This window comes from Actinacidiphila sp. DG2A-62 (assembly GCF_035825295.1).
Classification (GTDB): domain Bacteria; phylum Actinomycetota; class Actinomycetes; order Streptomycetales; family Streptomycetaceae; genus Actinacidiphila.
In genome coordinates, this window is record NZ_JAYMGI010000002.1 from 5368064 (window position 1) to 5422357 (window position 54294).

Consider the following 54294-nt stretch of genomic DNA (forward strand, 5'->3'; position numbering starts at 1 on the left):
AGGCCCTGGTGTGGTCCGCCGAGGCGACCAAGGGCGAGATGTACGACGTCGTCGACATCCCGGCCACCCACACCGAGGCGGCCGACGAGTGGCGCGGCAAGCTGCTGGAGGCCGTCGCCGAGAACGACGACGAGATGATGGAGCTGTACCTGGAGGGCACCGAGCCCACCATCGAGCAGCTGTACGCGGCGATCCGCCGCATCACCATCAACTCCGGCAAGGGCGGCGGCACCACCGTCACCCCCGTGTTCTGCGGCACCGCGTTCAAGAACAAGGGCGTGCAGCCGCTGCTCGACGCGGTCGTGCGCTACCTGCCCTCCCCGGTCGACATCGAGGCCATCGAGGGCCACGCGGTCAACGACGCGGAGCAGGTCGTCACCCGCAAGCCGTCGGACGACGAGCCGCTCTCCGCGCTCGCGTTCAAGATCATGAGCGACCCGCACCTGGGCAAGCTCACCTTCGTCCGGATCTACTCCGGTCGCCTGGACGCGGGTTCTTCGGTGCTGAACTCGGTCAAGGGCAAGAAGGAGCGCATCGGCAAGATCTACCGCATGCACGCCAACAAGCGTGAGGAGATCGAGTCGGTGGGCGCCGGCGACATCGTCGCCGTGATGGGCCTGAAGCAGACCACCACCGGTGAGACGCTCTGCGACGACAAGAACCCGGTGATCCTGGAGTCGATGGACTTCCCGGCGCCGGTCATCCAGGTCGCGATCGAGCCCAAGTCCAAGGGCGACCAGGAGAAGCTGGGTGTCGCCATCCAGCGGCTCGCGGAGGAGGACCCCTCCTTCCAGGTCCACTCGGACGAGGAGACCGGCCAGACCATCATCGGCGGCATGGGCGAGCTGCACCTGGAGGTGCTGGTCGACCGCATGCGGCGCGAGTTCCGGGTCGAGGCCAACGTCGGCAAGCCGCAGGTCGCGTACCGCGAGACCATCCGCAAGGCGGTCGAGCGGGTCGACTACACCCACAAGAAGCAGACCGGTGGCACCGGTCAGTTCGCGAAGGTGCAGATCGGCATCGAGCCCATCGAGGGCGGCGACGCGTCCTACGAGTTCGTCAACAAGGTCACCGGCGGCCGCATCCCCCGCGAGTACATCCCCTCGGTGGACGCGGGCGCCCAGGAGGCCATGAAGTTCGGCATCCTGGCCGGCTACGAGATGGTCGGCGTGCGGGTGATCCTGATCGACGGCGCCTTCCACGAGGTCGACTCCTCGGAGCTCGCCTTCAAGATCGCCGGCTCGCAGGCCTTCAAGGAGGCCGCGCGCAAGGCCAGCCCCGTGCTCCTCGAACCGATGATGGCCGTCGAGGTCACCACCCCCGAGGACTACATGGGCGACGTCATCGGCGACCTCAACTCCCGCCGTGGCCAGATCCAGGCCATGGAGGAGCGCAGCGGCGCCCGGGTCGTCAAGGGCCTGGTGCCGCTCTCGGAGATGTTCGGCTACGTCGGCGACCTGCGGTCGAAGACCTCGGGCCGGGCCAGCTACTCCATGCAGTTCGACTCCTACGCCGAGGTTCCGCGGAACGTCGCCGAGGAGATCATCGCGAAGGCCAAGGGCGAGTAGTAACTCGCCGTAGGCTTGAATTCCAGCAAAGATCACCTGGCGCCGATGAAGCAAGGCGTACAGATCCACTCCCAGGAGGACCCCAGTGGCGAAGGCGAAGTTCGAGCGGACTAAGCCGCACGTCAACATCGGCACCATCGGTCACATCGACCACGGTAAGACCACGCTTACCGCGGCGATCACCAAGGTGCTGCACGACGCGTACCCGGACCTGAACGAGGCCTCGGCCTTCGACCAGATCGACAAGGCTCCTGAGGAGCGTCAGCGCGGTATCACCATCTCCATCGCGCACGTCGAGTACCAGACCGAGTCGCGTCACTACGCGCACGTCGACTGCCCCGGTCACGCGGACTACATCAAGAACATGATCACCGGTGCCGCGCAGATGGACGGCGCGATCCTGGTGGTCGCCGCGACCGACGGCCCGATGCCGCAGACCAAGGAGCACGTGCTGCTGGCCCGCCAGGTCGGCGTGCCGTACATCGTGGTGGCCCTGAACAAGGCCGACATGGTGGACGACGAGGAGATCCTGGAGCTCGTCGAGCTCGAGGTCCGCGAGCTGCTCTCCGAGTACGAGTTCCCGGGTGACGAGCTCCCCGTCGTCCGCGTCTCCGCGCTGAAGGCGCTGGAGGGCGACAAGGAGTGGGGCGAGAAGCTCCTCGGCCTGATGAAGGCCGTGGACGAGTCGATCCCGACCCCCGAGCGCGACGTCGACAAGCCGTTCCTGATGCCGATCGAGGACGTCTTCACGATCACCGGTCGTGGCACCGTCGTCACCGGTCGTATCGAGCGCGGTGTGCTGAAGGTCAACGAGACCGTCGACATCATCGGCATCAAGCAGGAGAAGACCTCCACCACGGTCACCGGCATCGAGATGTTCCGCAAGCTGCTCGACGAGGGCCAGGCCGGTGAGAACGTCGGTCTGCTGCTCCGCGGCATCAAGCGCGAGGACGTCGAGCGCGGCCAGGTCATCATCAAGCCGGGTTCGGTCACCCCGCACACCGAGTTCGAGGCGCAGGCGTACATCCTGTCCAAGGACGAGGGCGGCCTGGCACACGCCGTTCTTCAACAACTACCGTCCGCAGTTCTACTTCCGGACCACCGACGTGACCGGCGTCGTGTCCCTCCCCGAGGGCACCGAGATGGTCATGCCGGGCGACAACACCTCCATGACCGTCCAGCTGATCCAGCCGGTCGCCATGGAGGAGGGTCTGAAGTTCGCCATCCGCGAGGGTGGCCGGACCGTGGGCGCCGGCCAGGTCACCAAGATCGTCAAGTGACCTCGGCCCCGCGGCGGGCTTGAGCCGTTGCAGGAACCGAAGGGCCCCGGGTGCGCCAGCACCCGGGGCCCTTCGGCATGTGTGCGGACACCGGTCACAGCCGCAGCAGCGCCTCGTGCGGGCGGGCGGAGGCCGGGCGGGGGTAGGTCAGGCGGATCGCGCCCCGCGGGGTGAGCACGGCGGACGGCGGGTCGCTGGGGCGGGGGAGCGCGACCGGCAGCGGGCGGAACTCCACGTCCGCGCCCGGGCGGGACTGCCCCCAGTGGTGCACGGTGTCGCGGCCGGAGGCGAAGACGTGCACCCGGCCGGACGCGTCGGCCAGCACCGCCAGGCCCTCCTGGACCTCGGCGCCGCCCAGGTCGCGCCAGCGGCTCCAGCGGCCGGAGGCGTCGCGGACCCGGGTGCTGACGCCCTTGGCGGCGTTGCGCGCGAACAGGTGCACCCGGCCGTCCGGGGCGGTCACCGCGACCGGCGAGCCGGTGCGCCGGCCGCGGTCGCCGGCCCGGTCCGGGGTGCCCAGCGGGGTCCAGCCGCGGCCCTCCTCCCACACCACCAGATCGCGCAGGTCGCCCCCGCCGTCGCCCTCCAGCACCGAGAAGCGCAGCGCGAGCAGCAGGGTGCGGCCGGCGCCGTCGCGCACCGCGGAGATCGCCGGGGCGAGCGGTCCGCCGCCCAGGTCCTGCGGCGGCCCCCACACGCCCGGCGCGGTCTCGGTCCTGCGCACCGCCCGCAGGCCCAGCACCTCGTACGCGACCCGCGCGCCGCCTGTCCCCGTCCCCGCTCCCTTTCCCGTCCCCGTTCCCGTCCCCGCTCCCGTTCCCGTTCCTGTCCCCGCTCCCGCTTCCGTCCCGCCTGGGGCGCCGCCGGACGGGCCCGCCGCGGGCAGCACCACGCGGCGCGGCCCGGGGTGGCGGACCCGGGTGGAGCGGATCCACCCCTTGGGGTTGTGCAGCGGGAAGTTCCTGCCCTGTCCGTAGTCGCCGCAGCCGCCGGGGTTGCCGCAGGCCCACGTCTGGTCGCCGCCGTACTGGAACAGGAAGCGGCCCTTGAGCGCCACGGTGGCCGGCGGCAGGTTGAACGGCCAGCGCTGGTTGTAGTAGCCGCGGTAGGCGGTGACGGTGAAGGCCGGGACCGTGCCGTCGCGCTCGGCGCGCCGCGCCACCCAGTGGTCCAGCGCCTTCCACGCGAACAGCGCGGTGGCGGTGTGGTCGCGGTGGTCGGAGTAGCCGGGCTGGTCGCTGCTGGTGGGGTGGGTGCGGTCGTGCACCTGGACGTCGGGGTCCGGGTCCAGCGTCCTGACCTCGGTCGGCCGGTACTGCTCGAACAGTCCGGCCAGCGCCGTCACCAGTTTGTCGTGCGTCCACACCGCCCGGCCCGCGGCGCCGGCCGGGGCGCCCTCGGCGTCGACGTACGGCAGCGTCGCTCCGGCCTGCTGCCACATGATCGGCAGGCTGCCGGTCGCGCTCAGCTCGTGCATCGAGACCTGGAGGAAGACCAGCGTGGCGTGGTCGAGGGTGTCGACCTCCACGCGTATCCCGCAGGCCAGGTCGAGGGTGTCGCGGCGCCACGGCGTGAAGTGCGGGCGGCCGAGCATCGTCGCGTACGCCTGCCGCAGGCCCTGGTGGCGGGCCGAGGAGTAGGCGGGCCGGTCGTGCCGGTGGCGGTGTCGCGGCTCGTACGGCTCGTGGTTGACGCCGGTGGACTCGCCGGCCGTCACGTACACCGACACCACCGGCACGCCGGCCTGCAGCGAGTGCAGCGTGTCGGGGTTCATGAAGTACAGGTCGTCGTCCGGGTGCGCGAGCACCTGCACCACCCGCGCGGGGGCGGCGCCCGCGTCGTACGGCTGGGTGGCCGTGGGGTCCGGCGCGCCGCCGTGTCCCCGCTCGGCCGGGGCGCAGCCGGTCAGCCCGGACAGCGCGCCCAGTCCCGCGAATCCCGCCCCCATCGCCGCCAGCAGCCCGCGCCGCGACGGCCCCCCGCCGATCTTCCGTTCCACACGCGTCAAGAGCGCGGCGGACGCGGACGCGTTCCCTCCAGACGATGTGACACGGAGCACGTGACCGTGCGGTCATCCGGCTGGTCGGGCGGCGCGGTCAGGAGGGCCGGCCGCGGCGGGGCCCCGGCCGCGACGCGGGCTCTACCGGGCGAGGAGCGCGGAGCCTCGGCCGCCGGCGGTCACAGCGGTCCGACGGTCAGCCGCATCGCGGTCGGCTTCGGGTCCTGGATGTACGAGGCGAAGCCCGCGACGTCGTCGAAGGCGAAGCCGTACGCCTTGGCGTCGACGGTGGCGGCGTGCAGCGCCTTCGCGTAGTGGTTGGTGACCGGGTCGGCGTAGAAGGTCGCCGGGTCGGTCGAGGGCTGGTCGGGCCGCGTCAGCAGCGTCGAGCGGTTGAAGCCGGCGCCGAGGACCGCGGCGACCGGGCCGCTCGTCCCGTCGTTGGGCGCGGCCAGCGCGCCGTCGCAGAACAGCACGTCGCGCGTGGAGGGGCGGGCGAAGGAGACGGACGCGGGCCCGGTGAAGGCGAGCCGGTCGCCGCTGACCCGCCCGGTGAAGGCGCCGGCGTACGTGGTGACGGTGAGGTCCCGGCCGGCGTAGGCGCTCCACACCTCGTCCACCGCGTCGTCGAAGTAGTCGGCGGCGAACAGCCCGGCATCCAGGCCGTGGCCGGGCGCGATCACCCGCAGGTCGTCCACCACGAGCTTCGCGAACTCCGGCACCGCCCGGACCGCGGCGAAGACCCGCGCCCGGCCGCCGTCCTTGAGCGCGCCGGTGCTCTGGTCGGCCGCGCCGGTCAGCCGGATCGCCAGCGGCACGCTGAACATGTCCACCATCGTGGCGTTGCAGTACAGGCCCGAGGCGTCGTACGTGAACTCCGCGCAGTCGTGCAGCACCCGGTACGAGGGGTCGGCGGAGACCCAGCCCGCGGGGTACTGCAGCGCGGGCCGCCCGTCGCCGTCGGCGACCGCCTTGAACGTCAGCTTGCCGCCCAGCGAGACGTAGATCCGCCCCGACAGGTACGGCAGCTTCAGCACCGTCTCGCCGCTGCCCGCGAGCGGGATCGCGTAGTCGGTGAAGCCGTCGGGGCCGTTGTCGGCGAGCGCGACCGGCGCGAGGCCGCCGTCCGGGGTGACCCGCACCTGCGTGCCGTCCTTGGTCCCGACGATGTACACGTACACCGACGCGTTGTCGTAGCCCCCGGTGGCGTTGGCGATGGTCAGCGGCAGACCGCCGGCGTCGGCGGCGGTCTGCGCGGAGGGCTCGGCCCTGCTGCCGCGGGCCAGCGCGTCCGGTGCGAGCACGGAGGCCACCGGGCCCGCTACCGCCGCGCCGCACAGCGCGGTGAACAGCCGGCGCCGGGTCATCGGCCGCTGGTGGCGGGACGTGCCGCGGGGGATCGGGCGGGTCATGCGGGTACCTCACTTCCGAGCGGTGGCGCGCGGCGGGATGGATGGGGGGCGCCGCGCGCCTGCGTGGGGTCCGGGCCGCGGACGGGCGGCTGGGGGGTACCGGTCCGCCCGCGACCCGGTGCGGAGGGCCGTCAGGCGGCCGTCCACTTCTGGTTGGCGCCGCCGGAGCAGGTCCAGGTCTGCAGCCGGGTGCCGTCCGCCGAGGAGTTGTCCTTGGCGTCGAGGCACTTGTCGGCGCCGGTGTTGGTCAGGTCGTGCGCGGCGGTGTACGTCCACTGCTGCGCCTTGGTGCCGTTGCAGGTGTAGAGCTGCACGACGGCGCCGTCCGCGGTCGAGGCGCCGTCGACGTCCAGGCACTTGCCGAGCGCGCGGACCGTGCCGTCGGCGCCGATGGTCCACTGCTGCGCGGGGTTGCCGGTGCAGTTGTGCAGCTGGATCGGGGTGCGGTCGGCGGTCGAGGCGCCCGCGACGTCGACGCACATGCCGCCGATGCCGGTGATGGGTCCGGTGTGCCCGGCGCCGGAGCCGCCGGTGGAGCCGCCCGAGGCCGAGCCGCCGGACGTGGCGCCGGTCGAGGAGCCGCCGGACGTGGCGCCGGTGGAGGAGCCGCCGGACGTCGAGGAGCCGCCGTCGGAGGCCGAGACGCGGACGTAGTCCACGACCATGCTCTGCGGGAAGGCGGTCGCGCCGTCGGGGCCGCCCGGCCAGTCGCCGCCGACCGCGAGGTTGAGGATCATGAAGAACGGGTGGTCGAACACCCACTTGTTGCCGCCCGCGTCGGCCGGCGTCCGGGTCTCGTACGCGGTGCCGTCCACCGACCAGGTGATCGCGCCGGGGGTCCAGTCCACCGCGAAGGTGTGGAAGTCGTCGGCGAACGCCTTGCCGCCGGGCAGCGTGGAGGGCGCGCCGAGGCCGTTCGCGCCGGAGTAGCCGGGGCCGTGGATCGTGCCGTGCACGGTGCCGGGCTCCTTGCCGATGTTCTCCATCACGTCCAGCTCGCCGTTGTCGGGCCAGCCGACCTTGCCGATGTCGTCGCCCATCATCCAGAACGCCGGCCACATGCCCTGGCCGCGCGGGATCTTGATGCGCGCCTCGAAGTGCCCGTAGGACTGGGTGAAGGTGCTCGCGGTGTTCAGCCGCGCGGAGGTGTACTGGCAGGGGCCGTTCCAGCAGCTGAGGCCGGGGTCGGTGTTCTTGCGTGCGGTGATCACCAGGTGGCCCTGGCCGTCCAGCGAGGCGTTGGACGTCGAGTCGGTGTAGTACTCCAGCTCGTGGTTGCCGTTGCCGCTGCCGCCGGTCTCGTGGGTCCACTTGGCCGGGTCGGGCGCGCTGCCGGCGGCGCCGTCGAACTCGTCCGACCAGGTCACCGTCCCGGCCGCGTGCGCCCGGCCGGAGGCGGGGCCGGTGGTGGACACCAGGACGGCGCTGACGAGTGCCGCGGCGGCCAGCAGGACGAGTCCGCCGAGCGAGTACCGGCGTGCGCGATGTGCTGCCATGGGGTGGGGCCCCTTGTCGTGTGGTGAGGGCGGGGTTCAGGTGGGGGAGTGGTGTGGGGGGATGCGGGGGGATGGTGTGTGTGGGGGGATGCGGGGGGATGGTCGTGGGGGGATGTGGGGGTGGCGGCGGCCGGGCGCGAACCGTGCGGGAGCACGGCGTGTGAGCACGCACCCACCGTCTTCGAGAGCGCTCTCAAAGACGCTGCCGGTCGCCGCCGGTGAGCAAGGATGCTAACCACCCCACCCGGGTCCGCCAACCCTCGCCAAACCGCCCACGCGCCGCTGACCTGCGGTGATGCCGAAACGGGCGGCACTCTGACCCACGCCTAACGTTTGCTTAACCCCCGCTTAAGCCTCGCTCGCGGCCATGGACCGTCGCGGGCGCCGCGGCGGGCGCCCGCCCGGCCCGGTCTCAGACGAAGAAGCGGTCCAGCTCCTCCAGCACCGCCGCCGGCTGCTCCTCGACGAAGTAGTGGCCGGCGTCGGGCAGCCCCACCACGGTCGCGTCGGTGGCCAGTTGCTCCAGTTGCGCGCGCATCCGCTCGGCGAAGGAGCCGTCGCCGAGCGCGGAGGCCAGGCCCAGCACCGGCGCGGTCACCTTCACGTCGCCGTAGCCGGCCAGGTCGCGGATGTCCTGGTTGAAGGACTGGTACCACCCGTTGCCGCCGCGGATGCCGTCGGCGGTGTCGTACGCGCGGGCGTAGATCGCCCGGTCCAGCGGCGAGACCGCGTCCGGGTGGACCAGCGCGTGGTCGAACAGCCAGTCCACCAGGTGCCGGGCCCGCCCGGCGAGCAGCTCCTCGGGCAGCTCGCGTACCTGGTTGAAGGCGAACCACCAGGGGAAGAACGGCGCCCCGGGCCGCGGCAGCATCGGGATCTCGTACAGCATCGGGTCCGGGTGCACGGCGTCCATCAGCGCGACCCGCCGGGTGGCCATCGGGTGGTTGACGGCGAAGCTGAAGGCGACCTGGGCGCCGATGTCGTGGCCGGCCAGGCTCACCTGGCGGTAGCCGAGGCCGCGGACCAGGCCGTGAATCAGCCCGGCCATGGTCTTCTTGTCGTACCCGCCGGCCGCTTGTCCGAGCCGCCCATCCCCGGCAGGTCGACGGCGATGACCCGGCGGCCCGCGGCGGCCAGCGCGGGCATCACCTTGTGGAACTCCCACCACGTCTGCGGCCAGCCCGGTAACACCACCAGCGGGCGGCCGCGGCCGCCGGCGACGTAGTGCAGCCGGACGCCGTCCACGACGGCGTGCCCGCTGCGGAAGTCGCCCTCCAGGGAGCGGGCGAGCGCCTCGTCGCCGGGTACCCGGCCGCCGCCCGGTTGGTCGGCCGACCCGTGCAAGGGCGTCACGGAGGCGCCGCGGGTTTCCTCGCCGGGGCGGGACGGGTGCGCGCTGCAGGCGGTCATGGATCTCACTCCTCGTGCTCGAACGCGGACTTTCCGCTATTGTCCGCGGCCGGTGAGGGGCGATTTCGCCTCGGATCGTGCGGTGCCCGCGCGACCCCCGGTTTTGCGCCACTCCCGCGGCGGCCGGAAGGCGTCCACCGCGGCCGGAACGCACCGGTCCGACCCCCGGGTTTGGGCCACCCCGCGGCGGGGGTAAGGTATCCGGCTCGATTGGCGTCGGACCTGGGTCGTATGGCAGACTGCTCAAGTTGCTCGGTCGAGCGCCGATGCTGCGCGCCTCCCGTCGGGAGGACCGGAAGCGAGTCCCACAGTACTCGTCGCCCTATCTGCCCTGGTGGGCAGCGCTGGGGCGGACGTACGGGAATCTTCCGGGAAGCGTCAGTGCGGGGCCGGCCAGGCATCCGGTGGGTGACTTCTCCCACGCCAACCCTTTGACCAGGGATTTCCGCATGCGGAAAGCCATGTGCGAGGGGAGCGACACGCCCGACCGCGTGGGTCGGTGGGTGCGGATGCCGGAGCGAGAAGAGACAAGGACTACGGAGTAGCCATGGCGGGACAGAAGATCCGCATCCGGCTCAAGGCCTACGACCACGAGGTCATCGACTCCTCGGCGAAGAAGATCGTCGAGACGGTGACCCGCACTGGTGCGCAGGTCGCGGGCCCGGTGCCGCTGCCCACTGAGAAGAACGTGTACTGCGTCATCAAGTCGCCGCACAAGTACAAGGACTCGCGCGAGCACTTCGAGATGCGCACGCACAAGCGCCTGATCGACATCCTCGACCCGACGCCCAAGACCGTTGACTCGCTGATGCGCCTGGACCTGCCGGCCGGCGTCGACATCGAGATCAAGCTCTGAGAGGCGCGGAGAAGATGGCTAAGCAGATCAAGGGCATCCTGGGCGAGAAGCTCGGCATGACCCAGGTCTGGGACGAGAACAACCGTGTCGTCCCGGTGACCGTCGTCAAGGCCGGCCCCAACGTCGTGACCCAGGTGCGCACCAACGACACCGACGGCTACGAGTCGGTCCAGCTCGCCTTCGGCGAGATCGACCCGCGCAAGGTGAACAAGCCCCTCAAGGGCCACTTCGCCAAGGCCGACGTCACTCCGCGCCGCCACCTGGTGGAGCTGCGGACCTCCGACGCCGCCGAGTACAGCCTCGGCCAGGAGGTCACGGCCGAGGTGTTCGAGGCCGGCGTGAAGGTCGACGTGACCGGCAAGAGCAAGGGCAAGGGCTTCGCCGGTGTCATGAAGCGGCACAACTTCGGCGGCCTCGGCGCCGGTCACGGCGTGCAGCGCAAGCACCGCTCCCCGGGCTCCATCGGCGGCTGCGCCACCCCGGGCCGGGTGTTCAAGGGCCTGCGGATGGCGGGTCGCATGGGCAACGAGCGGGTGACCACCCAGAACCTGACCGTCCACGCCGTTGACGCGGAGAAGGGCCTGCTCCTGATCAAGGGCGCGGTTCCTGGTCCGAACGGCGGCCTCGTCCTGGTCCGCACCGCGGCCAAGGGGGCCTGAGGGATATGAGCACCTCGAACACCATCGACATCCTGTCGCCTGCCGGCGACACCGCCGGGACCGTAGAGCTCCCGGCCGAGATCTTCGACGCCAAGGTCAGCATCCCGCTGATCCACCAGGTCGTCGTCGCGCAGCTGGCCGCCGCCCGCCAGGGCACGCACAAGACCAAGACGCGTGGCGAGGTCCGCGGTGGCGGCAAGAAGCCGTACCGCCAGAAGGGCACCGGCCGCGCCCGCCAGGGCTCGACCCGCGCGCCGCAGTTCGCCGGCGGTGGCGTCGTGCACGGCCCCGTGCCGCGTGACTACTCGCAGCGGACCCCGAAGAAGATGAAGGCCGCCGCGCTGCGCGGAGCCCTCACCGACCGGGCCCGCCACAACCGGATCCACGTCGTGACCGGCGTCGTCGAGGGCGAGACCCCGTCGACCAAGGCCGCGAAGAGCCTGCTCGGCAAGATCAGCGACCGCAAGAACGTGCTGCTGGTCGTCGAGCGCGCCGACGAGGCCGGCTGGCTGTCCGCGCGGAACCTGCCCCAGGTGCACATCCTGGACGCGGGCCAGCTCAACACCTACGACGTGCTGGTCTCCGACGACGTGGTCTTCACCAAGGCCGCCTTCGACCGCTTCACCGGTAACGGCGCCGCCGAGACCGAAGGGAGCGACGCCTGATGGCCGAGCTGAACGAGCCCACCGTGACCGAGACCCTGCCGACCAGCAAGACCTTCACGGACCCCCGTGACCTGCTGATCAAGCCGGTGGTCTCGGAGAAGAGCTACGCGCTGCTGGACGAGAACAAGTACACGTTCGTCGTCGACCCGCGTGCCAACAAGACCCAGATCAAGCAGGCCGTCGAGGCGGTCTTCCAGGTCAAGGTCACCGGGGTCAACACGATCAACCGGCAGGGCAAGCGCAAGCGCACCCGCACCGGTTTCGGGAAGCGCGCCAACACCAAGCGCGCCATCGTGACCCTTGCCGAGGGCGACCGCATCGACATCTTCGGCGGCCCGGTCTCCTGACGGGGACTGGGACGTTCAGAAGTCCGGAATATTCCGAGGACTGAGAAATGGGTATCCGCAAGTACAAGCCGACGACCCCGGGCCGTCGTGGCTCATCCGTCGCCGACTTCGTCGAGATCACGCGGTCCACGCCGGAGAAGTCGCTGGTCCGCCCGCTGCACAGCAAGGGCGGCCGTAACAACGCCGGTCGTGTGACCGTTCGCCACCAGGGCGGCGGCCACAAGCGCGCCTACCGTGTCATCGACTTCCGTCGGCACGACAAGGACGGCGTGCCCGCCAAGGTCGCGCACATCGAGTACGACCCCAACCGCACCGCGCGCATCGCGCTGCTGCACTACGCCGACGGCGAGAAGCGCTACATCCTCGCCCCGGCCCGCCTGCAGCAGGGCGACCGGATCGAGAACGGTCCGGGCGCCGACATCAAGCCGGGCAACAACCTGCCGCTGCGCAACATCCCGGTCGGTACCACGATCCACGCGATCGAGCTGCGGCCCGGCGGCGGCGCCAAGATCTCCCGCTCCGCGGGCGCTTCGGTGCAGCTGCTGGCGAAGGAGGGCACCATGGCCACCCTTCGCATGCCGTCCGGCGAGGTCCGGATGGTCGACGTCCGCTGCCGCGCCACCATCGGCGAGGTCGGCAACGCCGAGCAGTCGAACATCAACTGGGGCAAGGCCGGCCGCATGCGCTGGAAGGGCGTCCGCCCGACCGTCCGCGGCGTCGCCATGAACCCGGTGGACCACCCGCACGGTGGTGGTGAGGGCAAGACCTCCGGTGGTCGCCACCCGGTCTCCCCGTGGGGTCAGAAGGAGGGTCGTACTCGTGCTCCCAAGAAGGCGAGCAACAAGTACATCGTCCGCCGCCGCAAGACGAACAAGAAGCGCTAGGAGCGGGTGTAGATGCCGCGCAGTCTCAAGAAGGGGCCCTTCGTCGACGACCACCTGATCAAGAAGGTGGATGTCCAGAACGAAGCCGGCACCAAGAACGTCATCAAGACCTGGTCCCGCCGCTCGATGATCGTCCCGGCGATGCTGGGCCACACGATCGCGGTGCACGACGGCCGTAAGCACGTCCCGGTGTTTGTCACTGAGTCGATGGTCGGCCACAAGCTCGGCGAGTTCGCGCCGACCCGCACCTTCCGCGGCCACGAGAAGGACGACCGCAAGTCGCGTCGTCGCTGATCAGCGGAAAAGTGAAGACCACAGACACCGAAGGGACAACCATGGAAGCCAGGGCCCAGGCGCGGTACATCCGCGTCACGCCCATGAAGGCCCGCCGCGTGGTGGACCTCATCCGTGGCATGGACGCCACGGAGGCTCAGGCGGTCCTGCGTTTCACCCCGCAGGCCGCGAGCGAGCCGGTCGGCAAGGTGCTCGCCAGCGCCATCGCCAACGCCGCGCACAACTACGACCACACGGACGCCGAGTCGCTGTTCATCAGCGAGGCGTACGTGGACGAGGGCCCGACCCTGAAGCGGTTCCGCCCGCGTGCCCAGGGCCGCGCCTACCGCATCCGCAAGCGGACGAGTCACATCACCGTGGTCGTTGCCAGCAAGGAAGGGACCCGGTAATGGGCCAGAAGGTTAACCCGTACGGGTTCCGGCTCGGTGTGACCACGGACTTCAAGTCCCGCTGGTACGCCGACAAGCTGTACAAGGACTACGTCAAGGAAGACGTCGCCATCCGCCGGATGATGACGCAGGGCATGGAGCGGGCCGGCATCTCCAAGGTGGAGATCGAGCGCACCCGCGACCGCGTCCGCGTCGACATCCACACCGCCCGGCCGGGCATCGTCATCGGCCGCCGCGGCGCGGAGGCCGACCGCATCCGCGGCGACCTGGAGAAGCTGACCGGCAAGCAGGTCCAGCTGAACATCCTCGAGGTCAAGAACCCGGAGATGGACGCGCAGCTGGTGGCCCAGGCGGTCGCCGAGCAGCTGTCCTCCCGCGTCTCCTTCCGCCGTGCCATGCGCAAGAGCATGCAGGGCACGCTGAAGGCCGGTGCCAAGGGCATCAAGATCCAGTGCGGCGGCCGCCTCGGCGGCGCCGAGATGTCCCGCTCGGAGTTCTACCGCGAGGGCCGGGTCCCGCTGCACACGCTGCGCGCCAACGTGGACTACGGCTTCTTCGAGGCCAAGACCACCTTCGGCCGGATCGGCGTCAAGGTGTGGATCTACAAGGGCGACGTGAAGAACATCGCCGAGGTCCGCGCGGACAACGCGGCCGCCCGCGCCGGCAACCGCCCGGCCCGCGGCGGCGGCAACGAGCGTCCGCAGCGCCGCGGCGGCGAGCGCGGCGGCCGTGGCCGTCGTCCCCAGGGCGAGCCGGCCGCCGCTGCCGCGGCCCCCAGGGGCGACGCGGCTCCTGCCGCCGCCGAGGCCCCGGCCGCGGCCGAGACCCCCGGAACGGAGAGCTGAGTACCATGCTGATCCCCCGCAGGGTCAAGCACCGCAAGCAGCACCACCCCAAGCGCGACGGCATGGCCAAGGGCGGCACGGAGCTGGCGTTCGGCGAGTACGGCCTGCAGGCCGTCACGCCCGCCTACGTGACCAACCGGCAGATCGAGTCCGCTCGTATCTCCATCACCCGTCACATCAAGCGCGGCGGCAAGGTCTGGATCAACATCTACCCGGACCGCCCGCTGACCAAGAAGCCGGCCGAGACCCGCATGGGTTCCGGCAAGGGTTCGCCGGAGTGGTGGATCGCGAACGTCAAGCCCGGTCGGGTGATGTTCGAGCTGTCCTTCCCGAACGAGAAGACTGCGCGCGAGGCGCTCACCCGCGCCGCGCACAAGCTTCCGATGAAGTGCCGCATCGTGCGGCGCGAGGCAGGTGAGTCGTGATGGCGGCCGGTACCAAGGCGACCGAGCTGCGGCAGCTCGGCGACGAGGAGCTCGTCGGCAAGCTGCGCGAGGCCAAGGAGGAGCTGTTCAACCTCCGCTTCCAGGCGGCCACCGGACAGCTGGAGAACAACTCCCGGCTCAAGACCGTCCGCAAGGACATCGCCCGGATCTACACGCTGATGCACGAGCGCGAGCTGGGCATCGAGACCGTGGAAACGGTGGAGAACGCCTGATGAGCGAGAACAACGTGACTGAGACGACCGAGCAGCGCGGCTTCCGCAAGACCCGCGAGGGTCTCGTGGTCAGCGACAAGATGGACAAGACCGTGGTGGTCGCCGTCGAGGACCGCGTCAAGCACGCCCTCTACGGCAAGGTCATCCGCCGCACCAACAAGCTGAAGGCCCACGACGAGCAGAACGCCGCGGGCATCGGCGACCGCGTCCTCCTGATGGAGACCCGGCCGCTGTCCGCGACGAAGCGCTGGCGCGTCGTGGAGATCCTGGAGAAGGCCAAGTAAGCAGGGCCTGCTCCGCGCAATTCCTGCGGGCAATCGCCCGCAGGACAGTTCCGCCAGGCTCGGCGGGGTCCGCGAGTCAGCTCACGGACCCCGCCGGGAACCGGCAGACGATCAGGAGAAAGACGTGATCCAGCAGGAGTCGCGACTGCGCGTCGCCGACAACACTGGTGCCAAGGAGATCCTTTGCATCCGTGTTCTCGGTGGCTCGGGTCGCCGCTACGCGGGCATCGGTGACGTCATCGTCGCCACCGTCAAGGACGCGATCCCCGGTGGCAACGTGAAGAAGGGCGAGGTCGTCAAGGCTGTCGTCGTGCGCACCGTCAAGGAGCGCCGCCGTGCCGACGGCTCGTACATCCGCTTCGACGAGAACGCGGCGGTCATCCTCAAGAACGACGGTGACCCGCGCGGCACCCGCATCTTCGGCCCCGTCGGCCGTGAGCTGCGCGAGAAGAGGTTCATGAAGATCGTCTCGCTCGCGCCGGAGGTGCTGTAACCGATGAAGATCAAGAAGGGTGACCTGGTCCAGGTCATCACCGGCAAGGACAAGGGCAAGCAGGGCAAGGTCATCGTGGCCTACCCCCGCGAGGACCGGGTCCTGGTCGAGGGTGTCAACCGGGTCAAGAAGCACACCAAGACCGGCCAGACCGACCGCGGTTCCCAGACCGGCGGCATCATCACCACCGAGGCGCCGATCCACGTCAGCAACGTGCAGTTGGTCGTGGAGAAGGACGGCAAGAAGGTCGTGACCCGCGTCGGCTACCGCTTCGACGACGAGGGCAACAAGATCCGCGTTGCCAAGCGGACCGGTGAGGACATCTGATGACTGCCACCACGACCGCGCCCCGGCTGAAGGCGCGCTACCGCGACGAGATCGCGGGCAAGATGCGTGACGAGTTCAAGTACGAGAACGTCATGCAGATCCCCGGCCTGACCAAGATCGTGGTCAACATGGGTGTGGGCGACGCCGCCCGCGACTCCAAGCTGATCGAGGGCGCGATCCGCGACCTCGCCACGATCACCGGCCAGAAGCCGCAGGTCACCAAGGCCCGCAAGTCCATCGCCCAGTTCAAGCTGCGCGAGGGCCAGCCGATCGGCGCCCACGTCACGCTGCGCGGCGACCGGATGTGGGAGTTCCTGGACCGGCTGCTGTCGCTCGCGCTGCCGCGCATCCGCGACTTCCGGGGCCTGTCCCCGAAGCAGTTCGACGGCCGCGGGAACTACACCTTCGGTCTGACCGAGCAGGTCATGTTCCACGAGATCGACCAGGACAAGATCGACCGGGTCCGGGGCATGGACATCACCGTGGTCACCACGGCGACCAACGACGACGAGGGTCGTGCCCTGCTGCGTCACCTCGGCTTCCCGTTCAAGGAGAACTGACGTGGCCAAGAAGGCACTGATCGCGAAGTCCTCGCGCAAGCCGAAGTTCGCGGTGCGGGCGTACAACCGCTGCCAGCGCTGCGGCCGGCCGCACTCCGTCTACCGCAAGTTCGGCCTGTGCCGTGTGTGCCTCCGCGAGATGGCGCACCGCGGCGAGCTGCCGGGCGTGACCAAGAGCTCCTGGTAGTCCCAGCAGGGACACGTACATCCCGTACGCGTACAACCCCGTACACCAGGACCGAACCACTACGCCGTAGGTCCCCGCTCCACACCCGCCCCCGGCTCCGGCCGGGGGAGAGGGACGGAGCAGACAGGAAACCCCGGCGAGAGAGGCCCAGGGCCACCTCATGACCATGACCGACCCCATCGCGGACATGCTGACGCGTCTGCGGAACGCGAACTCCGCGTACCACGACGACGTCACCATGCCGTACAGCAAGATCAAGTCGCACATCGCGGAGATCCTCCAGCAGGAGGGCTACATCACGGGCTGGCGCGTCGAGGAGGCCGAGGTCGGCAAGAACCTCGTCCTCGAGCTGAAGTTCGGCCCCAACCGCGAGCGCTCGATCGCCGGCATCCGCCGCATCAGCAAGCCGGGTCTGCGGGTCTACGCAAAGTCCACCAACCTGCCGAAGGTGCTCGGCGGCCTGGGCGTGGCGATCATCTCCACGTCGCACGGTCTGCTCACCGGCCAGCAGGCGCAGAAGAAGGGCGTGGGTGGGGAAGTCCTCGCCTACGTCTGGTAACCGGGAAAGCGAGGTATAGCAATGTCGCGCATCGGCAAGCTGCCCATCTCGGTTCCCGCCGGAGTGGACGTCACCATCGACGGCCGCACGGTCTCGGTGAAGGGTCCCAAGGGCTCGCTCACCCACACCGTGGCCGCGCCGATCGAGATCGCAAAGGGCGAGGACGGCACGCTGCTCGTCACCCGCCCCAACGACGAGCGTGTCTCGAAGGCCCTGCACGGCCTGTCCCGCACGCTGGTGGCGAACATGATCACCGGCGTGACCACGGGCTACAGCAAGCAGTTGGAGATCAGCGGGGTCGGCTACCGCGTCCAGGCGAAGGGCTCCAACCTGGAGTTCGCGCTCGGCTACAGCCACCCGATCCTCGTCGAGGCCCCCGAGGGCATCTCCTTCAAGGTCGAGAACCCGACCAAGTTCTCGGTCGAGGGAATCGACAAGCAGAAGGTCGGCGAGGTGGCGGCGAACATCCGCAAGCTCCGCAAGCCCGACCCGTACAAGGCCAAGGGCGTGCGGTACGCCGGCGAGGTCATCCGCCGCAAGGTCGGAAAGGCTGGTAAGTAGCCATGGCATACGGTGTGAAGATCGCCAAGGGCACGGCGTACAAGCCCACCGCGCGCAAGCGCCGGCACATCCGCGTGCGCAAGCGCATCTCGGGCACCGCCGAGCGTCCCCGCCTGGTGGTGACGCGGTCCAACCGCGGCATCGTGGCCCAGGTCATCGACGACCTGGCCGGTCACACGCTCGCGTCCGCGTCGACCCTCGACGCGTCCATCCGCGGCGGCGAAGGCGACAAGAGCGCCAAGGCCCAGCAGGTCGGCCAGCTCGTGGCCGAGCGTGCGAAGGCCAAGGGCATCGAGGCCGTCGTGTTCGACCGCGGCGGCAACCAGTACGCGGGGCGCATCGCCGCCCTCGCGGACGCCGCCCGCGAAGCGGGTCTGAAGTTCTGACCCGCCCGTCGCCGCAGCGGCCCCGGTCGCTGTGTGCAGCTGCGGACAACGCGATCAACGAGGAGAGGTAATTCCAATGGCTGGACCCCAGCGCCGCGGAAGCGGTGCCGGTGGCGGCGAGCGACGGGACCGCAGGGACCGGCGGGACGGCGGCCAGCAGGCCGAGAAGACCGCTTATGTCGAGCGTGTCGTCGCGATCAACCGCGTCGCCAAGGTAGTGAAGGGCGGTCGCCGCTTCAGCTTCACCGCGCTCGTCGTGGTGGGTGACGGCGACGGCACCGTCGGTGTCGGCTACGGCAAGGCCAAGGAGGTGCCGGCCGCCATCGCCAAGGGTGTGGAGGAGGCCAAGAAGCACTTCTTCAAGGTCCCCCGCATCCAGGGCACCATCCCGCACCCGATCCAGGGCGAGAAGGCCGCGGGCGTCGTGCTGCTCAAGCCGGCGTCCCCCGGTACCGGTGTGATCGCCGGTGGCCCGGTGCGCGCCGTGCTGGAGTGCGCGGGCATCCACGACGTGCTGTCCAAGAGCCTCGGCTCGGACAACGCGATCAACATCGTGCACGCCACGGTGGCGGCGCTCCAGGGCCTGCAGCGGCCCGAGGAGATCGCGGCCCGCCGCGGCCTGCCGATCGAGGACGTCGCGCCGGCGGCCCTGCTGCGTGCGCGTGCCGGGGTGGGTGTGTGATGGCTCGTCTCAAGGTCACGCAGACCAAGTCCTACATCGGCAGCAAGCAGAACCACCGTGACACCCTGCGTTCGCTCGGGCTCAAGCGCCTGCACGACGTCGTGGTCAAGGAGGACCGCCCGGAGATCCGCGGCATGGTCCACACCGTCCGCCACCTCGTCACGGTCGAGGAGGTCGACTGATCATGGGTGACAACCCGATCAAGATCCACAACCTCCGTCCCGCCCCGGGCGCCAAGACCGCCAAGACCCGCGTGGGTCGCGGCGAGGCGTCCAAGGGCAAGACGGCCGGTCGTGGCACCAAGGGCACCAAGGCCCGCTACCAGGTTCCGGAGCGCTTCGAGGGCGGGCAGATGCCCCTCCACATGCGGCTCCCGAAGCTCAAGGGCTTCAAGAACCCGTTCCGCACCGAGTACCAGGTCGTCAACCTGGACAAGCTCGCCTCCCTCTACCCCGAGGGCGGCGAGGTGACCGTGGCCGACCTGGTCGCCAAGGGCGCCGTGCGGAAGAACCAGCTCGTCAAGGTGCTCGGCACCGGCGAGATCTCCGTCGCGCTGCAGGTGACCGTGGACGCGGCCTCCGGCTCCGCCAAGGAGAAGATCGCCGCCGCCGGCGGCACCGTCACCGAGCTCGTCTGAGCCCGGTGCGACACCCGACCGGGGACGCCCAGTACCAGGGGGCGTCCCCGGTCGTTCTCTGTCCGAGAGGGCTGTGACCGGTCTCTCCCGACCGGATCGGCAGCCGGGGGAGACGCGTCATTCCACCCAGGGCCGCCTCGCCGGTAAGGTGGCTCACGCTGCTCGTTTCCCAACCCCACCAGACCGTCCTTCCGCCGTGGCGCGGGGGGTGCAGGAGGCACCGTGCTCACCGCGTTCGCCCGGGCGTTCAGGACGCCCGACCTGCGCAAGAAGCTGCTCTTCACGCTGAGCATCGTGGTGGTCTACCGCCTGGGCGCCCATGTGCCGGTGCCCGGCATCGACTACACCGTGGTCAACCAGTGCATCAAGGACACGAAGGGCAACAACAGCCTCTTCGGCCTGGTGAACATGTTCAGCGGCGGCGCGCTGCTCCAGCTGACGATCTTCGCGCTGGGCATCATGCCGTACATCACGGCGAGCATCATCCTCCAGCTGCTGACGGTGGTCATCCCGCGCCTGGAAGCCCTCAAGAAGGAGGGCCAGGCCGGCACCACCAAGATCACCCAGTACACCCGGTACCTGACGGTCGCGCTGGCCGTGCTGCAGGGCACCGGCCTGGTGGCCACCGCCCGCTCCGGCAGCCTCTTCTCCACCTGCCAGAGCTCGGACCAGATCGTGCCCAACCAGTCGATCTTCACCACCGTGACGATGGTCGCCACCATGACCGCCGGCACCGTGGTGATCATGTGGCTCGGTGAGCTGATCACCGACCGCGGCATCGGCAACGGCATGTCGATCCTGATGTTCGTCTCCATCGCGGCCGGCTTCCCCGGCTCGCTGTGGGCGATCAAGGTCTCCGGCAAGATCGCCGGCGGCTGGGTGGAGTTCCTCGCGGTGATCGCGGTCGGCCTGGCCATCGTCGGCCTGGTGGTCTTCGTCGAGCAGGCGCAGCGCCGCATCCCGGTGCAGTACGCCAAGCGCATGATCGGCCGGCGCTCCTACGGCGGCACCTCCACGTACATCCCGCTGAAGGTCAACCAGGCGGGCGTGATCCCGGTGATCTTCGCCTCCTCGCTGCTGTACATCCCGGCGCTGATCGTCCAGTTCTCCGGGTCGACGGCCGGCTGGGCGCAGTGGATCAGCCGGAACTTCACCAAGGGTGACCACCCGATCTACATGGCGGCCTACTTCCTGCTGATCGTCTTCTTCGCCTTCTTCTATGTCGCGATCTCCTTCAACCCCGAGGAAGTATCGGACAATATGAAGAAGTATGGTGGGTTCATCCCGGGCATCCGGGCAGGCCGTCCCACCGCCGAATACCTGAGTTACGTGCTCAACCGCATCACGTGGCCGGGCTCCCTCTACCTGGGTCTGATCGCCCTCGTGCCGACGGTCGCCATCGCGATCTTCAACGGGAGCAACGGCAACTTCCCGCTGGGCGGCACCAGCATCCTCATCATCGTGGGTGTCGGCCTGGAGACCGTGAAGCAGATCGAGAGCCAGCTCCAGCAGCGTAACTACGAAGGGTTCCTCCGCTGATGCGAATCGTCCTGGTCGGGCCGCCCGGCGCCGGCAAGGGTACGCAGGCCGCGTTCCTCGCCAAGAACCTGGCCATCCCGCACATCTCCACGGGCGACCTGTTCCGCGCCAACATCAGCCAGGGCACCGATCTCGGCCGCAGGGCCAAGGAGTACACCGACGCCTGCGCTGGTGCCCGACGAGATCACCATCGGCATGGCCACCGAGCGGATGCGCCGGCCCGACGCCGAGGGCGGCTTCCTGCTCGACGGCTTCCCGCGCAACGTCGGCCAGGCCGAGGCGCTGGACGCCTTCCTGGCCGAGAACGGCATCGGCCTGGACGCGGTGCTGGACCTGGAGGTCCCCGAGGAGGAGGTCGTCAAGCGGATCGCCAGCCGCCGGCTGTGCCGCAACGACGACAAGCACCTGTTCCACGTCGACTACAGTCCGCCCGCGGTCGAGGGCGTCTGCGACATCTGCGGCGGACAGCTGTACCAGCGCGCCGACGACACCGCGGAGAAGGTCCGGGTCCGGCTGGAGGAGTACCACAGCAAGACCGAGCCGATCATCGACTACTACAAGCAGCAGGGCCTGGTGCAGACGATCTCGGCCCTGGGCAAGGTCGGCGAGGTGACGGCACGCGCCATGGAGGCGCTGCGGGCCGGCGAGCGGCAGTAGGACGCGGGCAGCGGCAGCGGCGGGGGCGGCAGAGCGACGGCCGAGGGGCCGGCAGTACGGCAGGGCAGGGACGAGGAGGGCTTCGGCCGCGATGGTGCAGATCAAGACCCCCGAGCAGATCGCGAAGATGCGTGAGGCCGGGCTGGTCGTCGCGGCGGTCCACGAGGCGACCCGCGCGGCGGCGGTGCCCGGCGCCACCACCAAGGATCTGGACGAGGTGGCCGCCGAGGTCATCGCCGCGCACGGCGCCAAGCCGAACTTCCTGGGCTACGGCGGCTTCCCCGGCACCATCTGCACCTCGGTGAACGACGTGGTGGTGCACGGCATCCCGGATCGCGCGACGGTCCTCAAGGACGGCGACATCCTCTCCGTCGACGCCGGCGCCATCGTGGACGGCTGGCACGGCGACGCGGCCTTCACCTGCTTCGTCGGCACCGGCCACGCGCCGGAGCTGATCGAGCTGAGCCGGGTCACCGAGGAGTCCATGTGGGCGGGCATCGCCGCCATGCGCAAGGGCAACCGGCTGGAGGACGTCTCCCGCGCCATCGAGTCCTACATCCGCCGCCAGCCCCGGCCGTCCTCGGGCAAGTACGGCATCGTGGAGGACTACGGCGGCCACGGCATCGGCACCGAGATGCACATGGACCCGCACCTGCTGAACTACGTCGCCAAGAAGCGCGGCCGCGGCATCAAGCTGGTGCCGGGCGTGTGCCTGGCCATCGAGCCGATGGTCACCCTCGGCTCGCCGCGCACCCACGTGCTGGACGACGAGTGGACCGTGAAGTCCGACGACGGCTCCTGGTCCTCGCACTGGGAGCACTCGATCGCCCTCACCGAGCAGGGTCCGCTGGTGCTGACCGCGCCCGACGGCGGCCGGGCCAAGCTCGCGGAGCTGGGCATCACCGCGGCGCCCGACCCGCTGGCCTGAGACCGCCGCATAATGATCACCCAGCGTGGGCATACTCCCTGATTTCGTGTTTCCGGCAGCGGTGCCGTAGACTCATACGTCGGCCCCGCGTGTCTTCCGGCATGTCCGGAGCCGACCCCGGTAGCCGATCCCGAAAGCAGGACATGGCAAAGAAGCAAGGAGCCATCGAAATCGAGGGCACCGTGATCGAGTCTCTGCCGAACGCGATGTTCAAGGTGGAGCTGCAGAACGGTCACAAGGTCCTCGCGCACATCAGCGGCAAGATGCGGATGCACTACATCCGTATCCTCCCCGATGACCGGGTCGTGGTGGAGCTGTCTCCCTACGACCTCACGCGCGGACGGATCGTCTACCGATACAAGTAGATCTCACGACCCGGAGAACCTTAAGTCCATGAAGGTCAAGCCGAGCGTCAAGAAGATCTGCGACAAGTGCAAGGTGATCCGCCGCCACGGCAGGGTCATGGTCATCTGCGACAACCTGCGCCACAAGCAGCGCCAGGGCTGACGCACGCCGACCTCCTGCACTCCCGCAGACTTCGCGCGACGCACACACGTACATACGCAGCACCCGTCGTCCCACCCGAGCACCACCGGGGCGACGACACCCCCGGAGGAGGCCGGGGACCCGTGCCGTACCTGATACGGCGGCCGGGAGCCGGTGCTGCGGAAGACCTCCGCAACCATCAGGAGCCAAGGAAATGGCACGCCTTTCAGGCGTTGACCTCCCGCGTGAGAAGCGCGTGGAGATCGCCCTCACCTACGTCTTCGGCATCGGGCGCTCGCTCTCCCAGCAGGTGCTGAAGGAGACCGGTGTGAACCCGGACACCCGCGTCCGCGACCTTGCCGAGGAAGACCTCGTCAAGCTGCGCGAGTACGTGGACGCCAACCTCAAGACCGAGGGCGACCTCCGTCGTGAGATCCAGGCCGACATCCGCCGCAAGGTCGAGATCGGCTGCTACCAGGGCCTGCGCCACCGCCGCGGCCTGCCGGTCCACGGCCAGCGCACTCACACCAACGCCCGCACCCGCAAGGGCCCGCGTCGCGCCATCGCCGGCAAGAAGAAGCCGGGCAAGAAGTAGTCCTCAGCGGACCACCCATCAGCGGTCTTCGCTGTAGGACCGACCACCTCCACCGGGAGAAACCAGGACATGCCTCCTAAGGGCCGTCAGGGCGCAGTCAAGAAGGTGCGCCGCAAGGAAAAGAAGAACGTCGCTCACGGGCACGCCCACATCAAGAGCACGTTCAACAACACCATCGTCTCGATCACCGACCCGCAGGGCAACGTGATCTCCTGGGCCTCCGCCGGCCACGTCGGCTTCAAGGGCTCGCGCAAGTCCACCCCCTTCGCCGCGCAGATGGCCGCCGAGTCGGCCGCCCGCCGCGCGCAGGAGCACGGCATGCGCAAGGTGGACGTCTTCGTGAAGGGTCCCGGCTCCGGCCGCGAGACCGCGATCCGCTCGCTCCAGGCCACCGGCCTGGAGGTCGGCTCCATCCAGGACGTCACCCCGACCCCGCACAACGGCTGCCGCCCGCCGAAGCGCCGCCGCGTCTGACCAGCTGAAACAGGAGATACACGACAATGGCGCGTTACACCGGGGCCGACTGCAAGCGTTGCCGTCGGGAGAAGCAGAAGCTCTTTCTCAAGGGAGCCAAGTGCGAGAGCGCGAAGTGCCCGATCGAGATCCGTCCTTACCCCCCGGGTGAGCACGGACGCGGGCGCACCAAGGACAGCGAGTACCTGCTCCAGCTTCGCGAGAAGCAGAAGTGCGCGCGGATCTACGGTGTCCTCGAGAAGCAGTTCGTGAACTACTACAAGGAAGCGAACCAGAAGACCGGCAAGACCGGTGAGAACCTTCTGCGCATCCTTGAGACCCGCCTCGACAACGTGGTGTACCGGGCCGGCTTCGCCAAGTCCCGCGACCACGCCCGTCAGCTGGTCCGGCACGGACACATCACCGTCAACGGCCGCAAGACCGACATCCCGTCGGCCCGCGTCGCCGTGAACGACATCGTCGAGGTCCGCGAGTCCTCCCGCAACCTGGTGCCCTTCCAGGTCGCCCAGGGCGAGGCCGGCGAGAAGACCGTGCCGGCGTGGCTGGAGGCCAACGCGGGCAAGCTGCGGATCCTCGTGCACAGCCTGCCCGAGCGCCAGGTCATCGACACCCAGGTGCAGGAGCAGCTGATCGTCGAGCTCTACTCCAAGTGATCTCGGCGTAGCCTCGTAGTACAGGGGGCGTCATATAGCGGGCGCCCACGACTGAAGGAACACAACCATGCTGATCGCTCAGCGTCCCTCGTTGACCGAAGAGGTCGTCGACGAGTTCCGCTCCCGGTTCGTCATCGAGCCGCTGGAGCCGGGCTTCGGCTACACCCTCGGCAACTCCCTGCGCCGTACGCTGCTGTCCTCGATCCCGGGTGCGGCGGTCACGTCCATCCGCATCGACGGCGTCCTGCACGAGTTCACCACCGTGCCGGGCGTCAAGGAGGACGTCACCGACCTCATCCTGAACATCAAGCAGCTCGTGGTCTCCTCGGAGCACGACGAGCCGGTCGTGATGTACCTGCGCAAGCAGGGTCCGGGTGTGGTCACCGCGGCCGACATCGCCCCGCCGGCCGGCGTCGAGGTGCACAACCCCGACCTCGTGCTGGCGACGCTGAACGCCAAGGGCAAGCTGGAGATGGAGCTGACCGTCGAGCGCGGTCGCGGCTACGTCTCCGCGGTGCAGAACAAGCAGCAGGGCCAGGAGATCGGCCGCATCCCGGTCGACTCCATCTACAGCCCGGTGCTCAAGGTCACCTACAAGGTCGAGGCGACCCGTGTCGAGCAGCGCACCGACTTCGACAAGCTGATCGTCGACGTCGAGACCAAGCAGGCGATGCGGCCGCGTGACGCCATGGCGTCGGCCGGCAAGACCCTGGTCGAGCTGTTCGGCCTGGCCCGCGAGCTGAACGTCGACGCCGAGGGCATCGACATGGGCCCGTCCCCCACGGACGCCGCCCTGGCCGCGGACCTGGCGCTGCCGATCGAGGAGCTGGAGCTGACCGTCCGCTCCTACAACTGCCTCAAGCGCGAGGGCATCCACTCGGTGGGCGAGCTGGTGGCCCGCTCCGAGGCGGACCTGCTCGACATCCGCAACTTCGGCGCCAAGTCGATCGACGAGGTCAAGGCGAAGCTGGCCGGGATGGGCCTGGCGCTCAAGGACAGCCCGCCCGGATTCGACCCGACCGCCGCGGCCGACGCGTTCGGCGCGGACGACGACGTCGACGCCGGCTTCGCGGAGACCGAGCAGTACTGACCCCCTCGGGGGTGAGTTCCCCGCGCCCCCTGGGGCGCGGCCCATTCCGGGCCGGCGGCCGCCGGCCCGGACACTGACACCGGTACCTGACACGGCCGGTGCAGCGGAGAAGGAGAAAGATCCATGCCTCAGCCCGCCAAGGGCGCCCGTCTGGGCGGCAGCGCCGCGCACGAGAAGCTGCTCCTCGCGAACCTCGCGAAGTCGCTCTTCGAGCACGGCCGCATCACCACCACCGAGGCCAAGGCGCGCCGTCTGCGCCCGGTCGCGGAGCGCCTGATCACCAAGGCGAAGAAGGGCGACATCCACAACCGTCGCCAGGTGCTGCAGCAGATCACCGACAAGGGGGTCGTGCACACGCTCTTCACCGAGATCGCGCCGCGGTACGAGAACCGCCCGGGTGGCTACACCCGCATCACCAAGATCGGCCCCCGTCGCGGCGACAACGCCCCGATGGCGGTCATCGAGCTGGTCGAGGCGCTGACCGTGCAGCAGACCGCGGTCAACGAGGCGGAGGCCGCCACCAAGCGCTCCGCCAAGGACCGCGCCGGCGACGAGGCCCTCGCGGACCTGAAGAAGGACGCGGAGCCCAAGGACGCCGAGCCCGAGGACGCCAAGCCCGAGGCCGCCAAGCCCGAGGCCGCCGACGCGGCCGAGGACGCGGCCCCCGCGGACGAGGAGTCCAAGGACGCCTGAGCGTCCTCGTCCTGAACGACGGCAGGAGCGGGCCCGCACCCTTCACCAGGGGGTGCGGGCCCGTTCCGCGTGACGAACCATCGGCAGCGAAGCGGTGAGGACAGGCGTGAGCGACGACCCCGCCCCCGGGTACGTACGGGTCCGGCTGGACCTGGGGTACGACGGGGGGACTTCTCCGGGTGGGCCAGGCAGCGTGAGCGGCGGACCGTCCAGGGGGAGCTGGAGGACGCGATCCGCACGGTGCTGCGGCTGGCCGAGCCGGTCGAGCTGACCGTGGCCGGACGCACCGACGCCGGTGTGCACGCCCGCGGCCAGGTCGCGCACGTCGACCTGCCGGCCGGGGTGTGGGAGGCCGAGGGCGGCCGGCTGCTGCGGCGGCTGGCGGGCCGGCTGCCGTGGGACGTACGGGTCTGGGACGCCACCCGCGCGCCGGCCGGCTTCAACGCCCGGTTCTCCGCGGTGTGGCGGCGCTACGCCTACCGGGTCGGGGACCACCCCGGCGGCGTGGACCCGCTGCTGCGCGGGCACGTGCTCTGGCACGACCGGCCGGTCGACGTCGAGGCGATGAACGCCGCCGCGCAGCTGCTGCTCGGCGAGCACGACTTCGCCGCCTACTGCAAGAAGCGCGAGGGCGCGACCACCATCCGCACCCTGATCGACCTGCACTGGCGGCGCACCCCGCAGGGGCTGGCGGAGGCGACCGTGCGGGCCGACGCGTTCTGCCACAACATGGTGCGCGCGCTGGTCGGCGCGATGATCCTGGTCGGCGACGGGCACCGTCCGGTGGGCTTCCCCGCCGAGGTGCTGGCCGGGCGGGTCCGGCACTCGGCGGTCAACGTGGTGCGGCCGCACGGCCTGACCCTGGAGGAGGTCGGCTACCCGGCCGACGCGGACCTGGCCGCGCGCAACCGCGAGGCGAGGAACCTGCGCACCCTGCCCGGCGCCCTCCCCGCCTGCTCCTGACCGCTCCTGATCCCTCCTGATCGGGGGCCGCGCGGCCCCCGGCGCGTTCAGTTGCGGGCCGGGTCGGCCGCCGCGGCGTCCTTGCCGCGCTGGATGATCCGCTGGAAGGCGAAGTTCGACGCGTCGTTGGCGGCGGTCAGCGCCGCGGTGTCGGTCGCCGTGATGGTCTTGCCGTTCTTCAGCCCGGCGATCGCGAAGTAGGCGTAGCGGCCGACCGAGTTGGAGGTCATCCGGCACGCCACCGCGTGGCAGAAGTCCTTGACGCCGCCGCCGTTGAGCGGGGCGAGGTACTGGGCGGTCTTGCGCAGCTTCGCCGCGTGCGCGGTGTCGTCGAAGACCGCGACGCCCACGGTGACCGCGACGCCGCCGGCGGTGTACGTCGTGCGGATCAGCCGGCGGCAGCCGTTCGCGGCGAGCGCCTGGGAGAGGGCCGAGCGCGCGCCGGCCGCGCAGGAGGTGGTGGTGCTCGCGGCGGTCTTGGCGTAGGGGTGGCCGTTCCACAGGAACTGCTTGCCCGGGAAGAGGGTGTTCGGCGTCAGCGGCGCCTTGTCCTTGGCCGCGGTGCCGATGTAGTCGAGCGGGTTCGCCGGGGGCGGCGGGGCGACGGAGGAGAACGTCGGCTCCGGCGGCAGCGACGCCTGGCTCGTGCCCGCGCCGGTGGAGCCGCTGGGCGAGACGGTCGCGGTGTCGGAGCTCTTGCCGGAGACGACGACGGCGGTGGCGACGCCGCCGGCTATCACGACCGTCGCGACTATGCCGCCGGTCAGCATCATGATCTTGCGCTTGCGGCGGCCCGAGGCCTCCTGCGCCTCGGCCAGCGCGCCCCAGTCCGGCGTGCCGGGGGAGGGGGCGCCGGGGCCGGCGGGGCCGCCGGGACCGGCGGGGCCCGCGCCGGGCGGGGTGGGCGGCGGGCCGGCCGGGGGCGGGGTCTGCGCGGCGGCGGCCGGCGGGCGGGCGGTCCAGGGCGCGGCCTGCGGCGCGCTCTGGGGCGCGGGGGCGGCCTGTGCGGGCGGCTGGGCGCTCTCGGGCGGCGCGGCCGGTGCCGGAGCCTGCTGCTGGGCGGCGCGCGCCGCCTGGGCCGCCTGAGCCGCTTGCACGGCCTGCTGGGCGCCCTCGCCGCGCGGGATCTGCGGGCGCTGCACGGCGTCCGCGGGGAGCCGCTGGGGGAGTCCGCCGGGGGTCTGCGGGGGCTGCGCCGCGGGGGGCTCCGGTGCCTGGGCCTGCGGCTGGGCCGGCCCTGCGGCTGGGGCTGACCTTGCGCCTGGGCCTGGGCGCTCTGCACGGACCACGCCTCGCCGATCTCCGGACCGGTGCCGGGACGCTGCGGGGTCGCGGGGGCGTTCCGCGCGGCCTGGGGCGACCACGCCTGGCCCTGCGCGGGTGCGGGCGGCGGCTCGTCCGCGGCGGGGGGCTGCGCGATGTACTGGCGCCGCGGGTCGTCCTGGGGCGAGGCGTGGCGTGGCTGCCGGCGGGAGGGGATGACGAGGCCCTCCAGGACCTCGCGGCTCTCCTCGGGGGCGCGGTCACGCGGTTCCTGCGGGGGCTGCGGCCCCGGCCCTTCACTCATGCCGCGCATCATAGTGACCCCCGGCCCACCTCACGCTGGGCGCTCCGCTCCCCGCTTCCCGGCCCACCTCACGCTGGGCGCTCCGCTCCCCGCGTCCCCACGCTCGGCGTTCCCCCGACGCCCGACGTCGAGTCACCGGAGCCCGGCCCCCTTTCCCCCGGCACGTCAGCGCCGGACGCTGCCCCTCCGCGGCCCGGCTCCTCGTCGTCAGCTCGGCGCTGGGCGTGTTTATCAGGGGCGCGGGGAACTGCGCGAGCAACCCACCACCGGGCCGGTGGTCCGGAGCGAACCGATCTGCCCCTTCGGGCCGGTGACGACCTGCGGGCCGCTGGGGGTGCCTCCCAGGCGAAGCTCTGGGGGAGGCTGGTCGCGCAGTTCCCCGCGCCCCTGGGGTTGAGGTCCAGCGCCGAGCTGACGTACAACCGCGCACCAGCCAGCGCAGCGCCCAGCGCCGAGCTGACGTACAACCGCGCACCAGCCGGCGCAGCGCCCAGCGTCGTGCTGGGGAAAACGGGTTGGGGTGGGGGCGGCCCGGAGGGAGAATTCGGCGTATGGGACATGTCGAGGCCGCGCACGCGGAGTACTACCTGCCCGACGGGCGCGCGCTGCTGGGCGACGTGACCTTCCGGGTGGGAGAGGGCGCCGTCGTCGCCCTGGTCGGCCCGAACGGCGCCGGCAAGACGACCCTGCTCCGGATGATCTCCGGCGAGATCACCCCCCACGCCGGCACGGTCACCACCTCCGGCGGCCTCGGCGTGATGCGCCAGTTCATCGGCAGCGTCCGGGACGACAGGACCGTCCGCGACCTGCTGGTCTCCGTCGCGCACCCGCGCATCCAGGCCGCGGCCAAGGCCGTCGACGCCGCCGAGCTGGCGATCATGGCGCAGGACGACGAACCGGCCCAGATGGCGTACGCGCACGCGCTCAGCGAGTGGGCCGAGGCGCGCGGCTACGAGGCCGAGACGCTGTGGGACATGTGCACCGTCGCCGCGCTGGGCGTGCCCTACGAGCGGGCGCAGTGGCGCGAGGTGAAGACGCTCTCCGGCGGCGAGCAGAAACGCCTGGTGCTCGAAGCCCTGCTGCGCGGCCCCGACGAGGTGCTGCTGCTGGACGAGCCGGACAACTACCTGGACGTCCCCGGCAAGCGCTGGCTGGAGGACCAGCTCGCGCAGACCAAGAAGACCGTGCTGTTCGTCAGCCACGACCGGGAGCTGCTGACCCGCAGCGCCGAGAAGATCGTCAGCATCGAGACCGGCCCGGCCGGCGCCACCGCCTGGGTGCACGGCGGCGGCTTCGACACCTTCCACGCCGCCCGCAAGGAGCGCTTCGCCCGCTTCGAGGAGCTGCGCAGGCGCTGGGAGGAGGAGCACGCCAAGCTCAAGGCGATGGTGCTGCGGCTGCGGCAGCAGGCCGCCAACAGCCCCGAGATGGCCTCGCGCTACCACGCCGCGCAGACCAGGCTGCGCCGCTTCGAGGAGGCCGGCGCCCCGCAGGAGCCGCCGCGCGAGCAGGAGATCACCATGCGGCTGCACGGCGGCCGTACCGGCGTCCGCGCCGTGACCTGCGAGAAGCTGGAGCTGACCGGCCTGATGAAGCCGTTCGACCTGGAGGTCTTCTACGGCGAGCGGGTCGCGGTGCTCGGCTCCAACGGCTCCGGCAAGTCGCACTTCCTGCGGCTGCTGGCCGGCGACGGCTCGGTCGCGCACACCGGCGCGTACAAGCTGGGCGCCCGGGTGGTCCCCGGCCACTTCGCGCAGACCCTCCCCCTACCTTCGGCGGGGGGACCCCCACACCCCGAGCTGGCCGGCCGCACCCTGGTCGACATCCTGTGGACCGAGCACGCCCGCGACCGCGGCCGGGCGATGTCGGTGCTGCGCCGCTACGAGCTGGAGCGGCAGGGCGACCAGCCCTTCGACCGGCTGTCCGGCGGCCAGCAGGCCCGTTTCCAGATCCTGCTCATGGAGTTGCAGGGCACCACCGCGCTGCTGCTGGACGAGCCGACCGACAACCTCGACCTGGAGAGCGCCGAGGCGCTCCAGGAGGGCCTGGAGTCGTACGAGGGCACGGTCCTCGCGGTCACCCACGACCGCTGGTTCGCCCGGTCCTTCGACCGCTTCCTGGTCTTCGGCTCCGACGGCGTGGTCCGCGAGACGCCCGGACCGGTGTGGGACGAGCGCCGGGTGGAGCGCGAGCGCTGAGCCCGGCGGCGGGCCGGAGGAGCCCCGGCCGGGGGCCCGGCGGGGGCGGCGGCCGGGGCACGGGGGCCGCGTTTTGACCCCCGTGGGCGTCGAACGGTACCCTTCAGGTCTGTTATGCGTATTGGCTTGCTCTGTCTCACGTGAGGGGCCCTTACGCCGGTCCACCGGGCCGATGACCAGCGGCAGGCACACGGGTTGCGTCCCCGTGCGCCGCCAAGGCTGTCGTGATCGTCCGGGTGGCCTTGTCAGGACCCCAGTCCCGCGGTCCGCGCGACCCCGGGGCGACACCGACTGAGAAGAAGCGAAGGCTACGACCGTGCGTACGTACAGCCCCAAGCCCGGCGACGTCCAGCGCCAGTGGCACATCATCGACGCGCAGGACGTCGTCCTGGGCCGCCTGGCCAGCCAGGCCGCGACCCTCCTGCGGGGCAAGCACAAGCCCATCTACGCGCCCCACGTCGACACCGGCGACTTCGTCGTCGTGATCAACGCGGACAAGGTGCACCTGTCCGGGAACAAGAAGACCCAGAAGATGGCGTACCGCCACTCCGGCTACCCGGGCGGTCTGCGCTCGGTGCGCTACGACGAGCTGCTCGCCAAGAGCCCCGAGAAGGCGATCGAGAAGGCCGTCAAGGGCATGCTCCCCAAGAACTCCCTGGGCCGGCAGATGCTCTCGAAGCTCAAGGTCTACGCGGGCGACCAGCACCCGCACGCTGCGCAGCAGCCGGTCCCGTTCGAGATCACCCAGGTCGCGCAGTAGTCCCGGCCACCAGCTACCAGAAAGAATCTGAGGAGAACCGTGGCTGAGACCACCGCCGAGACCCCCCTCGAGGGCGAAGAGTCCTACGACGAGATCACGACCTTCGAGTCGGACGCCGTCGAGGGCGAGTACACCTCCGAGTCGCTCGCCTCCCGCTTCGGCGACCCGCAGCCAGCCGCCGGCACCGGCCGCCGCAAGCGCTCCATCGCCCGCGTCCGGATCATCCCGGGCTCCGGCAAGTGGAAGATCAACGGCCGCACCCTGGAGGGCTACTTCCCCAACAAGGTGCACCAGCAGGAGGTCAACGAGCCCTTCAAGGTGCTCGAACTGGACGGCCGTTACGACGTCGTCGCCCGCATCAGCGGCGGCGGCATCTCCGGCCAGGCCGGCGCCCTGCGCCTGGGCGTGGCCCGCGCGCTCAACGAGGCGGACGTGGACAACAACCGCGGCCCGCTGAAGAAGGCCGGCTTCCTGACCCGCGACGACCGCGCGGTCGAGCGGAAGAAGGCCGGTCTGAAGAAGGCGCGCAAGGCGCCGCAGTTCAGCAAGCGCTAGCCGCCCTCCGGCGGGGCGGGCCGATGCCGATATCGGCCGGTTCCCGCCGCGGCGCGACGAACGCCCCGGAGACACACTGGTGCCTCCGGGGCGTTCGTCGTACCGGCGCGGTCCGCGGGTTACCGTCGGGTGACGAGCAGACGTCGTACGGCCGTCGGAACGGCCGTACAACCATTCGGCGCTCCCGGGGCGTCATCAGCACGTACGGCCAGGCACCAATCGGAGGAACGACTGTGGGACGACTCTTCGGCACCGACGGGGTGCGGGGCGTGGCGAACGCCGACCTGACCGCCGAGCTGGCGCTCGGCCTGTCGGTCGCGGCGGCGCACGTCCTGGCCGAGGCGGGCAGCTTCGCGGGGCACCGGCCGGTGGCCGTGGTCGGCCGCGATCCGCGGGCCTCGGGCGAGTTCCTGGAGGCCGCCGTGGTGGCGGGCCTGGCCAGCGCGGGCGTGGACGTCCTGCGGGTCGGTGTGCTGCCCACCCCCGCGGTGGCGTATCTCACCGGCGCGCTGGGCGCCGACCTCGGCGTGATGCTCTCCGCGAGCCACAACCCGATGCCCGACAACGGCATCAAGTTCCTCGCCCGCGGCGGCCACAAGCTGGACGACGTGCTGGAGGACCGGATCGAGGCGGTGTACGAGGAGCACCGCACCGGCGCGCCCTGGAACCGCCCGACCGGCGCGGGCGTGGGCCGGGTCAAGGACTACGACGAGGGCTTCGACCAGTACGTGGCGCACCTGGTCGCGGTGCTGCCCAACCGGCTGGACGGCCTGCGGATCGTGCTGGACGAGGCGCACGGCGCGGCCTCCCGGGTCTCGCCCGAGGCGTTCTCGCGGGCCGGCGCGACCGTGGTCACCATCGGCGCGCAGCCCGACGGCCTCAACATCAACGACGGCTGCGGCTCCACCCACCTGGACCTGCTCAAGGCCGCGGTGGTCGAGCACGGCGCGGACTTCGGCATCGCCCACGACGGCGACGCCGACCGCTGCCTCGCGGTGGACGCGGCCGGCCAGGAGGTCGACGGCGACCAGATCCTCGCCATCCTCGCGCTGTCGCTGCGCGAGCGCGGCGCGCTGCGCGAGAACACGGTGGTCGGCACGGTGATGTCCAACCTCGGCTTCAAGCTGGCGATGGAGCGCGAGGGCATCCAGCTGGTGCAGACCGCGGTCGGCGACCGCTATGTGCTGGAGTCGATGAAGGAGCACGGCTACGCGCTGGGCGGCGAGCAGTCCGGGCACGTCATCGTGCTCGACCACGCCACCACCGGCGACGGCACGCTGACCGGGCTGCTGCTGGCCGCCCGGGTCGCGCAGACCAAGCAGCCGCTGGCGGAACTGGCCGCGGTGATGGACCGGCTGCCGCAGGTGCTGATCAACGTGCGCGACGTCGACAAGAGCCGGGTGGCCACCTCGCCCGAGCTGGCCACGGCGGTCGCCGAGGCCGAGGCCGAGCTGGGCGCGACCGGCCGGGTGCTGCTGCGCTCCTCGGGCACTGAGCCGCTGGTACGGGTCATGGTGGAGGCCGCCGACATCGACCACGCGCACTCGGTGGCGGCGCGGCTGGCCGACACGGTGAAGTCCGCGCTGGGCTGAGACCGCACGCGCCGTCGCGGCGCCGAGACCGTCCGCGGGCGGTCGCGGGGCCGAGACCGTCCGCGGGCGGGCCGGCGCACGCTCAGCGCGCGACGGCCCGCCGGCGGTCCCAGAACCACTTCTGCGCGAGCAGGGTGAGGGAGCCGGCCAGCGCGATGCCCGCGAGGTTGAGCGCGAGCTGCGCGAGGGAGCCCCAGACCTCGTGCCAGGCGGTGTAGGACACGGCGAGCGCGGCGTTCGCGGCGGCCGGCACGGTGGTCACCGAGATCGCGACGCCGACCAGCGCGCCGGACTTGGCGGAGGTCAGCGAGAGGATGCCGGCGATGCCGGCGAGGAAGGCGACCACGAAGGAGTCCGCCGTCGGCTGCCAGATGAACTGGGTGGCCGGGTGCGGCGCGCGGAACTGGTGCCTGCTGAACAGCCCGAAGGCGTCGAGGAGTTCGGCGAACGCCCCGGTGATCAGGACCGCGGCGAGGAAGCCGGCCACCAGCGCCACCAGCGAGCGCCGCAGCAGCGCCCGGTCCCGCCGCACCAGGCCGGTGCAGAACGCGGCGAGCGGTCCGAACTCCGGGCCGACCACCATCGCGCCGACGATCAGGATCGAGCTGTCCAGCATCACGCCGTACGCGGCGAGCATCGTCGCCACCGACAGGAACACCAGGTAGGTGACGGTGAGGGTGGACTCCTCATGGGTGGCGTCGGCGAGCGACTCCCACACCACGGCGTCCGCGCCCTCGCCCGGGGCCTCCGTCTCGGCCCGGTCGGCGCTCGCGGACAGCGAGAGGTCGACCGACTCCACGGCGATCGACCCGGACTCGTCGATGCCGAGCGCGCGCAGCCCGGCCAGCAGCGGGTCGGCCGCCTCCCGGGCCACGTCGCAGGTGAGCAGGTCGCCGGGCGGTTCGACGGCGGCGCCCCTGAGCGCCACGAGATGGGTGGCGCCGACGGTCCGCGCCACCAGGGCGGTGACCGCGTCGGTGCGGTCGGCCGGAACGATCATCCGCAGATGGAGCACGGTGCGGGTCTTCTCCTCGGGTCCGGTGCGGGGATACGGGTTCTGGTCGGAGGCGGACGCGGATTCCGGTCGGGGGCGGGACGCGGGTTCCGGTCGGCGGCGGGACGCGGGTTTCCGGTCCGGGCGGGCTCACAGCTTGCGCAGGCTGAGCCTGCGCACCTTGTGGCCGGGACCCTTGCGCAGCACCAGGGTGGCCCGGCCGCGGGTGGGCAGCACGTTCTGCTCCAGGTTCGGCCGGTTGACGGTCCGCCACATCAGCCGCGCGTAGTCCAGCGCCTCGTCCTCGGGCACCAGGGTGTACTTGCGGAAGTACGACTCCGGGTCCTGGAACGCGGTCTGCCGCAGCTTGCGGAACCGGTCGAGGTACCACTGCTCGATGTCCTCGGTGCGCGCGTCAACGTACACGCTGAAGTCGAAGTGGTCGGCGAGCGCGACCCGGGTGCGGCCGTCCTTGCCGGGCAGCGCGGGCTGCAGCACGTTCAGGCCCTCGACGATGAGGATGTCGGGGCGGCGCACGGTCAGCCGCTCGCCGGGCACGATGTCGTACACGAGGTGCGAGTAGACCGGCGCGGTCACCTCGGGCCTGGCCTTCACGTCGGCGACGAAACGCGTCAGCGCGCGCCGGTCGTAGGACTCCGGGAAGCCCTTGCGCGACATCAGGCCGCGCCGGGTCAACTCCGCGTTCGGGTAGAGGAAGCCGTCGGTGGTCACCAGCTCCACCCGGGGGTGCTCGGGCCAGCGGGCGAGCAGCGCGCGCAGCAGCCGCGCGGTGGTGGACTTGCCGACCGCCACGCTGCCCGCGACGCCGATCACGAACGGCGTGCCGGGCTGCGCGCCCTCGCCGAGGAAGGTGTTCAGCGCGCCGCGCAGGCCGCTGTGCGCGGCGACGTAGAGGTTCAGCAGCCGCGACAGCGGCAGGTAGACGTCCTCGACCTCCGCGAGGTCGACCACGTCGCCGAGGCCGCGCAGCCGCTCCACCTCGTCCGCGGTCAGCGGCAGCGGGGTGCGGTCGCGCAGCGCGCTCCACTGCTCGCGGGTGAGGTCGACGTACGGGCTCGCGGGCGCGGCGGCCGGGCTGTCCGCGGACGCCGCGGTGGCGGCGGGGGTGGATGAGGGCACGGGCCCATTGTGCGGGCCGCCGTCCGGCGCGGGCCCGGGGGGTGCGGCGGGGCGCGGCGCGGCGGTGCGTCGGGCGCCGCCGCGCCGCGCGGCGCAGACCCTAAGCTGACCGGCATGTGCGCGACCGGGAGCCGGACAGGGACGACGGGGGTGGCCGGGTGATCGTCGGGGTGGGGATCGACGTCGCCGAGATCGAGCGGTTCGGGGCGGCGCTGGCCCGCACGCCCGGGATGGCGGAACGCCTCTTCACGCCCGCGGAGTTGCTGCTGCCGTCGGGCGAGCCGCGCGGCACCGCCTCGCTCGCGGCCCGGTTCGCGGCGAAGGAGGCGCTGGCCAAGTCGCTGGGCGCGCCGTCCGGGATGAGCTGGCTGGACGCCGAGGTGCACACCTCGCCGTCCGGGCAGCCCTCGTTGACGGTGCGCGGCACGGTCGCCGCGCGCGCCGCGGCCCTCGGCGTGACCTCGTGGCACCTCTCGCTCTCCCACGACGCGGGCGTGGCCTCCGCGGTCGTCATCGCCGAGTCGGCCGGCTGAGCCGCGCGCGTTCCCGTACCGCCGGACCGTCCGCGGGCCGCGCGCGTTCCCGTACCGCCGGACCGTCCGCGGGCCCGCGCGGTGGGACGCATCGCACACCGGGCAGGTGCGGCGTCGGGCTGCCGGGACCGGCCCGGGAGTGGAGGATGGGCGGGAAGGACGCGGCCGGGACCGGAGCGAGGGGCAGCGCATGAGGTACGGGCACGACGTGGCGACCGTCAGAGCCGCGGAGGCAGCGGTGATGGCACGACTTCCCGAGGGCGCGCTGATGCAGCGCGCCGCGACCGGCCTGGCCGCCGCCTGCGCCGACGCGCTCGGCCGTACGTACGGCGCCCGTGTCGCCGTCCTCACCGGCAGCGGGTCCAACGGCGGCGACGCGCTGTTCGCCGCGGCCCGGCTGGTCCGGCGCGGGGCCGGCGCGACCGCCGTGCTGCTCGCGCCCGACCGCGCGCACCCGGGCGGCCTGGCGGCGCTGCGCGCGGCCGGCGGCCGGGTGGTCGACGCCGTGGCGGAGCCGGCCGAGGCGCTGGCCGCGGTCTCCCGCGCGGACCTGGTGCTGGACGGCATCACCGGCATCGGCGGCAAGGGCGGGCTGCGCCCGGAGGCCGAGGAGCTGGTGGAGGCCGCGCACGACGGGCCCGGCGCGGTGGTCGCCGTCGACCTGCCCAGCGGCGTCGACGCGGACACCGGCGAGGTGCCGGGCGCGGCGGTGCGCGCGGACGTGACGGTCACCTTCGGCACGTACAAGCCGGCGCTGCTGGTGGACCCGGCGGCGGAACTGGCCGGCGCGCCGCGGCTGATCGACATCGGCCTGGGCGCGGACCTCGGGCCGCCGGTGCTGGAGGCGCTGCAGCACGCCGACGTGGCCGCGCTGCTGCCGCGGCCCACCGGCGAGAGCGACAAGTACCGGCGCGGTGTGGTCGGCGTCGCGGCCGGCTCGCGCCGCTACCCGGGAGCGGCGGTGCTCGCCGTGTCGGGCGCGCTGCGCGGCGGCGCGGGGGCGGTGCGCTACGCCGGGCCCGGCGGCGAGGCGGTGCTCGCGCGGCATCCGGAGACGCTGGTCACGCCCGGGTCGCCGCACGGCGCGGGCCGCGTCCAGGCGTGGGTGGTCGGCCCGGGCCTGGGCGACGGCGCGGACGCGCGCACCGCGGTGGAGGAGGCGCTGGACACGGACGTGCCGGTGCTCGTCGACGCGGACGGGCTGCGGATGCTGGACCCGCGGGCGGTGCGGGAGCGGACCGCGCCGACCCTGCTCACGCCCCATGCCGGCGAGGCGGCGGCGCTGCTCGGCCGGGTCCGCGAGGACGTCGAGGCGCACCGGCTGGATTCGGTACGGGAGTTGGCGGCGCGGTTCGGGGCGACGGTGCTGCTGAAGGGGTCGACCACCCTGGTCGCCGACCCGTCGGCGGGGGTGCCGGTGCGGGTCAACTCCACGGGGGTCGCGTGGCTGGCCACGGCCGGGAGCGGCGACGTCCTCTCCGGCCTCGCCGGGTCCCTCCTCGCGGCCGGCCTCGCGCCCCGCGACGCCGCGTCCGTCGCGGCCTACCTCCACGGCCTGGCCGCCCGCCTCCTCGACCCCCCGCTGACCGCCCTCGACCTCGCGGCAGCCCTCCCGTCCGCGTGGAACAACGCAGCGCGCTGAGCCCGCTGGGGGCGCGGGGCTGACGCCCGGCGTCAAGGTGCCCTTTTTGGGGGTGGGTCAGCGTGACGCCGAGCGTTGCCTTGCAGGGGCGCGGGGAACGGCGCGACAAGCCCTCGCGGCGCGGCAGGTCGTCACCGGCCCGAGGGGGCCAACGGGGTCGGCCCGCACGACGCCGGGCCTCGCGTCACCCCCCGTCGGCTCAGCGCCCAGCGTGGTCGCGGCCCGCGTCGTTGCGAAACACCAGCGCCGTGGCCGCGAGGCCGATCGCGAAGATGGCCGCGGACCACCAGAACGCCGTGGTGTAGCTGTGCAGCTGCGCGTGCGCCGCGGTGAGGGGCGACCGCGGGCGCCCGTGCGCGTAGTGTGTCGCCGCGTTGGTCGCGATCGTGTTGAGCAGCGCCGTCCCGATCGACCCCCCGATCTGCTGCATCGTGTTGACCGTCGCCGACGCGGCCCCCGCCTCCCCGGCGTCGACGCGCGCCGTCGCCTGGTTCATCGCGGGCGGCAGCACGTGTCCGAGGCCGAGCCCCATGACCAGCAGCGGCGGCAGCACCTGCCCCGCGTAGTCGGAACTCAGGCCGATCCCGGTCAGCCAGACCATCCCGCCCGCGGCCAGCGCCATGCCGACGGGCACGGCGATCCGCGCGCCGACCCGCGGCACCGTGAGGTTGACCGCGAGCTGCGCGGAGACCATCAGCGCGCCGATCATCGGCAGGAACGCGAGCCCGGTCTCCACCGGGCTGAACCGCAGCGTGGCCTGGAGGTAGTAGGTCAGGAAGAGGAACACGCCGAACATCCCGGACGCCGCCACGATCACCGCGGCCAGCGACGCCGCGCGGTTGCGGTCACGGACGATGCGCAGCGGCAACAGGGGGTGCGCCGCCCGCGTCTGCCACGCTCCGAACAGCGCGACCAGCGCGGCCCCGCCGATCAGGAAGCCCCAGGTCATCGCCGAGGACCAGCCGTGCGAATCGGCGTTGGACAGGCCGTAGACGACGCAGAACAGGCCGCCGGAGACGAGCACCGCCCCGGGCAGGTCCAGCCGCGCGTCGCGGTCCCGGCCCGAGCGGGCGAGCAGCACCAGGCCGCCGGCGAACGCGAGGACGGCGAAGACCAGGTTCACGTAGAGGGTCCAGCGCCAGCTGAGGTGCTCGGTGAGCAGCCCGCCGAGCAGCAGCCCGATCGCGCCGCCGGTGCCGGCGATCGCGCCGTAGACGCCGAACGCGCGGGCCCGGTCCTTGCCCGCGGCGAAGGTCGTGTTCAGCACGGACAGCGCCGCGGGGGCGAGCAGCGCGCCGAACATGCCCTGCAGCGCCCGGCCGCCGATCAGCACGCCGAAGCTGCCGGCCGCGCCGGCCAGGGCGGAGGCGCCGGCGAAGCCGACCACGCCGGTGAGGAAGAGGAGCTTGCGGCCGAGCAGGTCGGCCAGCCGGCCGCCGAGCAGCAGCAGGCTGCCGAACGCCAGCGAGTAGGCGGTGACCACCCACTGCCGGTCGCTGTCGGAGAAGCCCAGGTCGCGCTGGGCCGAGGGCAGCGCGATGTTCACGATCGTGGCGTCGAGCACCACCATCAGCTGGGCCAGGCCGACGACGGCGAGCACCCACCAGCGGTGGGCGGCCGGCCGGTCGGCGGTGGAGGCCGGGGAGGTGGTCAGGGAGGTGTCCGCGCTCATGGCTGGCGCTCCGTTCCCGTGGACGTCGGTGAATTCAATGCCTGTTGAATTGATACGGATAGAATTCTGCACGTGTTGAATTCCCGCGTCAACCGCCAGCGACGCGGCGGCCGTGCGACGCGCGACGCGGCGGCCGGGTGGCCCGCGGCGCGGCGCGGGCGGGCGCACGAGGCGGTGCGTGCGACGCGCGACGCGGCGGCCGGGTGGCGCGCGGCGCGGCGCGGGCGGGCGCACGAGGCGGTGCGTGCGGCGCGGGGCGCGGTGCGGGGGGCGTGCGGCACGGCGCTGTGCGGGCTGCCGCGGGCGGCGCGGTGCCCGCGGGCGGCGCGGTGCCCGCGGGCGGCGCGGTGCCCGCGGGCGGCCGGGGGGCGACACGGCTGGCGGGCGGCGCACGAGGCGGCGCGGGCGGCCGGAGACGGCGCGGTGCGGTGCGGATGGCGCATAGCGCGGCGCGGCTGGGCGCACGAGGCGGTGCGTGCCGCGTGCGGCGCGGTGCGGGTGGCCGGGGGCGGTGGTGTGCGGGCGGCGCGGTGATGGTGGTCGGGGTGGGCGTGCGGCGCGGTTGTGGTCGCGCGCGGGGTACCGTTCGCGAGAGGGCCGGGTGCCGGGCGGGCCGGCGGCGACGACGGGAGCGGATGTGACGGAGATGGCGTCGCGGCGGCGGGCCGGCCGCCCGGCCGGGGAGAGCCGGACCCGCGAGGACATCCTCGCGGCGGCCCGCGTGCGCTTCGCGGAGACCGGCTACGACCGCACCTCGCTGCGCGGCGTCGCCGCCGCGGCCGGCGTCGACGTCGCGCTCGTGTCGCACTACTTCGGCAGCAAGCAGCGGCTCTTCGCCGAGGCCGCCGAGCTGCCGGTGGACCCGGCGGAGGCGGTGCCGCGGGTGCTGTCCGGGCCGCGCGAGGAGATCGGGCGGCGGCTGGCCGAGCGGGTGCTCGACGTGCTCGGCACGCCCGAGGGGCAGCGCCGGGTCGTCGCGCTGATCCGCGCGGCGGCCTCGGAGGAGGACGCGGCGGCGATCGTCCGCGAACGCATCACCCGCGAGCTGCTCATGCCGCTCGCCACCGGCCTCGGCCTGCCGGACGCGCCGCTGCGCGCGGCCCTGATGACCACGCAGGTCGTGGGGCTGGTGATGAGCCGGCACATCGTCCAGGTCGACCCGCTGCCCGGCACCGACCGCGCCGTCCTGGTCGACGCGCTCGCCCCCACCCTCCAGCGCTACCTGGCCGGCGACCTGACCGCGGGCTGACGGCGACCTGACCGCGGGCTGACGGCGGGCCGACCTCGGGCCGACCTCCGGCGGGCCTCGCCCGGGTCCCCGGGGGCGACCGCGGGCTGACCCCGCCCCGACCGCGCGGTCCGCGGGCCCGCCGGCCCGCCGCCGCGCGGGTCCCCGCACACCCGCTCAGGGGCAGTGCTCGCCGATCTTCACCGCGGTGAACGTCACCGCCTGCCCGTGGTACGCGGCGCCCGGCTCCGGCGACTGGGAGCAGACCGTCCAGTCGGAGCCGAGCAGGACCACGCGGCCCCGGCTGCTCGCGTCCTTCTCGGTCACCTTCGCGTCCCGCGGCAGGCTGTTCCGCGCGGCCAGCAGGCCCTTGCCAGTGAAGTCGGGCATCGTCGCGCCGACCTTGGCGGGCGGCTTGCGGTCCGTCGCCGGGCAGTTCTCGGAGCGCTTCACGGCGGCCAGGTCGACCGTCGTGCCCGTGGACGCGGTGGCGCCCGCCGCGGGCGTCTGGAAGCACACCTTCCAGTCCCGGTCGAGGATCTGGTGCCGCAGGCCGCCCGTGGCGTCGTGGGAGGTGAGGTGGCGGAACCCGGCCGCCTGGGCGGCGTCCTGGGCGCTCTGCAGGCCCTTGCCCACCAGGTCCGGCACGGTCCTGTCCACCCCGGACGCCGAGGGCGCGGCGCCGGCGCCCGAACCGCCGGAGCCCGTGCTGTGCGGATCGCAGGCGCCGACGGCCACGAGCGCCGCCACGGCGAGGCCGAGCGCGGCGCGGGCCCCGCGGTTCTGATGCGTCGTCATACCGGAAGCCTGCTCGCCCCCGCGCGATCAACTCCCCCTTTCCACGGACGATTCGGACGCACGCACCCCCGATACGCCGCCCCGCCCGCCGCCCGCCGCCCGCCGCGTCCGCCGAGCGCCGCGTCCGCCGCCCGCCGCGGTGTCCGTCGCCGTCGACGGGGAAGGCAGGCCCCCATGGGTGACGTCAGGGTAGGCACGTGCTCGTGGACCGACCGCGCGCTGGTCGCCAGCGGCTGGTACCCGCGCGGACTGCGCGACGCGGCGGGGCGGCTGAAGCACTACGCCGGGCAGTTCGCCGTGGTGGAGGCGGACGCGACGTACTACGGCCTGCCCACCGCCCGCACCAGCGCCCTGTGGGCCGAGCGGACGCCGGCCGGCTTCCGGTTCGACGTCAAGGCGTTCTCCCTGCTGACCGGCCACCCCACCCGCCCGCAGGCGCTGCCCGCCGACCTGCGCGACGCGGTCGCCGCGCGCGGACGCGCGGCGGCGGACGACGACGCCCTGCTGGACGAGGTGTGGCGGCGCTTCGCCGCGGCCCTCGCGCCGCTGCGCGCGGCCGGCCGGCTGGGCGCGGTGCTCTTCCAGTTCCCGCCCTGGCTCGCGCCCGGCCCCGCGGCGGCCGAGCGGCTGCGGCGCTGCCGGGAGCGGACGGCCGGGTGGCCGGTGGCGATGGAGTTCCGGCACCCGGGGTGGTGGCAGGGCGAGCAGGCGGCGCGGACCGCCGAACTGCTCACCGCCTGGGACGTGCCGGCGGTCGCCGTCGACATGGCGCAGGGCCTGCCGGCGTCGGTGCCGCCGGTCGCCGTGGCCACCTCCGCGCGGCTCGCGGTCGTCCGCTTCCACGGCCGCAGCACCGCCTGGGGCTCGGGGACGAAGGAGGACCGTTTCCGCCACCGCTACACCCCGGCGGAGCTGGCGGAGTGGACCCCGCGCGTCCGCGCCCTGGCCGAACGCGCCGACGAGGTGCACGTGCTGTTCAACAACTGCTGCGCGGACGCGGCCGTCACCGCCGCCCGGACGATGGCCGACCTCCTCGACGCGGCGCCCGCGTAGCCCGTACGACACGCGGGGCCCGCGGACCCCCCCGCGGACCCCCGTGACGTCCGGACGCCGGACCGGCCCGCTCCGGCCGGACGGCGCCACCACCAGGCCGGTCCGCTACCACCTGGCCGGTCCGGCGTCACCCGGCCGGTCCGGGACCCGCGCCACCGGACCGACAGCCGCGCCGCCGGTCCGGCACCCGCGCCGGTCCCGGCTACGACCTGTCGTCGACCAGGGCCGCGGTGAGCGCGGAGAAGTCCTCCTGGGCCCAGCGCGGACCGATGCCGGTGATCGTCACGTCGCGCACGTCGTCGCCGCTGCCGTCCTCGCCGGCGTCGCCGTCCCCCGCGCCGGGGAAGCCGTTCCCGGACGCACCGGCCGCACCGGCCGCACCGGCCGCACCGGACGCACCGGACGCACCGGACGCACCGGACGCACCGGCCGCCGGGGTGCCGAGCGCCGGGTCCGCGGGCGTACCGCCGACCGTGCGGCCGATGACGACCTGGAGGCGGGCCTCGGAGAGTTCCTCCACCTTGCCCTCGCCCCACTCCACGACCACCACCGACTCCGGCAGCGACACGTCGAGGTCGAGATCCTCCATCTCGTCCAGCCCGCCGCCCAGGCGGTACGCGTCGACGTGCACCAGGGCCGGGCCGCCGACCAGCGAGGGGTGCACGCGGGCTATGACGAAGGTCGGCGAGGTGACCGCGCCGCGGACCTGGAGGCCCTCGCCGAGGCCGCGGGTCAGCGTGGTTTTGCCGGCCCCCAGCTCGCCGGTGAGCAGGACCAGGTCGCCGGGGGCCAGCAGCCCGGCCAGCCGCAGCCCGAGCCGGTGCATGTGCCCGGCGGTGCGGACGGTGAGGCGGACGGCGGGCGCGTCCTGCGCGGTACCCGTGGAGTACCGGTCGTGCGGTGTACCCATATCGGCGAATGCTACGCGTCGAGCGCGGGTGCCGTGAGCGCTCGCAGCGGAGCGGACACCGGCGCGCGCACCGCGTCGGCCGCGGCCGCGATCAGCCGGGCCAGCGCGGCGTTCACCAGCTCGGCCCGTTCCATGATCACCAGGTGGCCGGCGCCCGGCACCACCACCAGCGTCGCCTCCGGCAGCCGCTCGGCGATCTCCGCGCTGTGCGCGCTGGGCGTCAACAGGTCCTTGTCGCCCGCCAGTACGAGCGCGGGCAGGCCGTCCAGCACCGCCAGCGCGTCGCCCTTCTCGTGCTCGGTGAAGGCCGGGTAGAACTCCGCGACCACGTCGATCGGGGTGGCCTCGATCAGCCGCTCGGCGAACCGCTCGACCGCGGGGTCCACGTCCTGCGCGCCGAAGGAGTAGCGCTTGATGACGCCCGCGAAGAGGTCGGCGGTGGCCCGGCGTGTCCGCTCCACCAGGTCGACCTGGCTGCCCAGCATCCGCAGCAGGCCGGGCGCGACCGCCCGGAAGGCCCGTGCGCCTGCCGCTGGCAGCCCCAGCGTGACCGCGGCGAGCTTGCCCGCGGAGGTGGACAGGAACGCGACGCCGGCGACGCGCTCGCGGACGTAGTCCGGATACTGCTCGGCGAACGCCATCACCGTCATGCCGCCCATCGAGTGCCCGGCCAGCACCACCGGGCCCTCGGGCGCCGCCGCGTCCAGCACGGCCTTCAGGTCGCGGCCGAGCTGGTCGATGGTGGCCAGGCCCGCGGCCTGGTCCCGGCCGCGCTCGCTGCGGCCGTGGCTGCGCTGGTCCCAGTAGACCGCGCGCACGCCGCCGCGCAGCGCCGCGCGCTGGAAGTGCCAGGAGTCCTGGCTGAGGCAGTAGCCGTGGCAGAACACGACGGTCAGCGGCTGCGCCGGCGGCGCCGGGCGGGAGCGGCCGCGGCGCAGCAGCCGGCCGCGCCTGGCCGGCGCGGGCGGGCCGGTGTCGGCCGGCGCGGCCTCCTCGACCTCGTAGTACAGCGCGGTGCCGTCCTCGGCGACCGCGGTGCCGGGCGTGCCGCGCAGGGTGCCGTACGGGCCCGCGGCGTCCAGTGCGAGCCGGGCGCGGCGGCGCATCCCGCGGCCCACGGTGACGCGCTCGATGGCCACGCCCGCGGCGGCCCCGGCCGCGAGGACGCCGACGGCCGCGCCGACCAGGCCGGCCCGCTCCCAGGGAGAGTTCTCCGCCACGCCGGTCAGCCGTTTCCGGCGACCGGGCCCGCGCCCGCGTAGACGCGGGGGACGCGGGCGCCGACGCGGGTCACGATCTCGTACGCGATGGTGCCGGCCGCGCGGGCCCAGTCCTCGGCGGTGGGCTCGCCGTCGTCGCCGGGGCCGAACAGCACCGCCTCGTCGCCGGGGGACGCGGCGTCGCCGCCGAGGTCCACCACGAACTGGTCCATCGCCACCCGTCCCGCCACCGTCCGCCATTTGCCGGCCACCAGCACGGGGCCCGCGCTGGAGGCGTGCCGGGGCACACCGTCTGCGTACCCCAGCGGGACCAGCGCAAGCGTCGTCTCGCCCGGCGTGACGTAGTGGTGGCCGTAGCTGACGCCGTGGCCGCCGGGGACCCGCTTGACCGAGGCCAGCCGGGCGGCCAGCGTCATCACCGGCCGCAGCCCGAAGTCCGCGGGGCCGCCGAGCTGCGGCACCGGCGAGATCCCGTACATCGCCACGCCCGGCCTGACCAGGTCGAAGTGCGACTCGGGCAGGGTGAGGGTGCCGGGCGAGTTGGCGATGTGCCGGACCTCGGGGGTCAGCCCGGCGTCCTCGGCCTGGCGCAGCGCGCGGCGGAAGACGGCGAGTTCGCGGTCGATCGACGGGTGGCCGGGCTCGTCGGCGCAGGAGAAGTGGGCCCAGACGCCGGTGACGCGGATCAGGCCGTCGCGTTCGGCGGCGCGGGCGGCGTGGACCAGGTCGGGCCAGTCGGCGGGCTGCGCGCCGTTGCGGCCGAGGCCGGCGTCGATCTTGAGCTGGACGCGGGCGGGGCGGCCGGCGGCGCGGGCGGCGAGGGTGACCTCGGTCAGCGCCCAGCGGGCGCTCACGGTGACGTCGATGTCGGCGTCGACGCAGGCGCGCCAGGGGCCGCCGGGGGTCCACAGCCAGCACAGCACCCGGCCGCCGAGGCCCGCGGCGCGCAGCGCGAGCGCTTCCTCGGGCGTGGCCGTGCCGAGCCAGTCCGCGCCGGCCTCCCGCGCGGCGCGGGCGCACGGCACCATGCCGTGGCCGTACGCGTCGGCCTTGAGCACGGCCATGAACGCCGCGCCGGGCGCCTTGGCGCGCAACGTCCGCACGTTCGCGCGCAGGGCGTCCAGATCGATCCCCGCGTAGGCCCTCAACATCCCGCTGTCCTCGTACGTCATCCTCCCCATCCTCTCAGCAGGACGCCGGGCGCTGGGCGCTGGGCGTTGGGCTGTGAGGGGCGCGGGGCTGCGTGGGCGCCGGGCGCTGGGCTGTGAGGGGCGCGTGGTGTCGCGCGGGCGCTGGGCGTTGGGCTGTGACCACCCCTTCGGGGCGGGGCGGGGTCTCGGGCGTGTCGCGTCGCGTGGGCGCTGGGCGCTGGGCTGTGAGGGGCGCGGGGAACGGCGCGGGCGACGGGTCGCCGGGGGAGGGTCCGGGTGCGGACGGGAACCACCCCTTCGGGGCGGGCCCCAGACACGACATCGCGAAGCTTCGCCGACACGATGTCGGGAAGATGTTGCGCCCCACGGCCGAGACGTGGTGTGCTGGGGTGGACACACCAGTTAGGTGAACCTAACTTCGTCCGCATGGGGAGGCGCACACATGTCGTCCCACGACCCGCAGGTCCCCGAGAACGCCCAGGCCCGGCAGCCGTCCCCGCGCCCAGCGGCACCGCTGACCGCGCCCGCGACCACGTCCGTGTCCGCGCCCGGAAGCGCGGCCCCGTCCATGGGCGACCTGCTCGCCACCTGCGCCGCGGCCCGCGCCGTCTCGACGCCCCCGTCCGAGTCGACGGAGCACGCCGCCCCGGAATCCGCAGCGCCGCGCGCGACCCCCGTGCGGGACGCGCCGCCGCGCCGTGACGCCGCCTGAGCCCCCACCCGAATCCCCACCCGAACGGGTGATTTGGCGCGGCGCCCCCTGATGAGCACCCCGCAGGGGACCGCGGCTACGTGACGACGTCCACCGTCCGGCCCAGCGTCGCGAAGACCCAGAGCGCGCGCCCGTCCGCGCGCTGCTCCCGGATCGCGGTGCCGAGCTTGGCCGGATCGGGATCGCGGGTGGCCGCGGTGTCGCGCATCGGCGCGCTGAAGCCGACGTTCGAGCCGTCCACCTTCGCGAAGAACACCGCGTGCTCGACCTGGACGCCGTCCGCGCCGACGCCCTGCGCGCGCCGCGCGAACACCTGGTAGACGCCCAGGGGAGCGGGCGTGCCGCCCGGCGTGACGTCGAAGCGCCGCCGTACCCGCCCGTCCGGGCCGACGAGCCAGACCCGCTGCTGCGCGAGGCTGTAGACCACCCGCGCGCCGGTCGCCGCGCCGCGCGGCAGCCCCGCCCGGTCGGCCGGGGATCGCTCGTGCGCCGCCGCCCCGCGGGTCGCCGCCGCGGCTTCCCCGGCCGCGGCGTCCGAGGCGTCGGCGGCCAGCGAGCCGAGCGTGATGAACGCCGCCGCGAGCAGCGCCGCGACCAGCACTCCCGCGGGCGCGCGCGGCACCTCCAGTCCCGCCCACCCCTGCCGCGCGGCCTCCACGCCGCGCCGACCCCACGCCGCCGCCCTGCGCGCGACCCCGCTCCCCACCTCCCGAGCCCGCACCCCGATTCCCACGCCCGCCCCGGCAAAGCTTCCCGCCCCGCCCGCCTCGGCCTCGCTGCTCGGGCGGCCCGCGCTGCCCGCCGCCGTCCGGCCGCGCCCGTCCCGCGCCCCCGGTTCCGCCGGTCCGTCCGACCCCGCTGCCTCGCCGGCGCTTCCCGGCTCACCCCGCACCGCCGGGTTCCCCGGCTCATTCGGCGTCGGCGAACTCTTCGGCCTGCCGGCCCCGCCCGGCTCGGACACTTCGGCTTGCTTGGCCCCGCGCCCTGCGGCTGTCGTCCGGCCGCGCGCGCCCCGCGCCCCCGGTTCCGCCGGTCCGTCCGACCCCGCCGCCTCGCCGGGGCTTCCCGGCCCACCCCGCGCCGCCGGGTTCCCCGGCCCACCCGGCGTCGGCGAACCCTTCGGCCCGCCTTGCTCGCCTTGCTCGCCTTGCTCGGGCATCTTCGCTGATCCGCTTCCCACCGCGTGCTCCCCGTGGGTCGGGCTCTCCGTGCCGGTCGCGCCCGACCGGCCGCCGGCCGTCCGGTCGCGAGAGGCGCCCGGCCGTACGGCCGGTTCGGCCCCCAGGGCCCGGTGCGGGCCGCGCGCGGGCGGGCTCCGGTCTCGGGAGAGCGCATGGTCCGGTCTGCCGAAAAGTCTGTAATGCGCGCTTTGTGAAGATCGACGGTAGCAGCGAACCCCGCCGCCGCCGCGGCGGCACGCGCCCGCGCCGTAGGCTTGGCGCGTGCTGCTGCTTGCCTTCGACACCGCCACGCCCGCCGTCACCGCCGCCCTGCACGACGGGCAGCGGGTGCTCGCCGAGTCCACCGTGGTGGACGCGCGCCGGCACGGGGAGTTGCTCGTTCCCGCCGTGGACCGGGTGCTCGCGACCGCCGGGCGGGAGATCGGCGAGGTGACCGGCGTGGTCGTCGGGACCGGGCCGGGGCCGTACACCGGGCTGCGGGTCGGGCTGGTGACCGCCGCCGCGTTCGGCGACGCGCTGGACGTGCCGGTGCACGGCGTCTGCACGCTGGACGGGCTGGCCTGGGCGGCCGGCGAGGCCGGGCTCGCGGGACCGTTCGTGGTCGCGACCGACGCCCGCCGCAAGGAGGTGTACTGGGCGCGCTACGACGGCCCGCTGCACCGGACCGCCGGGCCCGCCGTGGACCGTCCCGCCGAGCTCCCGGTCGAGGTGACCGACCTGCCCGCGGTCGGCGCGGGCGCCGCGCTCTACCCCGAGGTCTTCACCGCCCACCGCCCCGACCCCGCGCACCAGTCGGCCGGCTCGCTCGCCGCGCTGGCCGCCCGCCGGCTCGCCGACGGCGCTCCCTTCGACCCGCCGCTGCCGCTGTACCTGCGGCGGCCCGACGCCCAGGTCCCGGCCGGCTACAAGGCGGTACTGCCCAAGTGACCGGCGGAGCGACCGGCGGCGCGGCGGGCGGCGCGACCGGCGCGACGCCCGCGGCGGGCGTCGCGCTGCGGCCGATGCGCTGGTGGGACATGGACGCGGTGATCGCGCTCGAACACGACCTCTTCCCCGAGGACGCCTGGTCGCGCGGCATGTTCTGGTCCGAGCTGGCCGACACCCGGCACCCGGGCGCGACCCGGACCTACGTCGTCGCCGAGGAGGCCGCGACCGGCCGGCTGGCCGGCTACGCCGGGCTCGCCGCGGTCGCCGGCACCGGCGACGTGCAGACCATCGCCGTGGCCCGCGACCACTGGGGCACCGGCCTCGGCGCCCGGCTGCTGACCGCGCTGCTGCGGGCCGCGACCGCCGCCGAGTGCCACGAGGTGCTGCTGGAGGTACGGGTCGACAACGCCCGCGCCCAGCGCCTCTACCGGCGCTTCGGCTTCGAGCCGATCGGCCTGCGCAAGGGCTACTACCAGCCCGGGAACGCCGACGCCCTGGTGATGCGCCTCGCCGACCCGGCCGCGGCCCCGGCGCACGACCCCGTCGTGGCCCCGGCACACGACCCGGCCGCGGCCCCGGCGCACGACCCCGCGGCGGACCCCGGCGATCGGGCGGACCCCGCCGACCCCGCCGACCCCACCGCCACGGCCCCCGCCCCCGACACCGCCCGACCCGAACCGTCCGAGGAAAAGCATGGCTGACGAACCCCTTGTCCTGGGCATCGAGACCTCCTGCGACGAGACCGGCGTCGGCATCGTGCGCGGGCACACCCTGCTGGCCGACGCCGTCGCCTCCAGCGTCGACGAGCACGCCCGCTACGGCGGCGTCGTCCCCGAGGTGGCCAGCCGCGCACACCTGGAGGCGATGGTCCCCACCATCCGCCGGGCGCTGGCCGAGGCCGGGGTCAGCGCGCGCGACCTCGACGGCATCGCGGTCACCGCGGGCCCCGGCCTGGCCGGCGCGCTGCTCGTCGGCGTCTCGGCCGCCAAGGCGTACGCCTACGCGCTCGGCAAGCCGCTCTACGGCGTCAATCACCTCGCCTCGCACATCTGCGTCGACCAGCTCGAACACGGCGCGCTGCCGGAGCCGACGATGGCGCTGCTGGTCTCCGGCGGCCACTCCTCGCTGCTGCTGGCCCCCGACATCACCAGCGACGTACGGCCGCTGGGCGCGACGATCGACGACGCGGCGGGCGAGGCGTTCGACAAGGTCGCCCGGGTGCTCGGGCTCGGCTTCCCCGGCGGCCCGGTCGTCGACCGCCGGGCCCGCGAGGGCGACCCGGCCGCGATCGCCTTCCCGCGCGGCCTGACCGGCGGGAAGGACCCGCTGTACGACTTCTCCTTCTCCGGCCTGAAGACCGCGGTGGCGCGCTGGGTCGAGGCCCGTCGCAGGGCGGGCGAGGAGGTGCCGGTGGCCGACGTCGCCGCGTCGTTCCAGGAGGCCGTGGTCGACGTGCTGACCCGCAAGGCGGTCCGCGCCTGCAAGGACAACGGGGTCGACCACCTGATGATCGGCGGGGGAGTGGCCGCCAACTCCCGGCTGCGCGCGCTGGCGCTGGAACGCTGCGAGGCCGCCGGCATCCGGCTGCGGGTGCCGCGGCCCAAGCTGTGCACGGACAACGGCGCGATGGTCGCCGCGCTCGGCGCCGAGATGGTCGCGCGGGGGCGGGCCGCGTCGACGTTCGACCTGCCCGCGGACTCCTCGCTGCCGGTCACCGAGATCTCCGTGCCCGGCCACACGCACGACGACGCCCACGGCCACGACGACGGCCACGATCACGGGCGCGGCCACGGCCACGGTGGCGGCCACGGCCGGGCCCACGACCACGACCATGTGCACGAGTTGAGCAAGGACAACCTCTACGGATGACCGTCACGCTGATGTGGGAGGCCGCCGCTGCCGAGGGACGCGGCGGCGAACTCCTCGACTGGGCGCGGGAGTCGGCGACGTCGCTGCCCGGCGTCCCGCGCCGCAGGGAGTTCCTCACCGCGCCCGGCGACCGGGTCCTGGTGCTCACCTGGTGGGACGCGCCCTACGCCGCGGAGCTGCCGGAACTCGCCGACCCGCCGGCCGAGTTGGTCCGCCGCGAGGTGCACCGCTGGCGCTTCGTCTCGGTGTCGGTGGAGAACTGACCGTCGGACGCCCGGCCGTGGGCGGGGAACCGGCGAGGCGTCAACTTCCTTGGAGCGGGCCGCCGATCAGCATCGACGGCGCGCCCGCGACCCGGGTCAGGAAGACCGTCGCCGCGTGCGGGCCCTTCGGCCTGACCCGCCGCCTGACCTCCTCCGGCTCCACCGCCGAGCCCCGCTTCTTCACCGTCAGCGTGCCCACCTCGCGTTCGCGCAGCAGCGCCTTGAGCCGCTTGAGGTGGAACGGCAGCACGTCGTGGATCTCGTACCCGGTGGCGTACGGGGTGGGCAGCGGCTCGTCCGCGGTGACGTAGGCGATGGTCGGGTCGATCAGCCCGCCGCGCAGCCGTGCCGCCACCTCGCCGACCAGGTGGGCGCGGATCACCGCGCCGTCCGGCTCGTACAGGAACCGGCCCGGCGCGCGGACCGGCGGGATCTCGGGGGCGGCGGCCCGGCCGGCCAGGTGCGCGCCGGACGGCAGCAGCGTGGCGCGCACGGAGCCGGGCCCGGTGCCGAACCACAGCGCGGCCTCCTTCACGTCGCCGCCGTCCGACACCCACTCCGCCTCGGCGTCGTGCGGCACCGCGTCGTGCGGGACGCCGGGGGCGACCTTCACCGCGGCGTACCGGACCGCGCGGGCGGCGGCCACCGCCCAGGACAGCGGCGGCTGGTACGCCTCGGGGTCGAAGGTGCGGCCGCGGGCGGTGCGGCGGGCCGGGTCCACGAACACGGCGTCGTAGCCGGCGGTGTCGACGTCCGCGACGTCGGCGCAGCGCACCTCGACGCGGTCGGCCAGGCCGAGCGCGTCGGCGTTGGCACGGGCCACCGCGCAGGTCAGCGGATCGCGGTCGACCGCGAGGACCTCGATGCCGGCGCGGGCCAGGGCGAGGGCGTCACCGCCGATGCCGCCGCAGAGGTCGGCGAGGCGGCGGACGCCGAGGGCGCGGAAGCGGTCGGCGCGGTGGGCGGCCACGGTGGCGCGGGTCGCCTGCTCGGCGCCGTGCGGCGTGAAGTACATGCGGGCCGCGTCCGCGCCGAACTTGGCGCTCGCGCGGCGGCGCAGGAGGGCCTGGGTGAGGGCGGCGGCGACCAGCTCCGCGTCGTGCGTGCGCCGCAGCCGGGTGGCCGCGCCGAGCTCCTCCCCGGCGCGCAGGTCGCGCACCTCCTCCAGCACGGCCTGCCCCTCGGGCGTGAACAGCCGCCCGAACCCCTCAACGTCCATCCCGCCATTCTCCCGGTGTCCGCGCGTGCCCTGGCCCGGGCGTGCCCTGGCCCGGGCGTGCCCGACTCGCGCGTGCCCCCGGCCCGGGCGTGCCCCGGCCTACGCCGCCGACGTGCGCGCCGCGCGTCCGGCGCGCACCCGCTGGCCGAGGAAGAGCGCCGCGCGCTCCAGTGCCTCGTCCGCCTCGTCCAGGACGCCGGCGAACGCCTGGAACACGTGCGGCACGTCGGCGGTGACGTCCAGGATGACGTCCACCCCGGCCGCCCGCGCACGCGCGGCGAGGCGGGTGGAGTCGTCCAGCAGGATCTCGTTCGTGCCCACCTGGATCAGCAGGGGCGGAAAGCCGGTCAGGTCGGCGAGGACGGCCGGGCTGAGCAGGGGCTGGCGGGGGTCGGCTCCGGCGAGGTACATGGCCCCGGTGTGCTCGACGGCCTCGCGGGTGAAGACCGGGTCGACGCCTTCCTTGGTGTCCATGCTCTCGCCCGTGCGGGTGGCGTCGAGGCCCGGGGAGAACGCCACGAGGGCGGCGGGCAGGGGGAGGCCGGCGTCACGGGCGGCGAGGCAGGTGGTGACGGTGAGGCCGCCTCCGGCGGAGTCGCCGGCGAACACGACGGCCGAGGGGTCCGCGCCGGCGTCCAGGAGGGCGCGGTAGGCGCTCAGGGTGTCCTCGATCGCGGCCGGGAAGGGGTGCTCGGGGGCGAGCCGGTAGTCCGGCGAGTACGCCCCGAAGCCGGTCCTGGCCACCAGGTGGCCGGTCAGCGACAGGGCGGTCTCGGGGGAGCCGAACACGAAGCCGCCGCCGTGGAAGTACAGGATCGTCCCGGCGCGGGGCCCGCGCGCGGGCTCGACCCGCAGGGCGGGCCGGCCGCCGAGCGTCGTGCGCGTGGTGTCGATGGTGTCGGGCACGGTCATCCGCGCCATCAGCGCCGCGAATCCGGCGCGCAGCTCCTCGACCGGCCGGGGGCCCGCGGGCCGTGGCTGTCGCAGCATCGCGTCGATCCGGGCACGCTGTTCCCTGCTCATGGGGCACTCCTGGCACACATATCTTCCACGGCACTAGCTTCCACTACACTATATGCCATGGAATCTAAGTCGAGCGGTGGCGAGGTCGACCTTCCGGGCTTCTTCGACGATCTGGTCCGGTGCGAGACGCGTCTGTACAACGCCCTCAACGACCGTCTGCGGGAGCGGCACGGGATCGTCACCTCGCAGTTCGAGTGCCTGCGCTTCCTGCGGGACCGTCCCGGCGCCCGGGTGGCGGACGTCGCCGCCGAGTTCGCCATCGGCGTCGGGGCGGCCAGCAAGGGCGTGGACCGCCTGGAGACCCGGGGATGGGTCGTCCGGCAGCCCAACCCCTCCGACCGGCGGTCCTCCCTGCTGGCCCTGACCGACGACGGCTCGCGGCTCGTCGACGCGGCGGCGCGGACCTTCGCCGACGGCCTCGCCGCGCTGATCGGCGGCACGCTCGACGGCCCCTCGACCGCGGCCGCCGCCCGCGCCGTCGCGACGCTGCGCTCCGTGCTCGAACGCGACCGGATCGGCACGCCCACCGGCTGACCGGACCCGGCCGGGACTCCTAGCGCGAGGCGTAGGC

At 73.1% G+C, this 54294-nt stretch carries 60 protein-coding genes and 4 pseudogenes (2 of these 64 only partly in view); 48 read left to right on the forward strand and 16 right to left on the reverse strand.

The features are described from left to right. A protein-coding gene (fusA, locus tag VSR01_RS24105; RefSeq protein ID WP_326451231.1) for an elongation factor G crosses the window boundary here: on the forward strand, positions 1-1568 show its 3' portion. Its footprint begins 559 nt before the window's first position; the window shows 1568 of its 2127 coding nt (coding positions 560-2127); the start codon falls outside the window, past its left edge; its stop codon occupies positions 1566-1568. 85 nt (positions 1569-1653) lie between these two features. Beyond that, positions 1654-2848: pseudogene (gene tuf, locus VSR01_RS24110) on the forward strand (elongation factor Tu). Positions 2849-2942: 94 nt separating this feature from the next. Here tuf and VSR01_RS24115 read toward each other — a convergent pair. The 4 genes and pseudogenes from VSR01_RS24115 to VSR01_RS24130 form a co-directional block, all read right to left on the reverse strand. Further along, complete coding sequence (locus tag VSR01_RS24115; protein WP_326451232.1) at positions 2943-4847, reverse strand: PIG-L family deacetylase; 1905 nt, start codon at positions 4845-4847, stop codon at positions 2943-2945. 179 nt (positions 4848-5026) lie between these two features. Further along, the gene (locus VSR01_RS24120) at positions 5027-6259 is read right to left on the reverse strand and encodes a beta-1,3-glucanase family protein (RefSeq protein ID WP_326451233.1); all 1233 of its coding nucleotides are present in this window, start codon (positions 6257-6259) and stop codon (positions 5027-5029) included. Between the two features lie 131 nt (positions 6260-6390). Next, positions 6391-7755 (reverse strand): family 16 glycosylhydrolase, encoded by a 1365-nt coding sequence (locus VSR01_RS24125; protein ID WP_326451234.1) that lies wholly within the window; start codon positions 7753-7755, stop codon positions 6391-6393. 412 nt (positions 7756-8167) lie between these two features. Continuing rightward, a pseudogene (locus VSR01_RS24130) lies at positions 8168-9165 on the reverse strand (alpha/beta fold hydrolase). 547 nt (positions 9166-9712) lie between these two features. Between VSR01_RS24130 and rpsJ the strand changes: the two are divergent. The 32 genes and pseudogenes from rpsJ (at position 9713) to truA (ending at position 27516) form a co-directional block, all read left to right on the forward strand. Then, positions 9713-10021, forward strand: a complete 309-nt coding sequence (rpsJ, locus tag VSR01_RS24135) for a 30S ribosomal protein S10 (RefSeq protein WP_014144312.1) — start codon at positions 9713-9715, stop codon at positions 10019-10021. A gap of 14 nt (positions 10022-10035) precedes the next feature. Further along, the gene (gene rplC, locus VSR01_RS24140; protein WP_326451235.1) at positions 10036-10680 is read left to right on the forward strand and encodes a 50S ribosomal protein L3; all 645 of its coding nucleotides are present in this window, start codon (positions 10036-10038) and stop codon (positions 10678-10680) included. Positions 10681-10685: 5 nt separating this feature from the next. Continuing rightward, a complete protein-coding gene (gene rplD, locus VSR01_RS24145) occupies positions 10686-11345 on the forward strand; it encodes a 50S ribosomal protein L4 (RefSeq protein WP_326451236.1) in 660 nt (219 codons plus the stop codon). After that, positions 11345-11692, forward strand: coding sequence for a 50S ribosomal protein L23 (rplW, locus tag VSR01_RS24150; RefSeq protein WP_442785524.1), 348 nt, complete (start codon positions 11345-11347; stop codon positions 11690-11692). The genes rplD and rplW overlap by 1 nt, the downstream gene beginning before the upstream one ends. A gap of 47 nt (positions 11693-11739) precedes the next feature. After that, positions 11740-12576 carry a 50S ribosomal protein L2 gene (gene rplB / locus VSR01_RS24155; protein WP_326451237.1) on the forward strand — a complete coding sequence of 279 codons (837 nt, stop codon included), beginning with the start codon at positions 11740-11742 and terminating at the stop codon, positions 12574-12576. 12 nt (positions 12577-12588) lie between these two features. Beyond that, positions 12589-12870 carry a 30S ribosomal protein S19 gene (gene rpsS / locus VSR01_RS24160; RefSeq protein WP_014178772.1) on the forward strand — a complete coding sequence of 94 codons (282 nt, stop codon included), beginning with the start codon at positions 12589-12591 and terminating at the stop codon, positions 12868-12870. Positions 12871-12911: 41 nt separating this feature from the next. Further along, the gene (gene rplV, locus VSR01_RS24165; RefSeq protein WP_326451238.1) at positions 12912-13259 is read left to right on the forward strand and encodes a 50S ribosomal protein L22; all 348 of its coding nucleotides are present in this window, start codon (positions 12912-12914) and stop codon (positions 13257-13259) included. Continuing rightward, complete coding sequence (gene rpsC, locus VSR01_RS24170; RefSeq protein ID WP_326451239.1) at positions 13259-14104, forward strand: 30S ribosomal protein S3; 846 nt, start codon at positions 13259-13261, stop codon at positions 14102-14104. The genes rplV and rpsC overlap by 1 nt, the downstream gene beginning before the upstream one ends. Positions 14105-14109: 5 nt before the next feature. Continuing rightward, entirely contained in the window at positions 14110-14529 is a 420-nt protein-coding gene (rplP, locus tag VSR01_RS24175) for a 50S ribosomal protein L16 (RefSeq protein ID WP_326451240.1), read from the forward strand. After that, positions 14529-14762: a 50S ribosomal protein L29 gene (gene rpmC, locus VSR01_RS24180; RefSeq protein WP_326451241.1), complete on the forward strand. Its 234-nt coding sequence runs from the start codon at positions 14529-14531 to the stop codon at positions 14760-14762. The genes rplP and rpmC overlap by 1 nt, the downstream gene beginning before the upstream one ends. Next, positions 14762-15046 (forward strand): 30S ribosomal protein S17, encoded by a 285-nt coding sequence (rpsQ, locus tag VSR01_RS24185; protein WP_326451242.1) that lies wholly within the window; start codon positions 14762-14764, stop codon positions 15044-15046. Before rpmC ends, rpsQ begins: the two co-directional genes overlap by 1 nt. Positions 15047-15170: 124 nt before the next feature. Continuing rightward, positions 15171-15539 (forward strand): 50S ribosomal protein L14, encoded by a 369-nt coding sequence (rplN, locus tag VSR01_RS24190; RefSeq protein ID WP_037912379.1) that lies wholly within the window; start codon positions 15171-15173, stop codon positions 15537-15539. Positions 15540-15542: 3 nt separating this feature from the next. After that, positions 15543-15866 (forward strand): 50S ribosomal protein L24, encoded by a 324-nt coding sequence (rplX, locus tag VSR01_RS24195; protein ID WP_326451243.1) that lies wholly within the window; start codon positions 15543-15545, stop codon positions 15864-15866. After that, a complete protein-coding gene (rplE, locus tag VSR01_RS24200; protein WP_326451244.1) occupies positions 15866-16426 on the forward strand; it encodes a 50S ribosomal protein L5 in 561 nt (186 codons plus the stop codon). Before rplX ends, rplE begins: the two co-directional genes overlap by 1 nt. Before the next feature lies 1 nt (position 16427). Then, positions 16428-16613 carry a type Z 30S ribosomal protein S14 gene (locus VSR01_RS24205; RefSeq protein WP_326451245.1) on the forward strand — a complete coding sequence of 62 codons (186 nt, stop codon included), beginning with the start codon at positions 16428-16430 and terminating at the stop codon, positions 16611-16613. Positions 16614-16773: 160 nt separating this feature from the next. Then, positions 16774-17172: a 30S ribosomal protein S8 gene (rpsH, locus tag VSR01_RS24210; protein WP_326451246.1), complete on the forward strand. Its 399-nt coding sequence runs from the start codon at positions 16774-16776 to the stop codon at positions 17170-17172. 21 nt (positions 17173-17193) lie between these two features. Beyond that, complete coding sequence (gene rplF, locus VSR01_RS24215; RefSeq protein ID WP_326451247.1) at positions 17194-17733, forward strand: 50S ribosomal protein L6; 540 nt, start codon at positions 17194-17196, stop codon at positions 17731-17733. Positions 17734-17735: 2 nt separating this feature from the next. Continuing rightward, complete coding sequence (gene rplR / locus VSR01_RS24220) at positions 17736-18119, forward strand: 50S ribosomal protein L18 (RefSeq protein ID WP_326451248.1); 384 nt, start codon at positions 17736-17738, stop codon at positions 18117-18119. 76 nt (positions 18120-18195) lie between these two features. Further along, complete coding sequence (gene rpsE, locus VSR01_RS24225) at positions 18196-18801, forward strand: 30S ribosomal protein S5 (RefSeq protein WP_326451249.1); 606 nt, start codon at positions 18196-18198, stop codon at positions 18799-18801. Then, a complete protein-coding gene (rpmD, locus tag VSR01_RS24230) occupies positions 18801-18983 on the forward strand; it encodes a 50S ribosomal protein L30 (protein WP_031524772.1) in 183 nt (60 codons plus the stop codon). Before rpsE ends, rpmD begins: the two co-directional genes overlap by 1 nt. Positions 18984-18985: 2 nt before the next feature. Further along, the gene (gene rplO, locus VSR01_RS24235; protein WP_431056562.1) at positions 18986-19438 is read left to right on the forward strand and encodes a 50S ribosomal protein L15; all 453 of its coding nucleotides are present in this window, start codon (positions 18986-18988) and stop codon (positions 19436-19438) included. A 222-nt stretch (positions 19439-19660) separates the two neighbouring features. After that, entirely contained in the window at positions 19661-20977 is a 1317-nt protein-coding gene (gene secY / locus VSR01_RS24240) for a preprotein translocase subunit SecY (RefSeq protein ID WP_326451250.1), read from the forward strand. Beyond that, positions 20977-21634 (forward strand): annotated as a pseudogene (locus VSR01_RS24245) (adenylate kinase). The gene secY and the pseudogene VSR01_RS24245 overlap by 1 nt, the downstream one beginning before the upstream one ends. Before the next feature lie 91 nt (positions 21635-21725). Next, positions 21726-22562, forward strand: coding sequence for a type I methionyl aminopeptidase (gene map, locus VSR01_RS24250; RefSeq protein WP_326451251.1), 837 nt, complete (start codon positions 21726-21728; stop codon positions 22560-22562). 143 nt (positions 22563-22705) lie between these two features. Next, entirely contained in the window at positions 22706-22927 is a 222-nt protein-coding gene (infA, locus tag VSR01_RS24255) for a translation initiation factor IF-1 (protein ID WP_003956442.1), read from the forward strand. A gap of 28 nt (positions 22928-22955) precedes the next feature. After that, positions 22956-23069, forward strand: coding sequence for a 50S ribosomal protein L36 (gene rpmJ, locus VSR01_RS24260; protein ID WP_003956441.1), 114 nt, complete (start codon positions 22956-22958; stop codon positions 23067-23069). Between the two features lie 193 nt (positions 23070-23262). Continuing rightward, positions 23263-23643 (forward strand): 30S ribosomal protein S13, encoded by a 381-nt coding sequence (rpsM, locus tag VSR01_RS24265; protein WP_326451252.1) that lies wholly within the window; start codon positions 23263-23265, stop codon positions 23641-23643. A gap of 69 nt (positions 23644-23712) precedes the next feature. Further along, positions 23713-24117, forward strand: a complete 405-nt coding sequence (gene rpsK / locus VSR01_RS24270; protein ID WP_093786119.1) for a 30S ribosomal protein S11 — start codon at positions 23713-23715, stop codon at positions 24115-24117. A gap of 26 nt (positions 24118-24143) precedes the next feature. Continuing rightward, positions 24144-24770 carry a 30S ribosomal protein S4 gene (gene rpsD / locus VSR01_RS24275; RefSeq protein ID WP_326451253.1) on the forward strand — a complete coding sequence of 209 codons (627 nt, stop codon included), beginning with the start codon at positions 24144-24146 and terminating at the stop codon, positions 24768-24770. Between the two features lie 67 nt (positions 24771-24837). Then, complete coding sequence (locus VSR01_RS24280) at positions 24838-25860, forward strand: DNA-directed RNA polymerase subunit alpha (RefSeq protein ID WP_326451254.1); 1023 nt, start codon at positions 24838-24840, stop codon at positions 25858-25860. A 123-nt stretch (positions 25861-25983) separates the two neighbouring features. Next, on the forward strand, positions 25984-26553 hold the full coding sequence (gene rplQ / locus VSR01_RS24285) for a 50S ribosomal protein L17 (protein ID WP_326451255.1): 570 nt from the start codon (positions 25984-25986) through the stop codon (positions 26551-26553). Between the two features lie 106 nt (positions 26554-26659). Further along, a pseudogene (truA, locus tag VSR01_RS24290) lies at positions 26660-27516 on the forward strand (tRNA pseudouridine(38-40) synthase TruA). A 47-nt stretch (positions 27517-27563) separates the two neighbouring features. Here the strand turns inward: truA and VSR01_RS24295 are convergent. Continuing rightward, positions 27564-28658, reverse strand: coding sequence for a hypothetical protein (locus tag VSR01_RS24295; RefSeq protein WP_326451256.1), 1095 nt, complete (start codon positions 28656-28658; stop codon positions 27564-27566). Positions 28659-29634: 976 nt separating this feature from the next. Between VSR01_RS24295 and VSR01_RS24300 the strand changes: the two genes are divergently transcribed. The 4 genes from VSR01_RS24300 (at position 29635) to glmM (ending at position 34188) form a co-directional block, all read left to right on the forward strand. Beyond that, on the forward strand, positions 29635-31281 hold the full coding sequence (locus VSR01_RS24300; protein ID WP_326451257.1) for an ABC-F family ATP-binding cassette domain-containing protein: 1647 nt from the start codon (positions 29635-29637) through the stop codon (positions 31279-31281). A gap of 316 nt (positions 31282-31597) precedes the next feature. Next, positions 31598-32041: a 50S ribosomal protein L13 gene (gene rplM / locus VSR01_RS24305; RefSeq protein ID WP_326451258.1), complete on the forward strand. Its 444-nt coding sequence runs from the start codon at positions 31598-31600 to the stop codon at positions 32039-32041. A 39-nt stretch (positions 32042-32080) separates the two neighbouring features. Then, complete coding sequence (gene rpsI / locus VSR01_RS24310) at positions 32081-32596, forward strand: 30S ribosomal protein S9 (RefSeq protein WP_326451259.1); 516 nt, start codon at positions 32081-32083, stop codon at positions 32594-32596. A gap of 233 nt (positions 32597-32829) precedes the next feature. Beyond that, a complete protein-coding gene (gene glmM, locus VSR01_RS24315; RefSeq protein WP_326451260.1) occupies positions 32830-34188 on the forward strand; it encodes a phosphoglucosamine mutase in 1359 nt (452 codons plus the stop codon). An 82-nt stretch (positions 34189-34270) separates the two neighbouring features. On the opposite strand, the gene VSR01_RS24320 is transcribed toward glmM, so the two are convergent. Continuing rightward, the gene (locus VSR01_RS24320) at positions 34271-35203 is read right to left on the reverse strand and encodes a DUF389 domain-containing protein (RefSeq protein ID WP_326451261.1); all 933 of its coding nucleotides are present in this window, start codon (positions 35201-35203) and stop codon (positions 34271-34273) included. 129 nt (positions 35204-35332) lie between these two features. Continuing rightward, entirely contained in the window at positions 35333-36322 is a 990-nt protein-coding gene (coaA, locus tag VSR01_RS24325) for a type I pantothenate kinase (protein ID WP_326451262.1), read from the reverse strand. Between the two features lie 158 nt (positions 36323-36480). On the opposite strand from coaA, the gene VSR01_RS24330 reads away from it, so the two are divergent. Together VSR01_RS24330 and VSR01_RS24335 are read left to right on the forward strand one after the other, a co-directional pair. Continuing rightward, positions 36481-36855 carry a holo-ACP synthase gene (locus VSR01_RS24330; RefSeq protein ID WP_326453790.1) on the forward strand — a complete coding sequence of 125 codons (375 nt, stop codon included), beginning with the start codon at positions 36481-36483 and terminating at the stop codon, positions 36853-36855. Between the two features lie 190 nt (positions 36856-37045). After that, complete coding sequence (locus VSR01_RS24335; protein WP_326451263.1) at positions 37046-38497, forward strand: NAD(P)H-hydrate dehydratase; 1452 nt, start codon at positions 37046-37048, stop codon at positions 38495-38497. A 199-nt stretch (positions 38498-38696) separates the two neighbouring features. On the opposite strand, the gene VSR01_RS24340 is transcribed toward VSR01_RS24335, so the two are convergent. After that, entirely contained in the window at positions 38697-40169 is a 1473-nt protein-coding gene (locus tag VSR01_RS24340) for an MFS transporter (RefSeq protein ID WP_326451264.1), read from the reverse strand. A gap of 646 nt (positions 40170-40815) precedes the next feature. Between VSR01_RS24340 and VSR01_RS24345 the strand changes: the two genes are divergently transcribed. Next, a complete protein-coding gene (locus VSR01_RS24345; protein ID WP_326453791.1) occupies positions 40816-41418 on the forward strand; it encodes a TetR/AcrR family transcriptional regulator in 603 nt (200 codons plus the stop codon). Positions 41419-41574: 156 nt separating this feature from the next. Here VSR01_RS24345 and VSR01_RS24350 read toward each other — a convergent pair whose 3' ends face one another. Next, entirely contained in the window at positions 41575-42195 is a 621-nt protein-coding gene (locus tag VSR01_RS24350; RefSeq protein ID WP_326451265.1) for a PASTA domain-containing protein, read from the reverse strand. Between the two features lie 174 nt (positions 42196-42369). On the opposite strand from VSR01_RS24350, the gene VSR01_RS24355 reads away from it, so the two are divergent. Beyond that, the gene (locus tag VSR01_RS24355) at positions 42370-43248 is read left to right on the forward strand and encodes a DUF72 domain-containing protein (protein WP_326451266.1); all 879 of its coding nucleotides are present in this window, start codon (positions 42370-42372) and stop codon (positions 43246-43248) included. 202 nt (positions 43249-43450) lie between these two features. Here the strand turns inward: VSR01_RS24355 and tsaE are convergent, their stop codons facing one another. The 3 genes from tsaE to alr are packed head-to-tail and all read right to left on the reverse strand — an operon-like array spanning position 43451 to position 46559. Then, complete coding sequence (gene tsaE / locus VSR01_RS24360) at positions 43451-44158, reverse strand: tRNA (adenosine(37)-N6)-threonylcarbamoyltransferase complex ATPase subunit type 1 TsaE (RefSeq protein ID WP_442785525.1); 708 nt, start codon at positions 44156-44158, stop codon at positions 43451-43453. An 11-nt stretch (positions 44159-44169) separates the two neighbouring features. Continuing rightward, positions 44170-45387, reverse strand: a complete 1218-nt coding sequence (locus tag VSR01_RS24365) for an alpha/beta fold hydrolase (protein WP_442785703.1) — start codon at positions 45385-45387, stop codon at positions 44170-44172. Beyond that, positions 45384-46559, reverse strand: coding sequence for an alanine racemase (alr, locus tag VSR01_RS24370; protein WP_442785526.1), 1176 nt, complete (start codon positions 46557-46559; stop codon positions 45384-45386). The genes VSR01_RS24365 and alr overlap by 4 nt, the downstream gene beginning before the upstream one ends. A 412-nt stretch (positions 46560-46971) precedes the next feature. On the opposite strand from alr, the gene VSR01_RS24375 reads away from it, so the two are divergent. Continuing rightward, positions 46972-47241 carry a hypothetical protein gene (locus VSR01_RS24375; RefSeq protein ID WP_326451269.1) on the forward strand — a complete coding sequence of 90 codons (270 nt, stop codon included), beginning with the start codon at positions 46972-46974 and terminating at the stop codon, positions 47239-47241. A gap of 76 nt (positions 47242-47317) precedes the next feature. Here the strand turns inward: VSR01_RS24375 and VSR01_RS24380 are convergent, their stop codons facing one another. Further along, positions 47318-47899 carry a hypothetical protein gene (locus tag VSR01_RS24380; protein WP_326451270.1) on the reverse strand — a complete coding sequence of 194 codons (582 nt, stop codon included), beginning with the start codon at positions 47897-47899 and terminating at the stop codon, positions 47318-47320. A gap of 784 nt (positions 47900-48683) precedes the next feature. Here VSR01_RS24380 and tsaB point away from each other — a divergent pair. The 4 genes from tsaB to VSR01_RS24400 all read left to right on the forward strand — a co-directional run bounded on the left by tsaB (position 48684) and on the right by VSR01_RS24400 (position 51481). Next, on the forward strand, positions 48684-49349 hold the full coding sequence (gene tsaB, locus VSR01_RS24385) for a tRNA (adenosine(37)-N6)-threonylcarbamoyltransferase complex dimerization subunit type 1 TsaB (RefSeq protein WP_326451271.1): 666 nt from the start codon (positions 48684-48686) through the stop codon (positions 49347-49349). 74 nt (positions 49350-49423) lie between these two features. Beyond that, positions 49424-50050 carry a ribosomal protein S18-alanine N-acetyltransferase gene (gene rimI, locus VSR01_RS24390; RefSeq protein ID WP_326453793.1) on the forward strand — a complete coding sequence of 209 codons (627 nt, stop codon included), beginning with the start codon at positions 49424-49426 and terminating at the stop codon, positions 50048-50050. After that, on the forward strand, positions 50043-51218 hold the full coding sequence (gene tsaD, locus VSR01_RS24395) for a tRNA (adenosine(37)-N6)-threonylcarbamoyltransferase complex transferase subunit TsaD (RefSeq protein WP_326451272.1): 1176 nt from the start codon (positions 50043-50045) through the stop codon (positions 51216-51218). The genes rimI and tsaD overlap by 8 nt, the downstream gene beginning before the upstream one ends. After that, positions 51215-51481 carry a hypothetical protein gene (locus tag VSR01_RS24400; RefSeq protein WP_326451273.1) on the forward strand — a complete coding sequence of 89 codons (267 nt, stop codon included), beginning with the start codon at positions 51215-51217 and terminating at the stop codon, positions 51479-51481. Before tsaD ends, VSR01_RS24400 begins: the two co-directional genes overlap by 4 nt. Before the next feature lie 40 nt (positions 51482-51521). Here VSR01_RS24400 and VSR01_RS24405 read toward each other — a convergent pair whose 3' ends face one another. Next, positions 51522-52700: a class I SAM-dependent methyltransferase gene (locus tag VSR01_RS24405; protein ID WP_326451274.1), complete on the reverse strand. Its 1179-nt coding sequence runs from the start codon at positions 52698-52700 to the stop codon at positions 51522-51524. 99 nt (positions 52701-52799) lie between these two features. Beyond that, a complete protein-coding gene (locus VSR01_RS24410; protein ID WP_326451275.1) occupies positions 52800-53723 on the reverse strand; it encodes an alpha/beta hydrolase in 924 nt (307 codons plus the stop codon). Between the two features lie 57 nt (positions 53724-53780). Between VSR01_RS24410 and VSR01_RS24415 the strand changes: the two genes are divergently transcribed. Beyond that, positions 53781-54257 (forward strand): MarR family winged helix-turn-helix transcriptional regulator, encoded by a 477-nt coding sequence (locus tag VSR01_RS24415; protein ID WP_326451276.1) that lies wholly within the window; start codon positions 53781-53783, stop codon positions 54255-54257. Positions 54258-54276: 19 nt separating this feature from the next. On the opposite strand, the gene VSR01_RS24420 is transcribed toward VSR01_RS24415, so the two are convergent. Continuing rightward, positions 54277-54294, reverse strand: the 3' portion of a protein-coding gene (locus VSR01_RS24420; RefSeq protein WP_326451277.1) for an SDR family oxidoreductase. 894 nt of this gene lie beyond the right edge of the window; the window shows 18 of its 912 coding nt (coding positions 895-912); its start codon lies off the right edge, out of view — the gene reads right to left on this strand; the stop codon is at positions 54277-54279.

What these genes read in the sequence shown, in the direction of transcription:
- rpmC (WP_326451241.1), top strand. Translation starts at nt 14,529, where the DNA reads ATGGCGGCCGGTACCAAGGCGACCGAGCTGCGGCAGCTCGGCGACGAG.
- VSR01_RS24400 (WP_326451273.1), top strand. Translation starts at nt 51,215, where the DNA reads ATGACCGTCACGCTGATGTGGGAGGCCGCCGCTGCCGAGGGACGCGGC.
- VSR01_RS24345 (WP_326453791.1), top strand. Translation starts at nt 40,816, where the DNA reads ATGGCGTCGCGGCGGCGGGCCGGCCGCCCGGCCGGGGAGAGCCGGACC.
- VSR01_RS24355 (WP_326451266.1), top strand. Translation starts at nt 42,370, where the DNA reads ATGGGTGACGTCAGGGTAGGCACGTGCTCGTGGACCGACCGCGCGCTG.
- alr (WP_442785526.1), bottom strand. Translation starts at nt 46,559, where the DNA reads ATGGGGAGGATGACGTACGAGGACAGCGGGATGTTGAGGGCCTACGCG.
- rpmD (WP_031524772.1), top strand. Translation starts at nt 18,801, where the DNA reads ATGGCTCGTCTCAAGGTCACGCAGACCAAGTCCTACATCGGCAGCAAG.
- rplD (WP_326451236.1), top strand. Translation starts at nt 10,686, where the DNA reads ATGAGCACCTCGAACACCATCGACATCCTGTCGCCTGCCGGCGACACC.
- rpmJ (WP_003956441.1), top strand. Translation starts at nt 22,956, where the DNA reads ATGAAGGTCAAGCCGAGCGTCAAGAAGATCTGCGACAAGTGCAAGGTG.
- infA (WP_003956442.1), top strand. Translation starts at nt 22,706, where the DNA reads ATGGCAAAGAAGCAAGGAGCCATCGAAATCGAGGGCACCGTGATCGAG.
- VSR01_RS24300 (WP_326451257.1), top strand. Translation starts at nt 29,635, where the DNA reads ATGGGACATGTCGAGGCCGCGCACGCGGAGTACTACCTGCCCGACGGG.
- rplE (WP_326451244.1), top strand. Translation starts at nt 15,866, where the DNA reads ATGACTGCCACCACGACCGCGCCCCGGCTGAAGGCGCGCTACCGCGAC.
- rplQ (WP_326451255.1), top strand. Translation starts at nt 25,984, where the DNA reads ATGCCTCAGCCCGCCAAGGGCGCCCGTCTGGGCGGCAGCGCCGCGCAC.
- rpsD (WP_326451253.1), top strand. Translation starts at nt 24,144, where the DNA reads ATGGCGCGTTACACCGGGGCCGACTGCAAGCGTTGCCGTCGGGAGAAG.
- VSR01_RS24120 (WP_326451233.1), bottom strand. Translation starts at nt 6,259, where the DNA reads ATGACCCGCCCGATCCCCCGCGGCACGTCCCGCCACCAGCGGCCGATG.
- tsaE (WP_442785525.1), bottom strand. Translation starts at nt 44,158, where the DNA reads ATGGGTACACCGCACGACCGGTACTCCACGGGTACCGCGCAGGACGCG.
- rplB (WP_326451237.1), top strand. Translation starts at nt 11,740, where the DNA reads ATGGGTATCCGCAAGTACAAGCCGACGACCCCGGGCCGTCGTGGCTCA.
- rplW (WP_442785524.1), top strand. Translation starts at nt 11,345, where the DNA reads ATGGCCGAGCTGAACGAGCCCACCGTGACCGAGACCCTGCCGACCAGC.
- tsaD (WP_326451272.1), top strand. Translation starts at nt 50,043, where the DNA reads ATGGCTGACGAACCCCTTGTCCTGGGCATCGAGACCTCCTGCGACGAG.
- VSR01_RS24375 (WP_326451269.1), top strand. Translation starts at nt 46,972, where the DNA reads ATGTCGTCCCACGACCCGCAGGTCCCCGAGAACGCCCAGGCCCGGCAG.
- rpsC (WP_326451239.1), top strand. Translation starts at nt 13,259, where the DNA reads ATGGGCCAGAAGGTTAACCCGTACGGGTTCCGGCTCGGTGTGACCACG.
- rplO (WP_431056562.1), top strand. Translation starts at nt 18,986, where the DNA reads ATGGGTGACAACCCGATCAAGATCCACAACCTCCGTCCCGCCCCGGGC.
- rpsJ (WP_014144312.1), top strand. Translation starts at nt 9,713, where the DNA reads ATGGCGGGACAGAAGATCCGCATCCGGCTCAAGGCCTACGACCACGAG.
- rpsE (WP_326451249.1), top strand. Translation starts at nt 18,196, where the DNA reads ATGGCTGGACCCCAGCGCCGCGGAAGCGGTGCCGGTGGCGGCGAGCGA.
- VSR01_RS24410 (WP_326451275.1), bottom strand. Translation starts at nt 53,723, where the DNA reads ATGAGCAGGGAACAGCGTGCCCGGATCGACGCGATGCTGCGACAGCCA.
- rpsM (WP_326451252.1), top strand. Translation starts at nt 23,263, where the DNA reads ATGGCACGCCTTTCAGGCGTTGACCTCCCGCGTGAGAAGCGCGTGGAG.
- rplX (WP_326451243.1), top strand. Translation starts at nt 15,543, where the DNA reads ATGAAGATCAAGAAGGGTGACCTGGTCCAGGTCATCACCGGCAAGGAC.
- rplR (WP_326451248.1), top strand. Translation starts at nt 17,736, where the DNA reads ATGGCATACGGTGTGAAGATCGCCAAGGGCACGGCGTACAAGCCCACC.
- rplC (WP_326451235.1), top strand. Translation starts at nt 10,036, where the DNA reads ATGGCTAAGCAGATCAAGGGCATCCTGGGCGAGAAGCTCGGCATGACC.
- VSR01_RS24125 (WP_326451234.1), bottom strand. Translation starts at nt 7,755, where the DNA reads ATGGCAGCACATCGCGCACGCCGGTACTCGCTCGGCGGACTCGTCCTG.
- rplV (WP_326451238.1), top strand. Translation starts at nt 12,912, where the DNA reads ATGGAAGCCAGGGCCCAGGCGCGGTACATCCGCGTCACGCCCATGAAG.
- rpsS (WP_014178772.1), top strand. Translation starts at nt 12,589, where the DNA reads ATGCCGCGCAGTCTCAAGAAGGGGCCCTTCGTCGACGACCACCTGATC.
- rpsQ (WP_326451242.1), top strand. Translation starts at nt 14,762, where the DNA reads ATGAGCGAGAACAACGTGACTGAGACGACCGAGCAGCGCGGCTTCCGC.
- VSR01_RS24335 (WP_326451263.1), top strand. Translation starts at nt 37,046, where the DNA reads ATGAGGTACGGGCACGACGTGGCGACCGTCAGAGCCGCGGAGGCAGCG.
- rpsH (WP_326451246.1), top strand. Translation starts at nt 16,774, where the DNA reads ATGACCATGACCGACCCCATCGCGGACATGCTGACGCGTCTGCGGAAC.
- VSR01_RS24350 (WP_326451265.1), bottom strand. Translation starts at nt 42,195, where the DNA reads ATGACGACGCATCAGAACCGCGGGGCCCGCGCCGCGCTCGGCCTCGCC.
- VSR01_RS24340 (WP_326451264.1), bottom strand. Translation starts at nt 40,169, where the DNA reads ATGAGCGCGGACACCTCCCTGACCACCTCCCCGGCCTCCACCGCCGAC.
- VSR01_RS24405 (WP_326451274.1), bottom strand. Translation starts at nt 52,700, where the DNA reads ATGGACGTTGAGGGGTTCGGGCGGCTGTTCACGCCCGAGGGGCAGGCC.
- rplF (WP_326451247.1), top strand. Translation starts at nt 17,194, where the DNA reads ATGTCGCGCATCGGCAAGCTGCCCATCTCGGTTCCCGCCGGAGTGGAC.
- rplP (WP_326451240.1), top strand. Translation starts at nt 14,110, where the DNA reads ATGCTGATCCCCCGCAGGGTCAAGCACCGCAAGCAGCACCACCCCAAG.
- map (WP_326451251.1), top strand. Translation starts at nt 21,726, where the DNA reads ATGGTGCAGATCAAGACCCCCGAGCAGATCGCGAAGATGCGTGAGGCC.
- rpsK (WP_093786119.1), top strand. Translation starts at nt 23,713, where the DNA reads ATGCCTCCTAAGGGCCGTCAGGGCGCAGTCAAGAAGGTGCGCCGCAAG.
- VSR01_RS24280 (WP_326451254.1), top strand. Translation starts at nt 24,838, where the DNA reads ATGCTGATCGCTCAGCGTCCCTCGTTGACCGAAGAGGTCGTCGACGAG.
- rimI (WP_326453793.1), top strand. Translation starts at nt 49,424, where the DNA reads ATGCGCTGGTGGGACATGGACGCGGTGATCGCGCTCGAACACGACCTC.
- VSR01_RS24415 (WP_326451276.1), top strand. Translation starts at nt 53,781, where the DNA reads ATGGAATCTAAGTCGAGCGGTGGCGAGGTCGACCTTCCGGGCTTCTTC.